Source organism: Paenibacillus sp. Dod16, assembly GCF_049893405.1.
Taxonomy (GTDB): domain Bacteria; phylum Bacillota; class Bacilli; order Paenibacillales; family Paenibacillaceae; genus Paenibacillus_AQ.
Genome location: NZ_JBNDYG010000041.1, coordinates 1 through 57,671 on the forward strand (window position 1 = coordinate 1; position 57,671 = coordinate 57,671).

Below are 57,671 nucleotides of genomic sequence, written 5' to 3' on the forward strand. Positions count from 1 at the left end.
AACATGCAGACGAACCGCCTCTTTCTTGATCTCTTCCGAATACGTTTTATACTTTTGTCCCTTAATTGCCATACAAAAATGCACCCCCTAGAATTTCATCGGATAAACCAGGGGTTTATTCCAATGTCCATTCTAAGGGGTGCACTTCATGCACAGGTACGGTCTCTTCTCATTCCTATCCATAGAATCAGCTGCGATTCCCTGCTTATCCACCTACTAGCGGATCGTAATGACCTTCTTCTCCGCTTTCATATATTTAACGAATATGCCCGCATAATCGGGGTCCCACTGGGTTCCCCTGCCGGCTTCCAGTATGTTCAAGGCATCCGCCGATTTCATGCCGCTGCGGTACGGCCTGTCCGACGTCATGGCATCATAGGCATCGGCCACGGCAATAATCCGTCCAAACAACGGAATCTCCTTCCCCTTCAACCCGTCAGGATACCCGCCTCCATCATAGCGCTCATGATGGGACCGTACCCCTTCCAGATAAGGAGCCATGGCATCGGCAGGCTCGATTTGCAGCAGAATGTTCTCTCCTTGAGCCGGGTGGGCCTTTACCTGATCGAACTCCTCTGCCGTCAGTTTCCCTTCCTTCAGCAAAATATTGTCCCGAACTCCGATCTTGCCGATATCATGCAGCAATGCCGTCTTGTGCAGCAGATCAACCTGCTCTTCGCTGAGTCCCGCCAGACGGCCGATTAACACCGAATACTCCGCTACCCGAAGCGAATGGCCGGCCGTGTAAGGATCTCTGGCATCCAGCGCCGCTGCCAGGGCGGCAAAATAACTGTCCAGCAGCTTGCGGTTTCGCTCCTCGCGCACCTGCAGCCCGCGAACCATCATATTGAAACCCGCGATCAGATTGGAAAATTCATCAGAATAGAGATTGGAGGTCTGAATCAGACGCCCCTCCTTAATCTCATTCATCGCCCGGTACAGCTGCCGGATCGGCCGCTGTAAATCCTGGGTCAAGAGCCAGGCGCCGATATAAGCAAAACCGACGCCAAGCAGCAATATAAATCCCGCCCAGCCCCAGTACTGCTGAGCTACGATCTGGCTGAGCCCCTCCAGACGAATCTGGACCGCCAGACTAAACAAAAACAGCGGAAAAGTGCCGATTAACATCGTGCTGAGCAAAAATTTTGTCCGAATCGCCATGAATACATGGCCCTCAAGGGAGAAGTCCACGCCATAACGAGATAACGCCTGCCGCCGAATCTCCTTGATCAATGGGCGAATGGCGGCTATCGTCAGAAAAAATTCGATCATGGCGTGACAGCTGGCTAGCAGGACCGCCCCCAGGCAAGCCAGCCATATATAGAACGGCGAAAAATTCAGTTTGCCCTGCTCCATCATCCAAACCGTCAGCAGAATGGCCGGAAGCGACAAGCCGAGCAGATGAGGTCCGAATATACGGTATACCGCCAAACGCGGCATACGGTGTATGCTCAAATATGCTTTTTCCAACGTTTCCAAATCCGTATGGCCTTCATGGAACCCCGCGTGAATCGGTCGTAAATGCCGAAGAAAGACGGTCAGCTCGGACGCAATCATCACCATGAATGAAATGGTCAGTATGACCACAAGGCGCGCGCCTTCCTCAATAGGAATTTCCAGAGTCGTTACCATTAATACGCCACCCACAACAAGCACAGCTGCAATGGACCCGATCATATAGTTCCGGATTAGCTGTTTAAGAAAAGACTTATACAGTTGCATCGTTCGCCTACTTTCATTAACAGATAATAAACATCGGCAAGGCAGGTGTGAATCCGAACGTATTCGACATGATGCTACAACTTAAGATCCCAACAGCAGAATTTGCAAGAAAAAACTGTTAATATGAATATCGTTGGATTTCCAGAAAAAATCAAGCGTTTTTGCATAACATTCTAATATACATTTGAATATCTTTGCTTATTACGAGTACCTGTGCTATAATAAGTAATTGTTATATGAAGTTTAACCCCGTTAGTTCCTCGAAACATGGTTATTTACATCTCTGTTGAAGTGCAAATTCCTATTTTATGACCCTAAGAGTAAGAGTTTTATGGAACGGATTTCTGATTCACACTGGCGCGGTCATCGGAGCCGCAAGGACGAAAGAGAGGCAGGGCTTTTGTCGTTTTAGAAGCAAAGATTCTTGAAGAAACTTCAAATACGGAACCGACTGTACAGCCGTTACCGGCCGTCAGGGGTTAAATTTTATATGTGCTTTCTAGCGCTCAATCAAGGACTCGGCCTTTGGCCGGGTCCTTTTCCATGTTACGCTGCCCTTTCGTTTGTCGAATCCCAAAAGACCAGTGACAGCCGCCTAAACGGCTGCATATGATACCGGAGACGATGAGTATTCGGAAGGAGCGTGTTGTTTTGAAGAAAAAGAAGAAAAGCCCATCATCTTCCTCTTCCCAGCCCTACAGGGTAGATCCCACTACGAGGGAACTCGATCTGCTCGAGCGAAATAAAGGACGCAGCCCAAAAAAAGATAAAGATGCCCACATTCTTTCAGCAGCAACCATTATGGATCTGGATGAGGATCTTATCGGCATCATGGAATTAAAACAAGAAGAAAAAGAAAACAAAGAAAACATCCCATTATCGAGATCTGACGAAGATTCCAGCTTACCTACAGAAGAGGCTGTAGCCGCTGACACCCTGACCGTGCCTACCGATCCCCCCTCCCTTCCCGAGATGGAGATCGAGCATGTGCAGCTGATTATGGAGAAGGAAATGCCTGAAATTAAGGGCGCATTCATATATACAGAGGATATAGGGGAATATGCGGTAACCGAAAGCCGGATCGCTTCGAGAGCAGTCACAGCATCCAAGCTGTCGCGTGGTGCCGTTGGGCCTGAAGCCATACAAGACTACAGCATCACCAGTCTGCACATTGCCGACGAAGCCGTGACCTCAGGAAAAATTGCGCCATTATCGGTCACGGGTGAACATCTAATGGATGGCATCTTATCTACGCGCAAGTTTCGAGACGGTTCCGTGAATGCCAGCAAGATCAAGGATGGCAGTATAACCTCGCAGAAGCTGGCAGACCACGCCGTAGTTAGCGATAAAATCGCGGATGGGGCTATTACTGCACGTCATCTTCAACAGCTTCTCGTGACAACCGACCTGCTCGAAGACCAAGCGGTTCAAGGAGACAAAATCGCATCCAGCGCCGTAGAAACCCGACATCTCGCTAATGAGAGCGTCCATAGCTCCAAGCTTGCAGAGGATGCAGTCACTTCGACCAAAATCCGTGAAGGTGCCGTAACAGGAAAAAAAATCGCCGATGACGCCATCTCAGCGTCCCACATAAAACCGCAAAGCATCGAAAGTAAGCATTTGGCAAGCGAAGCTGTAACTGCAGAGCATATTGCTGCCGGCAGCATCGGGTCAGGCCTAATTGCAGATGGTGCCATCAATGCCGGACATATTGAAGAAGGCTCGCTCAGCGCCCGCCATTTAGCGGACGGAGCCATAGGATCAGAGCAAATCCGGCCTGGCTCTATCGGTTCCGATCAGATCAGCATCAATGCAGTATCCGCCCGCCATCTGGCTGATTCCAGTGTCACAAGCTCCAAGCTTGCCGATCAATCCGTCCATACGGTGAAGCTGGTGGAACAGGCGGTGACGGCTTCGAAAATCGCGGATCAGAGCATACTTCCTAACAAAATTGCCAATGAAGCCGTCCAAACGCGTCATCTGGCTAAGGGCACGGTGGAATCGGACCAAATTGCATCGAATGCCATTCAAACCCGGCATCTCGCTGCGGATGCAGTAAACGCCGAGCACATTGCCGAGGGCAGCATCTTACCTAAGCATCTCGCGCCTCAAAGCGTCATAGGGCGCGCCATTCATCCCAAAACGATAGCGGAGCAGCATCTGGCTGACGGAGCGATCGGAAAACAGCATCTTCAACCCGCATCCGTCGGAGAAGAGACGCTGGCCCCTGAGAGCGTGACGAGCCAAAAGCTTGCGCTTGGATCGGTTGGCGGAGCCATTATTGCTAAGCATGGCGTGACCTCCGGCAATATTGCCAGTGAGGCCATTCAGCAGCAGCATCTGTCAGGGGGCAGTGTAGGCGCCGAAGCTCTGCAAAACGGTGCGGTTCGCGAGCAGCATCTGGCCGATGGCTCTATTGCCAGCCGTCATCTGCAGAAGGGAAGCGTACGGACTCAAGCGCTCGCCCAGGGTGCGGTAACGACAGATAAAATTGCCGCAGGCAGCATCGCGGAGTCCTCGATCGGCGATGGGGTTATTGCGCCTCGACATCTGGGGGACCACGCCGTAACCTCACCGAAGCTGTCTCCGGAAAGCGTGACCACGGATAAACTGACAGACCTTGCCGTAACTTCTAATAAACTGGCTGAGAGCAGTGTCTCTGCTGGCAAAATAGCTCCAAAGGCCGTTCAATCCACTCATCTCTCGCCGAGTGCGGTGACTTCCGAAGCAATTCAGAACAAGGCCGTTACTTCGGAAAAAATCGCTCCGCAAGCTGTAGAGGGCGCACATCTGGGACTGGAATCCATCCTGGGCAAACATATCGTGCAGGAAGCTATTCATGGTTATCACTTGAAGAAAAAATCCATCATGTTAAGCCATTTGGCCGATGAAAGCCGCTCGGCGGAAGCGTTGTTTGCCGACGGCAGCATACCGGGCGTAAAAATCGGGTCGCAATCGATTACGGAAGCCCATCTCTCGCCTTCGTCGGTCTCGGGATCCGCGCTGCAGGCGAACGCCGTGAGTGGTGACAAGATCAAGCCTCTTTCCATTTCAGCAGTGCATCTGCAAGAAGCGAGCGTCCAGTCTGACCATCTGGGCGTGGATATTGTGAAGTCACAGCATATGGATGAAGGATCGGTGACTGGACGCCATCTTGCTTCCGGCTCTGTCAATGCCCGGCACATTCAAGCCGAAAGCATAGAGTCCGCACATATCACGAACGACGCTGTCCTTCCTGAGCATATCGCCGGAGAGTCGATCCAGAGCGGACATCTTGCCGAAGGCGCTGTGAACTCCAAGCATATTGAGTTATTCTCGATTCAAAGCCATCACCTGGCGCCGTACTCGATCAACGCAGCGCATCTTGGAAATCAGTCTGTCGGTCATGTCCACCTGCAGCCGGACAGCGTTGGCGTCGATCAATTGCAGCCGGGGGCCGTAAAATCGAGGCAGCTGGCGGAGGGTGCCGTTCTTCCCCATCACCTGCAAATTTCCAGCATCGGTTCGCAGCATATCGAAGCCGGCGCAATCACAACGGAACTTGTGCAGGACGGTGGAATTACAGGCAGCAAGATTGCTGACGATTCCATCACCGGCAAGCACGTTGCTGAAGGATCGCTGACGGGCGCACAGATTGCTGACGGAGCCATCGGCTGCAAGCATCTTGGACCGGATGCTTTCGATAACTTCACGTTAGCCGAAGGATCGGTTACTGGCAGCAAAATTGCTGAGGCTTCCATCACTGGATTGCATGTAGCTGAAGGTTCGCTTACTGGTACCCAGATTGCCGACGGGGCCATCGGCAGCAAGCATCTCGGACCGGATGCCTTCAATAACTTCGCGTTAGCCGAAGGATCGGTTACTGGCAGCAAAATTGCTGAGGCTTCCATTACAGGCGCTCACATTGCTGACGGCTCCCTCACTGGAGCGCAGATTGCCGACGGAGCCATCGGCAGCAGGCACCTCGGACCGGATGCCTTCAATAACTTCACGTTGGCCGAAGGATCGGTTGACGGCAGCAAGATTGCCGAGGCTTCCATCACGAGCGCGCACATTGCTGACGGCTCCCTCACTGGATTGCAAATCGCCGACGGAGCCATCGGCTGCAAGCATCTTGGACCGGATGCCTTCAATAACTTCACGTTGGCCGAAGGATCGGTTACTGGCAGCAAAATTGCTGAGGCTTCCATCACTGGATTGCATGTAGCTGAAGGTTCGCTTACTGGTATCCAGATTGCCGACGGGGCCATCGGCAGCAAGCATCTCGGACCGGATGCCTTCAATAACTTCGCGTTGGCCGAAGGATCGGTTACTGGCAGCAAGATTGCTGAGGCTTCCATCACTGGATTACATGTAGCTGAAGGTTCGCTTACTGGTACCCAGATTGCCGACGGGGCCATCGGAAGCAAGCATCTCGGACCGGATGCCTTCAATAACTTCGCGTTGGCCGAAGGATCTGTTGACGGCAGCAAGATTGCCGAGGCTTCCATTACGAGCGCGCACATTGCTGGCGGCTCCGTCACTGGAGCGCAAATTGCCGACGGGGCCATCGGAAGCAAGCATCTTGGACCGGATGCCTTCAATAACTTCACGTTGGCCGAAGGATCGGTTGACGGCAGCAAGATTGCAGAGGCCTCCATCACGAGCACGCACATTGCTGACGGCTCACTTACCGGAGCGCAAATTGCCGACGGAACCATCGGCAGCAAGCATCTCGGGCCGGATGCCTTCAATAACTTCACGTTGGCCGAAGGCTCCATTGATAGCGATAAACTTGCAAACGGCGCCGTCACAAGCGCCCATCTGGCCGACGGAGCCGTTACCGGACAACAATTGGCTAAAGGTGCCCTAACGGCAGAACATTTAAGCTTTGCGCCAATACGCAGCGCAGCCGGCCAGCCGAAGCTGCAGCAATTCGGCATGACGCCTTTTGTATTTGGAGCTGAAGCCTTGACCGAGGTGACCGTCCAATTCGAGGAGGCTTTTGCTGGGATCAACTATATCATTGTGGGAATGAGCAACAATCCTGGCTTCCAGATCTCCTTGAAATCCCAGCGTGAGGATGCCGCCGTCCTAGAAGTAAGCCGCCAGCCTAACTGCAATCTCGCCTATGGTTTCATGTCCTGGATAGCCATCGGCCCTTCACGATAACAACATAGCAATCCAAAAAAAAGGCTCTCCCCTGCATAACAAGGGAGGGCCTCTTTCACTAGCGGCTGACTATTGATATGGCTATTTCATCATGGTGTACTTACCCTAACTGGCGTTTAAATTGTTTACTGGCGAAGAAGTAAGCGATGACCATGATGCCGACGCACCAGCCAAGCGCAACCCAGATCCCGTTCCCAACAGACCCTTCATACAAGAGGGAACGAATCGTATTCACGATAGATGTCACGGGTTGGTTCTCAGCAAACGCCCGAACCATTTTAGGCATGGTTTCGGTGGGGACAAAGGCCGAACTGATAAACGGCAGGAAAATCAGCGGATACGAGTAGGCTGTCGCCCCTTCCATAGACTTCGCTGTCAATCCAGGGATGACCGCCAGCCATGTCAGCGCCAGCGTAAACAACCCTAGTATCCCCGCTACCGCAAGCCAATCCAGGATACTCGCGCTTGAACGGAAGCCCATCAGCAGCGCGACAAGGAAAACCACAACAACAGTAAGTGCATTAGAAACTAGCGAGGTCAACACGTGAGCCCACAATATCGAAGAGCGCTTGATGGGCATGGTAACGAAACGCGCCATCAACCCGCTTTTTATATCCGTAAACAGCCGCAGTGAAGTGTAAGCGACGCCGGATGCGACAGCCATCAGCAGGATTCCCGGCAATAAATAATTGACGTAGTTGTTCGTACCTGTCTCTATGGCACCGCCAAATACGTAGACAAACAGCAGCATCATCATAATCGGCGTAATCGCCACCGTGATAATCGTATCCGGGCTGCGCAAGATGTTGCGCATTAAACGCCCTAGTAATGTCCCTGTTTTGTTTTTCATTTACATCGCCTCCTTGTTGCCGATGATCGCGAGGAAAATTTCCTCCAATGTCGGCTGCTTCTCAATGTATTCCACTTTCGCTGGCGGGAACATCGCCTTGAGTTCGGCAAGCGTACCGGTCGTGATGATTTTTCCGCTATGCAAGATGGCGATACGATCAGCCAGCTGTTCGGCTTCCTCCAGATACTGGGTCGTCAGCAAGATGGTCGTGCCGCCGCCGGCAAGCTCCTTGACGGTATCCCAGACTTCAATTCGCGCTTCGGGATCAAGCCCTGTCGTCGGTTCGTCGAGAAAAATGACGGCTGGCGTCCCGATCAGGCTCATGGCGATGTCAATCCGGCGCTTCATCCCGCCGGAATACTGGTCTGCCCGGCGATTAGCCGCATCGGTCAGGCTGAATCTTGCAAGCAGATTGTCGGCAACTTGAGCAGGATTGGAAACTCCCCGCAACTTGGCGATCATCATCAGGTTTTCCCGCCCGGTGAGCATACCGTCCAAAGCTGCAAACTGCCCTGTCAGACTAATGCTCTGGCGAACATGATCCGGTTGACGCTGGACGTCAAAGCCGCAAATACCTACTTCCCCGCCATCGGGCTTCATCAGCGTCGAGAGGATATTGACTGTCGTCGTCTTGCCCGCTCCATTGGAGCCCAGCAGTGCGAAAATTTCGCCGCGCTGCACCTCAAAATCCACCCCCTTTAAGACTTCTTTGTCTTTAAAGGATTTTTTTAACCCTTTTACAGAAATCGCTGCATTTCTCATATTTTATCCTCCTTATAATAAGCGCCTTGCGGAGCTGGATTGCCTACACTCATCTATTTAGTATGACTGATAATCTGTATAACTTACTACCAGGTCAAAAATTAACTGAATAGCGAAGGCGGTAAGTCACATTTGATAACCAGCTAATCAGTCGTATTATCTATTGGAGTTATTTTTTTCCCAATCGGTTCAAGATATCCTGATTCAAATCTTCCCGATACTTGGCTACATAGGTTTTAGCGTTTGCCACTAGTTCATCGGCAAAGGACGCCACGTCGTCACCAGTGATCTCCAGCACTTGTCTGCCATCGGCCGCACCGGCTTCGAACAACTCGATTAATTCATACTGCATGTGCAGCATATCCATCCCGTTGCCCGTTGAGAAATTCCACATGTAGTTTTGAATTTTCTTAAACACAAACTGGTAATCCTCTGGAAGAGCTTCAACCCGTGCCATCATCATTTTGTACTCTTTTTTATCACCAATCATTTTTTTGAACATTTCCAACATATTATTTTCCCTCCTTTTATATAAAGCTGAACAAGGCACCACACAAATATCGGACGGAATATCTTATGAAGCTAATTTGACTTCAAGACGTTGATTTTGGAGGATAAGAAATCCCATTTTTCCCAAAACAATTCAAGCTCCTGACGGCCCGCCTCATTAAGTGAGTAAAACTTGCGCGGCGGCCCCATATCTGACGGTTTCTTTTCAATGTTCACCAGCTTTTTCTTTTCTAACCGCACGAGTATGGTGTAGACCGTCCCTTCCACGACTTCGGTAAAGCCAAGCTCGTTCAGACGGCGGGTAATCTCATAGCCATAGGTTTCACGGCGGCTGATGATTTCCAGCACGCAGCCTTCCAGCGAACCCTTCAGCATTTCAGTTAAATTTTCCATATTGGAAAGCCTCCTTTATTTCGTCCCTCCCCTATTCAGTATTACCTATATTCAGTATAACATAGTACTAAGGGAATTTTTTACTTAATAGCATTTGGAAAAACACGCTATTATGTATTACTCATTACATGTACATTGTAATACTAAGTAGTAAGGGATGTCAACAATTTCTTTAAAATATTTTTGCAACCTCATTGCTCAGTGTTGTCGGTATTCAGTGTGACCTACTACAGGTATATCGTAATACGTAGTAGATGGATTGTCAACCGGATTCTCGAAAGATTTTCAAAACTAGTATGGCCCCGCGATTATTAAGGTTTCACGTTCAGTAAACCGTATTGATGATGCTTGCTGTAGCTCGTGTCCGGATCCATTTATGCATGCAAAAAAGACGAGCCTTAAGCTCGCCTTTTTTTAATGATTATTCGATGCCGATCCGTCCTTGTTCAAGCCCCTCCCCTGACTCCGGCAATCTCGTTCGTATCCGTAATGCGTAGCATCCCGAGATGAACAGCACCGTGGCAGCGATGATATACGTAGCCCGAACGCCGAATTCATCGGTTATGAAACCAAATAACAGGGTGGATAAGCCGAATACCAGCGAAACTAGCGCGCTTTGGGCAGCGTACACTTTCGGCAATACATGGACAGATACGCCCCGCTGCAGTGTAGTCTGAAGCGAGACTGCCTTAAGCTGTTCAAAAACGCCGAAGCCTGCCGAGAACACCAGGGCCAGCCAAGGCACCGAGGTCAATCCAAAACCGAACGTCATGATACTGATGCCGAAGGAAGAGCAGATAACGAACTTGCGGATGTTGCGGTCGATCAGCCCTGCGCCTCTCATGCCAAACAGTCCGCCCAGCATAAGTCCCAGGAAAAAGCTTGCGTTGATATATCCCCACCATGCCTCTTCCCTGTGCAGCACATCGGCTACATACACGTAGATGGTCGCCGCGATCCAAATCACGCCCGCCATCGTCTCCAATACATAAATCACGTGAATCGCCCGAATAGAAGGCTGTTTCCAAATGAGTGTCCACCCTTCCTGAATGGAACGCCAATTCGAAACGCGCGCCTTCTCATTCTGTTCCGGAGTGGATTCATGCCGATCCTCGATCATCTTCATGCAGACAGCGGCTGCCAGGGACAGGGAAAAGGTCAGCCATATCACCTTGCTTCCGCCCAAGGCTGCGACCAGCAGTCCCCCAACGGCCCAGCCTCCCAGTTGGATCAACTGATCCACGATGGCAACAAAGCTGTTTGCTTTCGTCAGCTCAGCGGCATCCACCAGACGCGGCAGCATGGCATGACTTGCAGGTGCAGCCCAGCCATCGAGCAGAGAGATGAGGAATACGAATCCGAGAATTGCATAAACCGTCACCTCCTGCTCTCCCAGCACATAGCAGGTTACCAACAGCAGAAACAGCATGGCCGTTTTTCCGATCTGAGACGAAGCAAGCAGTGACTTGAGGCTGTATTTATCCATCAATACGGGTGCAAAGCTCCCGCTTATAAACCGAGCCATCGTCGTGAGAAAGGGTACCATAGCCATCAGCATGGCAGATCCTGTAATCTCATGGATCATAGCCATCAGACCGACAATGTAAAATAAATCGCCGCTATTGGCGAGCGCCTGACCGATCCAGAGATATCGAAAAGATTTCCTCTTCATCTTTCTACCCCAATTCTGTATTTAGTTGTTTGGGTTAGGGTAGAAAAACCTACATGTTCTGGCCTCCGTACATTTTATATGGTTAATATAGTAACACCGTTAACGACTTCTGTTAAGATCACGGATTATTTTTTTCAAGCGATTCAGATGGTATATCTCACCAATCCGTAACTTTTTTATCCCCGGTTAAAACTATTTGGCCTCCTCCACGGTCTAATGATCAGTCAAGTGCACTCAAGTACTTGAGCATGATCCAATCCGGCCAATGAATGAATAGATGAAACGAATTCGTGCCATGACATGAATACTATTGCTAGTAGTTAGGGGTGAGTGAACTGAGAGCGAAAGAGTCGAAGCAGCAACAGTTCAGCGAAAGTATGGAGAAATGCAAAAACAAGTTATACCGGGTAGCCTATTGCTATGTCAAAAATGAACAGGAGGCACTGGATATCGTCTCCGAGGCAACCTATAAGGGATATCTCGCTTACGAGCGGATGAACACGCCGCAGTATTTTGATTCCTGGATGACCCGGATCGTCATTAACGCTGCCATCGACCATCTCGGTCGCAAGAAGCGGGTTACTTATATGGAAGATCAGACGCAGGACTATGCAGCCGCAGAGCATGCCGTACCGCTGGAAGAGAAGATGGATCTGTACGATGCGCTGGACAGACTGCTGCCAGAGGAGAAAACCTACATGATTTTGAAGTTTTTTGAAGACCTGCGCTTTCGAGAAATGGCGGATGTGCTATCCGTGTCCGAAAGTACCGTCAAGACCAGGTTTTATCGTATTATCGGAAAATTAAAATCATACCTAATCGAGGGAGAGGTCGATAGCCTATGACAGGAAAAGAACGCTACGAACACATTGAAATCCCCGCCCAGCTAACCGGCGTTATTGATGCTGCACAGAAAAAGGCTGCTGCCCGCAAACGCTCCATGCGCTTGACGAGATACTCTTCCGTTGTTGCAGCTGCCGTTGCCCTGCTATTCGTGGTCAACATCCCGACGGTGGCCAACGCCCTATCCAAAGTCCCTGTGGTGGGCAGCATCGTTCAGGTTCTGCAGTTCGGGGGCGGAGGCGAGCGGACCGACGGCGTTACCGTGGGCACGGAGGCTTCCGAAGACGTACTAAAAATTCAATTTGACCAGGAAGGCAAGTCCGTTTCCAGTGTCCCGGCCTACACGGTGGATCATCGGGATGCGCCAAACCGCCTGATCTTCACGTTTAACGGAGTACGGAATTTTGATTATGAAACCCTCAAGAAAGACATGCTGGCTCTGCCACTGGTGAAGGATGTCTATGAGAATGTGATTCTGGACGACTCGGCCATGCGTTTTGTCGTTGAACTGAAGGATGGCGTGAAGCATACCGTATCCGAATATAAAGACCCCGGCTATATTGAGCTGAAGCTCACTTCGACCGGAGAGCCGGTCACCCCGCGCGAGGTCTTCTATATCCGCAGTGAAGCCATGCCGCAAGGGGAATCCCTTGCCATCCTTGAAGAGATTTATATGGAAGACGACGTGACCTTCATTAAGACGGCCAGCGATGACTTCATCGCGGTCATCGGCGGGTTCGATACCCGCGAGGAAGCCGAGCAGAAACTCGGCGAAATTACGGCCCGCGACAGCTACGGCGATGATCTCCGCATCGACAGCTGGATGAGTAATGAACGCCCGAACTAACCGGTAACACGAAAAAAAGCACCGCTCCGACAAAAGTGTTGGAGCGGTGCTTTTTGATGATGGTCCATTACGCTGCATTGGCGCGTTTATTACACGACAGCTCCGGAAGCGACTCTCCAGGCCGCGAACCACCTTAAGCGTTTGGATGAGGATAGATCATGACTTTTACGCTGGTGTCCTTGTGCGTGCGAGCAAGCTCTACGGCTTCCTCGATCTGATCCAAGGAAAATTGGTGGGTGATGATATCGCGTATGCGGCTGGCCTTGTTTTGCAGCATCTGAATAGCCGCCGGGTACGTGTTTGCGTAGCGGAACACGCCATATACATCCAGCTCGGCGTCAACCAAAGCGCCAATATCAACCGGGATCGCATCCTTTGTGGGCAGACCTACAAACACGATCCGGCCTCCCCGGTTCACATAACCAATCGAATCCGCGATGGCCCCGGCGTTGCCCGACGTTTCAATAATAAGATCAATGCCATTGCCGTCCGTCAGTTCGTTCAATCGCTGCGAAACGGATTCGCCCATCGGATTGATCACGCCGGAGGCTCCCATCTGCAGGGCCAGATCAAGCCGGTATTCCACGACGTCGCTGCCATATACCTGAGAGGCTCCGGACATTTTGGCCGCCTCCATGGCAAGCAAGCCAATCGGCCCCAGTCCGAGCACGAGCACCCGGTCCTCTGGCCGGATACGCCCCCGTCGTACGGCATGGAGTCCTACGGACAGCGGTTCAAGCAAAGCGCCTTCCTCAAAGGACATTTCATCCGGCAGCCGGAACAGGAAGTCGCTTCGCACCGCAACGTATTCGGCCCAAGCCCCGTCAACCGGCGGGGTTGCCATAAATACAACATCCGGACACAGGTTGTAACGTCCGCTTTTACAATAAGAGCAGCGCCCGCACGTTACGCCCGGTTCCACGGCCACGCGGTCACCAACGGAGACATTTCTTACCTTCTCCCCCGTCCTTACCACAACGCCGGCAAGCTCATGCCCCAGAATCAGCGGTTCCTTCACCTCATACCTGCCAATCCGTCCATGCTCATAGTAATGCACGTCCGAGCCGCATATGCCGATGCAGTACACCTGAATCAAGGCTTCATCCGGCTTCGGCTCGGGAATGGGAACCTGCTTCACCCCGATGGATAACGGGCGATCAAGAACGGCGGCAGACATCATATTGAATTGTGACAAGCTGCTTTCACCTCTCATCTCAAGAAATCGCTTACCCACTTAGTTTACACGATAAACTATCGCTTCATAAGGGTGTAGCGCGAATTCGTCGAAGCTTCGGTCCGAGCGCTCGTAATTCGAGAGTACAACTTCCGGTTGATGCTCACTCCATTCCGCCGGGAACTGAAAATCCGGTGTTCCGCTATAAAAGTTGAGAACAATCAAGTACGTCTCGTTCCCGAACGATCTGGAATAGGCGAAAATTTCTGAATGCTCTTTAAGCACGGCTTCATATTTTCCGTAGATCAGCGCCTCACTGGATTTGCGCAGTCGGATCAAGGCTTTATAGTAATTCAGAATGGAGTCGGGATCGGTTAGCTGCTGCTCTACGTTGATTTCATGATAATTCGGATTGCAGCGGATCCACGGCACAACCGTTGAGAAGCCGCCATAGAGCGTGTCATCCCACTGCATCGGCGTTCTTGCATTGTCCCTAGCCCGGTACGCGATTCTACGCATCGTCTCGGACACGTCTTTCCCGTCCAGAAGCCGCTCGCGATAATAATTGTAGATCTCCACGTCCCGATAATCACTCAGCTCTGCAAACTCGACATTCGTCATTCCGATTTCCTGTCCCTGATAAATAAACGGCGTCCCCTGCATCAGCATAAAAAAAGTAGCCAGCATCTTAGACGATTCCTTATGATAATGGACCGGATCGCCAAAACGGGATACGGACCGCGGCTGATCGTGATTCTCCATATAGAGGGCATTCCAGCCCACGCCTTCAAGGCCCGTCTGCCATTTATGCATGATCTGCTTCAATTCGGCCAAGTCCCAGACCGCATAATCCCAGCGTCCTTCCAGTCCGAAATCAAGATTGACATGCTCAAATTGAAAAATCATGTTCAGCGACCCGTTCTCTTCCCCGATCCAGCGGTCTGCTTCCGCTATCGGAATGCCGCTCGCTTCGCCAACCGTCATAATGTCATAATGAGCGAACGCCTCGCGTTTGAATTGCTGAAGAAATTCATGGATGCCCGCGATATTCCGATGTCCGGGATTCGAGTCGACATAACGAAGGTGATTCGGATTCGGCATATCCGGCAAACCCGGAAGCTTCTTAATATGGGTAATCGCATCCACGCGGAAACCGTCAATCCCTTTATCCAGCCACCAACGGATCATCTTGACCAGATCATCCCTGACCGCCGGATTCTCCATGTTTAAATCAGGCTGCTTCTTGGAATAGAGATGGAGATAATATTGATCCGTTAACTCGTCATATTCCCAAGCGGAGCCGGTGAATACGGATTCCCAATTGTTCGGCTCCGCTCCATCCCTCGCATTCCGCCAGATATAGTAATCCCGCTTCGAATTGGTCCTTGAGGAACGGGATTCAATAAACCACGGATGTTCATCCGAGGTATGATTGAGCACCAGATCCATAATAAGCCGCATGCCGCGGTTATGGATTTCGGCCAGCAGCTGATCGAAGTCGGCCATGGACCCGAACTCCGTCATAATATCCTGATAATCGCTGATATCGTAACCGTTGTCGTTATTGGACGAACGATAGATGGGGCATACCCATATAACATCAATCCCGAGATCCTTCAAATAATCCAGGCGGGATATAACCCCTTGCAGATCCCCGATGCCGTCTTCATTCGAATCCATAAAGCTGCGCGGATAGATTTCGTAAGCAACGGCTTCTTTCCACCATACTTTCTGCATTGTCGTATCCCCCGTTTACAATAAAGATGCTGCTTATTTAGAAATGCGGACCGAGTCATTACACGTACATCATTAACCAACTTGGTCTGTCGCAGCATACAGTATTGCCGTTTAAGCGATCTTATAAGCCTAACAACCATAGAATAGCCATGCCGCGGGGGTATGCGGCATGGCCTTTGGCAAGTCCATTATAAAACTACGAAAAGCGAATCCTCCCTGCTCCCATGTTACATACTGCATGGGTTCGGTCAGACTCCGGTAAGAACCGGCCTTCGCTCCCTTGGATTCCTGCTAACCCCGTACATACTTCGCAGTCAGCGATTGTTCCGCCGTGATCAGTTCAGCAGGCGTTCCTTCGAACATGACCCTGCCTCCCCTGCTGCCGCCCTCGGGTCCGAGATCAATGATCCAGTCCGCCTGACGGATCACATCCAGATTGTGCTCGATCACGATCACCGAGCTGCCATTATCAACGAGCCGATTCATCATGTCCAGCAAATGCCCGACATCCGACATATGCAGTCCGGTCGTCGGCTCGTCCATCACGTAGATCTTTCCCTGCTTGTGCAGCTCGCTGGCCAGCTTGATGCGCTGGCTTTCGCCCCCGGACAGAGTGCTTAGCGGCTGTCCGAGGGTCAGATAGTGCAGGCCCACATCGTGCAAAGCCTCCAGCCGCCGCCTGATTTCTTTTTTCTCGAAAAAATCGAGCGCCTGCAGCACGGTCATATCCAGCACATCGGTAATCATTTTTCCATGGAGCTTATACTGCAGTACATCATCCTTAAAGCGCCTGCCGTCACAGGTGTCGCACGGAGACTTGATGCCTTCCATGAACGCCAGGTCCGTATAGATGAAACCAAGCCCGTGGCAGTCGGGGCAGGCCCCTTTGGAATTGAAGCTGAACAGGGATGGACTCTGATCGTTAGCTTTGGCGAACAAACTCCGGATGTCATCCATGATGCCCGTATAGGTAGCAGGATTGGAACGGATCGAGGTGCTGACGGCAGACTGGTCGATGACGACAGCCTCGGGATGCTGGGACAGGAAGGCGTGATGAATCAGCGAGCTCTTGCCTGACCCCGCTACGCCCGTGATCACGGTCAACACGCCTTCCGGGATATCCACCGTTACATTGTTCAGATTATGATGATTGGCATTGGCAATCCGCATCTGTCCTGTCGGTACCCGGAACTGTTCTTTCATCGGCATGAAACGTTTCATATACTGCCCGGTTAACGTAGAATCTTGGCTGCACAGCTGCTCAACCGTGCCCTCGAAGACAATTTCCCCTCCCCGGGTACCGGCATTCGGCCCCACGTCCACCACATGGTCGGCAATTTCAATCACGTCACGGTCATGCTCCACGACCAGCACCGTGTTGCCCTTGTCGCGAAGCTTCCTGAGCATGTCGTTCAGCCGGTGAACATCCCGTGGATGTAAACCCACGCTGGGCTCATCAAAAACATACATCATATCCGTCAAGCTGCTGCCCAGATGCCTAACCATCTTCACCCGCTGTGACTCGCCCCCGGAGAGCGTGGTCGTCTCCCGATTCAGCGTCAGGTAATCCAGCCCCATATCCATCAAGTGCTGCAGCCGCTCGGCCAAGCTGGCCACCATACTCGCAGCCACGGGCTCTTTGATATTCAGGATGACCTCTCTTAACTCCCCGATCTCCATAGCCGCACAATCGGCGATATTATAGCCGTTGATCCTGCAGCTTAATGCTGCTTGACTAAGCCGCGTCCCCTTGCATAAAGGGCATGTGCCATGCGTAATAAAATTTTTGACGTGATTCAAGGTGCGTTCCGACAATTCACTGCTGTCTCTCTGAATATAAAGCCGGTTAAACTTCAACACGAGACCTTCGAAGTCGGACTGTACCGGTCCTCCCTTGGACGGGAACGTTACCTTCCCCTCCTTGCCGTACAGGAAGAGATCCCATTCCGCTTCGGAATAGTCGGCCAGCTTCTTGTCGTTATCAAAGAAACCGGACATGGTGTAATTCTTCATATACCAGCTATCTACGGAGAAAATAGGGAATCGGACCGCTCCCTCATTCAAAGACTTGCTTGTATCCAGCAGTTTATTAAGATCCAGCTCAACCTTCCTGCCGATTCCCTGACATTCCGGACACATGCCTTGGGGATCGTTAAAAGAAAAGACGTTGGAATATCCCACAAACGGCTGTCCCACCCTGGAAAACAACAGACGGAGTATGGCGTACAGATCCGTAATCGTCCCTAGCGTGGATCGCGAATTGCCCCCCAGACGCTTCTGATCAATGACGATGGCCGTCGACAAGTTCTCGATCGAATCGACGTCCGGCTGACTGTGCCGTGGAAGCCGGTTGCGGACAAAAGCGGTAAACGTCTCATTCAGCAACCGCTGAGCTTCCGAGCTGATGGTATCGAACACGATGGACGATTTGCCCGACCCGGATACGCCGGTAAAGACCGTGATTTTTCGTTTAGGAATTTGCAGCGTCACATTCTTCAGGTTATTCTCTCTAGCTCCACGAATGTTGATATATTCTTGCTCCATGGCCGTTCCTCCCTTGTACCCTGTAGTGTTCTTATTATAAAAGGGTAATCATGACATGTACTGTCATAATGGATGAAGGCTTTATTAAGTTATTCCCGTAACCGCGAAATATCAGGAAGGTTGTTGCCGCATTAATGCTATACTTAGTTTATAATGAGTCAGGAGAAAGAAAATGTTACTCCCTCCCATTTTTGATTCCGGTTTGCCAACAAGCATCCTGTCCCTTACAATTTACGGAACATCATCGTTTCTTAGAATTCATGATTAACAGGAGAGTAATGACGATATGAGCAAAAAAATAGTCGCCATCGATATGGATGATACCATCTGCCATCTCATACCCAAGGCCATTCATTATCACAATCTGCAGTACAAGGATCCTCAGCTGACGCTGGATCAGATTACCGATTATAACCTGCACCAAATCTGGCATCCTGAATGCTCGGAGGAGTTTTTCTTCGGAAAGCCGGGTTTATATGAAGAACTTGAACTATTTGATGAATATACGATTGACGAAGTCCACAGAATGACGCATGATTATGACGTCATTGTTGTTACCGCAGCCCGCCCCTCCTCGGTGCCCGAGAAATGGAGATGGCTGCAGCGGCATATGCCTTTTATTCCGTTCGAGAATTTTTTCGTGGCCAAACGCAAGGATTTAGTGGAATTTGATCTTCTGATTGACGATGGTCCCCATAATGCGATTGCCGCCAGAAAAGCCGGAAAACAAACCATTCTGATTCCGCGTCCGTGGAACGCGCATATTCAGCATGAATTTTTTCTGAAGGATTCCTGGAAGGGAATGAACGAGCTAGTAGACCGCATTTTATCTGATTCTAACCATCAAGGGGATATGAAATAAATGAATACAGACCGCAATAGCCGGTACCTATCGCAAGACATCCATTTTTTCGCGGCCGCCTTATCGGAAACGGTGGTTTCCGTATGGGAAGAGGATCCCGCAAGCGTATACGTGGAGATCGAGCGGGGTTACATTGAATGCTACACACCGGATGTCGTCCGCATCCGCAACGAAGAGACAGGTTATCTGACGCACTACAGCCGTGACACCGCTATGTTTCAACGGATGTAAACCGATAAAGGCCGCTTCCCATGCCGGGAGGCGGCTCTTTAATTAATCAGATTACCTTTTAGCTGACAGGACAAGAATCAGGGTTGCCAGCGGGCCTAGCAATAAGGATAGCAGAAACCAGTTTAATCCCGTTCTATTTTTCCCTTGAGCCAATCCCGCATTGATTAATGCCAGCGTTCCCCACCCGACGTAAAATTCATTATTCATCATATCTCCTCCTATACCGCGCTCTTTATTTGCTTACTACGTTTTGACATCTGGATCGTTGCAGGGTATACAAAAAAAGAGCAAGGAAAGCTCCCTGCCCGGGGAATATGAACGTGAATAGCAGCAGCCTCAAAATTCATTAGCCGCGAAGGCCAAAACTCTCATCGGAGTGGACTTTCGGTACTTTAAGATTGCTCCAATTCTCTTAACAGCTGAAATATCTGTCCCCGATGGTGGGACTCATGCTCAATCAGATGATAGATGACCCATTCCGGTGTTACATCGTACGGTTCCAGTTGTCTGACTTTCCTCCAATCCGAGAGGTCCATGCCTTTGAAGTGGGCAAGCAGTTCATGACGTACCTTCTGCATACGGTGAAGGTGTTCATCCAGTGACTGATCCGGCACTTCAGAAAGACGGTTATCTTCGGTACGGTGATCCCAGGGAAAGGAGGTCTTTATTTTCGGATCCCAGTCGGATTCAAGCACCTCAGCGTATAGCCAGTCCGCTTCAATATAAGCAATATGGTACAACAGCGAACCGATCGACTGCCGACCGTCCGCCCTATGGTTCAACTGCTCATACCGAATCCCTTCCAGCCGTTTCAATATCGTTCGCCGCACATCCTCAAGTCCCCATATCCAGCGGCCGATCTCCGGCTCAAATCCAGGCAGTGCCTCAACCGTCAACGTTTTCCTCTGCAAATCTTCACGCTCCCTTAAATCATCTTATGGACTTAAGAGTAACAGGTTCAAGCGGCAGACTGCCAGGTAAAGTTCGGTTTAGTCAAAAATCATCCCGGGCCATTCAGCCGTTCTTACTTCTTTCTAGTCGCAATCGCCTCTGCCGTTTGTTTAACGGCCTGATGGCCGAATACCGCAAACGCCCCTGCAAGTATGCCTTGAATGATATTTTCCACGCTCCAGCCGATCAAGCCGGTTGTGAATAGAATCGATACGACCATAACCAAATATACAATGCTCCAATTCGGAACCTTGGGCGTTTGCTTCAGCACATATCCGATTACCCAACAGGCAGCAACGACCATGAAGAGCCGCGGGTCGATCAATTGAAAAATGACGCTCCATTCCATGGTAAACCCACCCTTTCCATTCATCTTCTACATCCTATTCCCCGAGCCTATCGATCGGCTTGTATTTATATCCTTATTCTCGCAAGCAAAATAATAGAATATGCGAAACGGAATTTACGATAGGTTTAACGATATGCAGACGCAGCAACGAATTACGTTGTTCCCCGGTGGAGGAAATACGCAGTGAGTATCCATTATGAATGGCGGTGACACTTAAGGCTGCTGCCTCCCCGCTTCAATAATTCCGATGATCCAGTCGGTCAGCCGCCGATCCTTCTCTTCTTGACTGCAATCAGAGGGGAAGGCTAGGTAGTGCTGATGCTCAGGAATCCGAGGCACCCCCTTCTTAAGAGAAGCTTCTTCTGAATCCTCTTCGTACTGCAAGAAGCGCAGATCTCTTCCATCCAGTGTCTGATAGGCATAACAGCTGTACTCGTGCCCATCAATAACGGTCCAGTGATGTCCTTGTACCCTGGGATTGCACAACACATGCGTACCCTTCAGCTGGTTTAGCGAGTAAAGAAAGCCTTGCAGCCTGGCTTCCGTGACGTGGTAATCATCCAAGTAATAGCGCTGCGAGACTCTGGCAGCATTCGTGTCGATAATCTGGTAGTTTAGAATAAACGCAGCCCCTGTGTGCAGCACCGGATCAAAGTAATCCTTCTGAATCCAGCCCTTATGGCGGGACAGGCGATCGGACACCAGGTAATCGATATTGCTATGGTCCAGGTTATAACCGAACGTTACCAAGAATTTGCGATTCTTCATATAGATCTCTCCCTCATACATCTGAATATCGACCCATTATTTACCATAAATATTATACAAAAAAAGGCAGCCTCCACACCAACGGAAGCTGCCCTGCTCTAAACCTATCTAAACCTGTCGAAACCTGTTCTTACATCCCCAATTCCAAACCAAACTTGATGTTATACCTTACTAACTTCAGCTTCATCCTCTGCGGGGGCCTGAGCCTCAACAGCGGTCTGCTCGCCCTGCCATAACAGCTGCATCTCTTCGCTCGTGGCGAGCAGCTCTGTCAAGCTACCCTCCGCTTCGATTCGCCCATCCTTCATGACGATGATATGATCGGCTTTCGAAAGAGCTGCCCTCCGATGCGATACCGCGATGCAAGTGACGCCCTCCTCCTTGAACAACCCATCCCATACCTGCTGCTCCGTCTCCACGTCCAACGCGCTGGACAGATCATCAAAAATGAATAAATCCGCGCCCGTGATCAGCATGCGTGCCGTGGCCGCCCGCTGGATTTGTCCCCCCGACAGCATAACGCCCCTCGGACCGACAAACGTCTCCAGTCCCTGATCCAGATTCTCGATATCCTTCTCCATGACGGCCAGCCGAACAGCCCGTTCCAGAGCTTCCTCGGTCCGCTCTTTCTTCCCTTGCACGATGTTCTCTATCAAGGGATCGCTAAACAGCCTTGGAACCTGCGGAGTATAGGCCGCCCGAGGAGGCATAAGGAAGGTTGCCGGATCCACCTCTTCCCCGTTCCAGCGGATCGTTCCTTCCTGTTTCGGCAGCAGTCCCAGCAATGTCCGGACAAGCGTCGATTTCCCCGCCCCGATTCGTCCGGTCACCACCAGAAACTTGCCGCGCTCCAGGCGGAAATTAATATCCGTTATGCCATTCTCCGAATTCGGATAATGGTACGATAAATTCTTGACTTCCAGCTCCTTCAGCTTCTCTCCTGGTTCTCTGTGAATGACGGGCAGTTCCGGCGGCTCTTCGTTCAGATACGTTTCCCGTGCCTCAATGATCCGGTCTTCCTCACCAGGGCGAAACAGCGACCGCATCCGGTCAAAGGAAACCTTCAGCCGCTTGTGCTGGAATACCATATAACCGAATAAGGAAATGCTGAAGCCGATATTGGCCAGGTAAGACGTGAACAAAGCAAAGTCCCCGACGGTAAAATGCCCGGCCTGCATTTCAGCTGCGCACATCAGCAGAATCAGTCCCGTACAGATGCTAAGCACATGCTGATTCAAGGATCGCATCCATTGTTTGAACAGATTATCCTTCAGCGCTGCCTGCCGGCGGTCTTCGTTCAGCTTCATAAAGCGCTCATGTACATGATCCTCGGCCTGCCCGAGCTTCAAGGCTTGAACCGCACCGAAGGTTTCCGCGATAAAGCTGGTAATGCGCCCTGTAGCTTCCCGGTTCTTTAGGCCGTAACGACGCGCGCGGTTGCCGGACAGATTGTTCAGGAGCGTGACCACCACGAGCGGCAGCACGGCCACCAGCATGATCTTCCAGTTAATGCTCGCCATAATGACAACGGATACGAGGGCAAAAACGAGACGTCCCCAGAAATCCACCCAGGATTCCACGTATTCCACAACTTCATCCACGTCATCGCGGAAGCGGCTCATCGCCTCCCCTGGAGAAGCTGGCAAATTACGTCCCGGCCAGCGCATAATGCCGGCCAGCATGTTCGTGCGCAGAATGGCCTGAATGTGGTAAATATACGTTACCCATTGATAGAAGGCCGCAAAGAACGTCCCTACCCGCGCAACCCTTACAACGGCAATAAAGATCAAGGGTACCGCCAGCCATACATAATCCGTGGAATTGGCCGTCGCCCGGTCAAAAAACCACTGCATCCCCAGTCCGATCAATAGCGGCAAAGAATGAAATATGCACCACAGCAGACCGTTGATTAAAAATAATGAAGGCCTGAATCGAAAGAGGCGCCCTATAAAACCCGTGATGGTCATGCCAGTTCCTCCTCTCTGCCTGTGCTCAGCAGTCTGGCATAATGTGATGCCGGATCAAGCGCAAGTGCTTCCCGTGCGCCGAATTCCATAATTCGCCCGTCACCCAGCACCATAATTTTATCCACCTGCTCCAGCGTAGCCAGCCGGTGCGCGATGATGATGCCCGTACAGCTGCTCATCAGCTGATCCACGGCTACCTGCAGCATCGTTTCCGTTGCGGCATCCAGGCGTGAAGACGGTTCATCCAGAATCACCAGACTTGGTTGCGTCAAAAATACCCGGGTTAAAGCGAATAGCTGAGCTTCTCCCGCGGACAGCGAAGCTCCGCCTGCTGTCAGATGCGTATCCAGGCCTTCCGGCTGTGCATCGATCCATTGCCGAAGCCCCAAACGCTCCGTCGTTTCCAGAATGAATGCATCCGACACGCCGTGATCAAACAACGTCAGGTTGTCACGCAGCGAGCCATCGAACAGCTGCACATCCTGTGTGACCATCCCCACCCGGCGGTAAAGCGCAGGCAGCTTCAGCTTCGTGATATCAGTCCCCCCAACGCGGATCACGCCGCTGTCGATGTTATACAGTCGAAGCAGAATACGGCTGAGACTCGACTTTCCGCTGCCGGTACGACCGATAATGCCCAGGCGTTCGCCTGGTTTGACTTCAAAGTTGATGTCTTTTAACACCGGTTTATCTTCGTTATAACTGAAGCTGACGCCCTCAAATTCCAAACCGAGCGCCCCTTCCGGAAGCTCCTCTTGCTCACCGTCCACAATCTCGCTCTTGTTGGACAACAACTCTCTGGAGCGCAGCATGCCGGATTTTGCTTTTTGGAACTCCTGCACTTGGTCACCCAGCATCTCGATCGGATCATTCAGCATCTGCGTATACTGGTAGATTAAGAACAGGGTCCCCAGCGTAATTTCACCGATCAGATAATAGCGAACCCCTAGTAACAGGACTGCGGTAACCGCAAGGGCAAACAGAATCACCGTGGTATTCCAAGGGACAACGCGGAGCATCCAGGCTTTTCTCCCTTTCAGAAACACGGTGCGCATCATCCGGTGAAACCGATTCATCACATACGGCACATTGCCGTTCGCCTGTACATCCTCAATGCCGGCGATGCGTTCCTCAATTAACCCGAACAGCGAAGCGCTGGCTTCGCGTTCATTCTTCGAAGAATTGACGCCCATATTCCGGATGAACACCATGAACAAAATGGACAGCAGCGTAAACACCGTCATGACGATCGCGATCGGCAGATTGACCGTAAACATAAATCCTAGTATGCCGGCGAGCAGCACAAAACTTCCGATAACCTGCACGATGAACATCGCGAAGAAGTTCGAAATATTCGTCACGTCGCCGTCCACCCGCTCGATCATCTCGCCGGGCGTTTTGACATTATGAAATCGCATATCCAGCCGCAAGCAATGCTTCAAGAGATCGCCGCGAAGCCGGTTTGTCGCTCGCCATGAAATATCGTTCCCCATATAGCTGACAGCCACGGTTATCAGCTGGTTAAAAACAGCCACGACCAGAAACAATCCCGCCAGCTGAATCAGCGCGGCTATAACCCCGCCTTCGGCTGCCGTGTCAATAAATCGTTTGACAATTTGCGGATTCAAAAGCTGCAAGCCCGTCGACGTCAACAGCAACACGAGCAGCAGTATTAACCGTCCTTTTACCGGTTTCAAATACCGCAGCAGCCATGACATTGAAACCTTTTCTTGTTTGGGCACAGTGCCCACCCCCATATGCAAGCAAGTATGTACGGACCTCCATCCCCCATAAAGCAAGGTGTGGCGGCAGTAAATCATTACCAGTCTACATGATATCGACCGTCATTCCTAGGTAAAGAATAATTATAAATATGTACTAAACCTTCTCCCTTTATATAAAAATAGCAAGTCAATACCTGCTTCAAAAAAAAGCGAATCCGATAATTCAGCATACTCGTATATGTATAATAGAGTGACGTGCAACTTTTTGGAGGTGGGCATAATGAATACTGGGATCAGTGGATTAGACGGACTGGATGAAGAGAAGCTATCAGAAATTCGCGAAAATGCCGCAAGGCTCTCGGACATGAAACAAGAAGTGCCCGTGGAAGAATTGTTCACGGAATCATTTATTCAAAGACATACCAAGTTTTCTTCAATCGGTCACTTGCTGAAAGCCGCAGGTTATGAGGGAAGCACAGATGAAGAGTTTGACGAATTCATACAAGGACATACGATTAACCCGTTTATCGTTGAACATACCCCATTTCGCAGCTGGCAGGATTTCCAGGAATTAGCCGTATCGGCTTATATCACGAAATGGCTGGGATTGTAAATAGCTCATCCAAAAGCCTGGGCTTTGCCTCAGATGAGGGAAGACAACCAAAGAAGCCCCTCTAACCGATGTTAGTGGGGCTTCTGATATATTTTTTAAGGGGTGCTTATATCATAAGCTCCGAATATTAATGGAAGCTTAAATTAGGATTAAAGGGACATAAATTGTTCGATGGGGCACAAAATAGCACTGCTCTTTTGCACCCCCCCAACAAGTGGAGGTTTGCATATCCATGGATGAGAACCATACTTCCTATCTCCAAATAATCAGGTGTTTATTCGGTCGTAACTGTAGCCGTCTTGGTCTTATTATCCCAGCTCACTCTGGCGCCTAATGCTTCACCGATGGCCCGAAGCGGCACATAGGTCACGCCATTCTCAAGCTTCCCATCCGCGATCTGCTTTCCGTTGACGACGACATGTACCTTATCCTCCACTGTACCAGCCCCCTCTTTCTTCTGAAGCCCCAAATATTTAGCAATGCCATTCACATGCCCGATCGCAATAGAATCTATTACATCCTGCCGTTTAAGCTTAGCTGCATCTGCCGCGACATCGATAAACAAGTTTTCGGTTAAGACGGCAGGCATTTTAGATTCACGGACCATATGCAAGTTAGCGGCCTTCTGCCCCCGATCGATGACTCCGAAGGTTTTAATGGCATTCATGACCTCCGTATGCATAACGTTCTGCAATTTTACCGAACCGGAGCTTGCCGAGGTATATCGATATGACTCAAAGCCCCCTGCACCTCCACCCGCGTTACAATGGATGCTAACTAGGATATCTGCGCCAGCAGCGTTTGCCTTATGAGTCCGTTCAGCCAATTCAAGGAACACATCTGAAGACCGGGAGAGTAGTACTTGGACATCGCCATAATCAGCTTCCAATCGTTTCTTCACAGCAAGAGACACCGCTAACACGACGTCTTTCTCCTGCAGGCCATTTCCGGTTGCTCCGGAATCCTTCCCGCCATGCCCTGCGTCAATCCAAACCTTTTTCACGATCATTCACCGCCTTTGTAGGTTGTTGAATAGCCCGGTGTTCCATTACAGCGAAGGCAACTGCAGCAATTCCTTCCACCAATGCTTGGGCACGCTTATATTAGGCAAGCAACTGTAAGTCCTACTGCAAGGACGAGTATAATATATAAGATACTCCAATCTGGTACATTCGGTGTTTGCTTAAGCCTATATTGGATGGCCTAGATACAGTCTCTATGTTCGTCGATGCCATTCATATCTGGCTTGGTCTATTAATATTCGGAAATCCGAAGAAATAGCAATCCGAATGAACTGTAGCTCTGGTGGAATTATCCACCTATTTAGCTTGTAATATGTATTACTCGGATTAACTATTTTCATTGAGCTTTTGGTGAGGAGCTGGTTAATATATCTGGATTTGTGCTTATCTTGTTTGCTGTCGTTTTTTTGGTACGTGGTGTATTGAGAATACGCAAACCCACTTGGGGTTCCTTATATAGAATCTGGAAAGTAAAGTATGAGTCTGAGCCAAGTTCGGACTACATTCAATATATTAAATCGAGTGGGCTTCTTCTGCTGGTCCTCGGATCCATTTTATTAGTGGCTGGAATTCTCATTGTTCTGCTATGATCCCTCTCTCCAAGCATAATAGCGAGCCCCCACACACCTTCTCGCCTTTTTCAACGGTTATTACATCCTATCAACGGAAAAGCGGCAGATAGTCAATTCCATTTCATTCTCAAGTTGTAGCTCTATGGATAGTGGTGAACCTTTGTTAAGGTTCACCACTGCATTACAGACTTTTTATGCGTGATTCTTCTTATGCTTTTTACACTTTACGATGATTTTTTGCCCAGGTTTGAGGACGATAACTTTAACCTTATGATGATGTTTTTTCATAAGAAATCCTCCCTTCACAGAAGATATTGCATTATATGCAGCGTCTCCGAGAATGATTGGACTACTAATCTATGAAATGAAATCATGAAACGATCGACAAAAGAACCCTCTTCCTTATTGCGCTGTGTTATGGAAAAGGCACCCAGATTTGTCTGGATGCCTTCAAATATAATTCTGGAACATTCCATTCACGCAAGTGGGTCCTTATACAAGGTATTTACTTAAAATCCCCAAGTACGCAGTATAATTACAAGTAGAATAAAGAGGACGAGAATAACACCAATACTACTTCCATACCCAGAACCTTCGTATCCACTCATTTTTCCCTACCCCTTCCTAATTGGAATAATACATAGTATGTAAGGGCGTCTGATAACGCAAAGGCAAGAGGTAATAGTCAAGGACATATTTTTGTAAAAACAAGAACTATCGAAGATGCGATTACTGTTTAGCCCTGTTCATATCCGTATTTCCGCTATAACGATGAGGATGTCCTTCGTTGTTCAGTAACGAATAATAATATCCGTAAAGTGCACCATAATTCTGGTACCTGTCCCGCTAAATAATCAACATTATTACGGAAAGGAGTTCAAATCGTGAAGAAAATCCTCGCCACATTTTTAGCCGGTATTAGTATTGCTTTGATTCTTGCGGTTCCTGCTTTTGCAGAAAACAACAACAACATGAATTCAAACGATATGAGAACCAATAACGTGAACACAAACGGCTATAACACGAATGCTGTAGGCAATGACAACGATACAGACTGGGGCTGGCTCGGTTTGCTCGGTCTTGCCGGCCTCGTAGGTCTGAGACGTCGCAATCCTGAACGTCATTAAAGACCTGTTGAAGTAATATAATAAAATCCTGCTCATTCGAGCGGGATTTTATTATTTCTTTCAACAATCTCAGAGTCCACCCTGGTCAAGATCGGCCCTTTGACTCAACACACTTTGCAGCAAGGTTCCCTTTCGTGAGTCCCGTTCCTTTTCAGATAAGATCTACTCGTGTTCAAATGAAACCATAGTGAATTTTACCTGAATTTGATATACTGACATCATTACTTTAGTCATGGGTGCGTGATCAATCAAATGTGGGATAAAGAACTAAAAATAGCCATTCAGAAGAAGCACATCGTGACGATATACCTCATCAATGGCGAAGTATTACAAGGCATACCAGATACTTGTACAGATCGCTTAGAGATGCGGAGTGCTTATGGGCCAGTCTGGGTTCCATTAGAGGAAATAAAGCATGTGAGTCGATTAATACGACTAGACGAAAAAAGGAACCTGCTGGCATAGCCAGAGGTTCCTTTTTTCGTGTCATTTTGTTCGATGCTTATCTTACTATAGTATTTATCAGGATAGTTCTTTGTTCAGTAACTACAAATCATATTCTGTTAAGTTATAAGAAAAAAAGCCTCTATAAGCGTCATCTCACAATAATTAATGAAATCGAGAAAGAGCACCTTTAAAAATTATCCTTCTGCAGTTCGATATCAATTTCTATCAACTTTTTCAGGTCATCCACCGTCTTGATCTCAATCCGGCCATCTTGAAGGTCCTTAACCCACTTGGCTAGGCCAGCTTTGACTATTTTTCGGTATTGTTCCTTGCTCTCGAGGATACCTTCCATGACTGCGAGCTCATGCTGCAGAAGCAAATCTTTATTCTCAGGTGTTCCCATTGTCGTTCCCTCGGCTTTCCGTTATGATGGAATGCGAGATGCGGATGTCTGCAAAATGCCACGCGTGGCGGGCCGCTATCTCAGCCGGGGGATAGTCGAATAGGAGGACGTGTCAGCGTCCTTCTTTATTATGGACAAAGAAAAGACCGCCCCTTGGCGGTCTTTATCCTGCGTTCACAAATTGGATTATCCCAATAAGAACTAACAATAGATAAACAATAATTATAATTAAAAAACCTAAGTTCAACCCCTTCGAACCACCATGTGGTCTCTTCCCAACTTTCCTCTCCACTGAATCAAGTCGATCTTTAAGTTCTTGTATTTCTTTCTCTGGATCCATTCTAGCCTCCTTAAAGCGTTCTTCAACCCATATATATCCATTCAATAAATACGAACTATATCCTCTTTCTATACTAAGAATTGATACGAGAAATGAGGACTGGCTCTATGCCGGTAGCTTCCTTGTACCGTTTTTTAATGACGTCGCAGAACTTCGGATCAATCTCCATGGTACGGCAGGGCCGGTCCAGTTGGTCACAAGTCATCAAAGTAGACCCGCTTCAGCCGAAGAAATCTGCCACTGTGTTGCCTGGACGACTACTGTTCTTGATCGGTATGGCCAGCAACTCCAGCGGCTTTTGTGTCGGATGAACGTACTTGCCGACGTCACCACGGGACACTTCCCAGACCGTGGATGGTTCAGGTTCCTCCAAAGGGAGGCCAGCGCGCGCCATACCGAGGTCTGTCGGCGGTCGCCATACCAAGCCGGAGCCTTCCCTTTTAAATGAGCGTAAAATACCGGTTCATGCTGCCAGCGGTACTACGACCAACCGAATGAAGCTGCGTTCTTTACCCATACGCATTGATATTGACTGATCTGCAAATGAGCGGGGCGGATTAGTTCATGCTTGTCTTTATTCTCTAAATATTCAGCGCTCTACTTAATTCTCAATTAAAAAAGAAAAGCAAACACCTTCCCAAAGGAAATTGTGTTTGCTTTCTTTCTTCAATTAAGCTTTTCTTTTTCTGAACATGAGAACCAAGCCAGCGCTCAAGGCGATGAGCCCTGCGAGTCCCAAGTTGAAGAGGTTTGTTGATGTATTCGGCAACTTGTTGCCTTGAGGTGCACCAGATTGGTCTGCAGATGAAGGAACTCCACCAGATTCTCCTGCGGTCATTTCGTTGTTATCTTGTGCAGAGTCTGACTGGCCAGCCCCATCTCCAGAATCCTCAGGAGCTGTACCGTTACCTGGATCCGTTGGGTTCGTGCCGTTCCCTGGATTTGTCGGGTTCGTTCCGCTCCCCGGATCAGTAGGGTTCGTTCCATTACCTGGATCTGTCGGATTGGTACCGTCCCCTGGATCCGTTGGATTCGTTCCATCGTACCGTTCCCTGGATCTGTTGGATTCGTGCCGTTGCCCGGATCTGTCGGGTTCGTGCCGTTCCCTGGATTTGTTGGCGGCGTATTCGGTTCTGTTACTCGAACGCTAACTGTAACCTCGGTTTTGTTGCCCTTGCCGTCATCCACGATAACGGTAAAGCTATCCTCACCGACAAAGTTAGGATCTGGGGTATACTTCCAGCTTCCGTCCGGATTCACAATGACGGTTCCGTTCCCGGCGGTTGCTTGCCTGGGGTATACGTCAATGGATCTCCATCCGGATCCGTACCATATACATCGCCCGTTACGGATGTACCTTTGTCCGTCGTTACTTCTTTATCCGGAGATACTGGAGGTTGATTTGTTGGTGGTGGAGTCGTTGCTTCCGTCACATCAACGATAATCTCAACCTCAGTTTTGCCGCCCCTGCCGTCGTCCACGATAACCGTGAAGCTATCCTCGCCGACAAAGTCGGGATCTGGGGTATACTTCCAGCTCCCGTCCGGATTCACAATGACGGTTCCGTTCCCCGGTTGCTTGCCAGGGGTATACGTTAATGGATCTCCATCCGGATCCGTACCATAAACATCGCCTGTCACGGAAGTACCTTTTTCCGTTGTTACTTCTTTACCAGAAGATACTGGAGGGTTATTCGGCTTGTCCGTTACGTCCACCCTCACCGTCGATGTCGTAACACCGCCCTTACCGTCGCTCACTGTGACTGTAAAGATATCCGGACCAACATATCCGGGATGCGGCACGTACTCCCACGTTCCGTCGGTATTGACGATCACCGTACCGTGCTTCGGATTACTTTCGATGACAAACGTAAGCGTATCCCCATCCGGGTCGGTTCCATAAACACTGCCAGTTACCGATGTATCCTTCTCCGTCATTACATCGTAATTTTTAGTCTCAGGCGCTTGGTTTGGCGGGTCCTCTACGTGAATCGTCACCGTCGAGGTGGAGGTCCCACCTTTGCCGTCGCTTACCGTAACCTCAAAGCTATCGGTTCCGGTAAAATCAGGATCCGGCACGTACTCCCACGTCCCGTCCGGATTGACGGTCACCGAACCATTTTGCGGGTCTGTTCCTTTGGTGAATGTCAGCGGATCACCGTTTGCGTCCACGCCATACACGCTTCCTGTTACGGTTGTGTCTTTCCATGTCGTTTCTTCGAAATCCGGGACGATCGGCGGACGATTCACATCGACCGTAACACCGTTGGATGTCCGGGTTTCATGATCCCCTGACAAAAAATTGTCGTATTCCACAGTCGCTTGGTTGGAGACGCCTGTCGTTTTGTATTTCGAGAGGATTTTAACTTTAAATTGGACCGTTGTCCCGTCAGGTAAGACGTCGACGTTCGGAATTCTGCCTGCCTGGCTTCCGTCCGCTCCGTTCCCTAACCGAACGATAACCCGATTTTCGTTTGCAATAAATTCCCCTCGGTCATCGCCGCTTGCATCGGTCAACTGACCGGCATTCGGGCCCGATACAATCTCTAAAGATCCAGGGACGTATTCGGTTCCCTCAGGAATGTTATCCGTAAATACTGTGTTGCCCGAATCGTCTCCACCGTCATTTTTAAAGTTAACGGTGTAAGTTAAGACATCCCCTTCTTGTACATTGTCAACGGGGTCTACGGACTTTGTTACAACACCACATGGTTCTGTACCAAGGAAGATGTCGTCTAAGAAGTTCCCTGCATCTTGTCTTCCATCGGCACTACTAACCGATTCAAACGCGAAGCGTGTTACCTCCTGCCCAACTGGAACGGTATACGTACCGGAATAATACGTCCATTCTTTATTCCCGGAGCTTATTTCTCTCACGGTATTTAAATCTCCGATTGATACAGTGGATGGACCGATTTTAACTTGCATCGTGTCTATACCTTGATCTCCCCTGTGGGCTAACCGCCAATAAATCGTTTGTCCCGGTGTCGTTTTCACATCTTGATATAAGGTGGATGCTTCCATTGCATTCAATTCTGCAAATTGATTTCCATGCGCACGAGAGATATTTACATAACCATTTTCATACCTCTCTATCTGCAGTAAATGATCAGACGCTGTTGTTTCCCACCCGGGGACTTCATCCTCATGAATTAACGAATATACACCAGAAGGGGCAGTAGGATCAGGGAAAGGTCTATTATTTGCTGGCTCTTCAAAACTACCGTTAACTAAAGCAACCCTATTCCCGCATGAATTCTGAGTTGGATCTGCAAATGTTGTTTGAATCCCAAGCGGCGCAAATGGCAGCCAGTTGCTGACTATTAAAGCTGTCGCCGCTGTGATAGCAGCCCGTTTCATTAACCGCAGGTTCATTTTTCAACCTCCTATTTAAGTTCAATCACGAAGTCTTTTTTCTAGAGCCTAAAGCATTAAAGTTAGCTGATAATAGCAGACATTCGAGATTTTTCATGATGTGACTCTATCAGTTCTCAATTCAAATGGGGAGGCATTCATATGTATTTTTCATTCGCCTCAACTGCTTTACTTTTTCCCCCCTCGTTTATCATCATTATCTATAGACAAAGCTAAAAGCCCCGACTATCACTAATTCAAATTTTAAATATCTCAAAAAGAAAACCTCCGTCCTAAAGCAGACGGAGGTTTCCGTCGTATTCGATAGCTGGCTGACATAGGATTTCAGTAAATCCGTTAGCCCCTCTAGCTTTGCGTCCCCATTTTTCAATGGGTTTGCCTTTATCGTACGAGCATGTGTTTTTCTGAGAAAATTAACCATTAGATTTAAATTATATTATAAAAGAATCATAAGTTAGGATCTCGAGACTCATTTTTCGTAGTTATTTCTTTCTATTTGTCGTTTTTAGGAAAAGTATGATGATAATAGGACATTGGTCATATTTTTTAGAAAACATTTATTTTAAATATAGAACCAAAAAGCTGTCCGATGAGGACAGCTTTTTATACTTTCCTATTCTTAAAACTCCTCATGATCCTGCTCAAAGAACCCCGTTAGTTTCAACGTATTGGCCATACTCTAGGTTCCCTGAAGTATCAAACCAAAAGCCCTTTCAAGCTGCTGCGTATAGAACCGATACCGTTGATACACCCAACGCTGCTTTTCTATCAGAATCGTAGTGTTGGCAGTCTTATCAGCATGAAGATCCTCCTGATCGATGCGGCGAGCAACTTTGCCATCAACGGCCACTGTTTTAAATCGTCTTCGAATTTTTCAAAATCCTGCATGAGCATTGCCATCTCTTTATATTTTACGAGCAGGAATTTTGTACGCTGGATCTCCGCTTCGTTTGCTTTTGGAAAGAATTCTCCTTTTCTCCATGACATCGCAGCCCCTTCCGTTTATTGATTCTCTGGGGTTGGATTATATTAATTTTTAGCTACCGGGATTAAACTTGATTGGTTCTTTTAACATTAACCGTGTATTTAGGTACCCCGGCCTGAATCAACCGGGATTGTGACTCTGGTCTCTATTAAGCGGCTCCGCCGCCTTTATCATTTTTGTGACCTTTTCCTTATACTTCTTCCACTTCGGCTGAATTTGGCTGGAAGGAATGCCAGCAATTTTTTGAAATCTCAACCCATGTCTTACCCTCACTCAGACTTTTTTCCAAGAACAACGGGAAATCCAATGGAATATCTTCAAAAGAAGGGCGTTCTTTCAGGAAGAACCGTTCCAGCTCCTCCTTGCTAATCTCTTCATCGCTGGATAACTGGCCCTCAGAATCAGAAGGTGCCGTTCGCTGCAGGCTTTTGATCAGCTTCCTCGAAGGTCATTTCCTGCCCATCCGATTTTTCCTCATGCTGCTGGTCTTGCATCCATTCCGTGAGTTCGGAACCTTCCTGAACTCCTCCGCTCATGATGATTTGATCTCCCCTCACAATTTATCATTCATGTAGACTATGAAACTTTACATACTCGAGAGGAACTTATCTTCTCCATGGATGGTCCATTTGAGTTAGTTGAGGATGGCCAGCTTATGAATTTCACAGACAGTAAACCTGTAAAGTTTCATGATTTGGATTACACGATGGACAGACGGATCAGCTTAAAGCTCAGTCATCCTGCCAGTAGGTACTATAATTCTGCCTTCGTGCAAAGGAAAGATATCGAGCAATTGCTGCAGTTTTATGGAGAAGATTTTTAAGGAGGATCTTTGATGAGAGGACATATCGCCAAAAAAGGGAGCAAGTATTACATTAGATACCTATTCCCACGTGCTGCCCAACTTGCAAGAAGCTGTTCTAAATACAATTGGTGACTCAATCTTAGGGAAGTAAATCGAGGACGAAAAACCCACTTTACTAGACTAAAGGGTAGAAAAATTGGTAGAAGAACGGGTTAAACAACAAAAATGGCGCGATTCCGAAAACTCGGAAAACCGCGCCGTTGTTGACTTTATGAAGATGCTGGTGAAGGGAATTGAACCCCCGACCTACGCATTACGAGTGCGTTGCTCTACCCCTGAGCTACACCAGCACATGTGATTCGATGTTATTCCTCACGAAACAACAAAAATTATTATAATACTTCAGCAGCAAAATGCAAGCCCAATTCTTACGGAAATATCCCCCGAAACTGGCGGCGCTATCCGCCTAATTTCTCCTGCACGGACTGGATCTTCTGTTTGCTTGAGGAAACTTGGTCCCTGCGGTCGTCGATCTTCACGGAAGTCGATACGCGCTGCGCACCGGACAGAAAGGGCGCTTCATGCAAAGCCTCTATCGCCCGCCAGATCATGTTAAGCTCTCCCTCGATGATGGTGCTCATCGAAGTCAGCTCATAGGATATTCCATCCTGTTGTTTCAATACACGCTGCATCTCAGCAACATAAGAGCTCAAACTCGTTGTTGCGGTTCCGATTGGAATCACCGTTACCTCCGCTATTGCCATCTTAAAACCCTCCCTTGTTCCCATCCCATTTATATGGAATGCTCTAAATTTCCGAATACTGTTATCATAACAATTCTGGCCCTCCATATCAAAGTCCGTCTGCCTTTAGCTTCACACAAGATATGGTGTACCTTCCTCGTTTCGTCCATACGAATATATCCTATTTTGTCAAAACGATAATATACGTGGTATCTGCGCAGAAAAGGTCGCATTTGGTCACAATTCAGGAAATGTTATGGCCTTTTGGCAGTTTCTTAACTGGCACAATGACCGCTCGTTTGCTATAATTCATTTTGCGTTCAATTTTAAGAATATGGTTTACAAACACAATATATTGGGTTAAATTAGATTAACAACAACCAAATATAGTGTGTATAGGTGCCGGATCAACCTATAAGGCAGTCCGGCTTAATAGGGAAGCATGGTGTAAATCCATCACGGTCCCGCCACTGTAAGGGCTCTAAGGCTGTTTATGATCTATCAGCCATTCACATCCGACATATGCCACCGAGGAACCGGAGCAAGGTCTCGGGAAAGGCAACGCCGAGGGAAGAAGCTCAAGTCAGGAGACCTGCCTATATGCAGTAGACACCAACCTACGGGGTTTTAGGTAAGTGTTCGTTAAACTTGCGTCTGTACATAACATCATGCCCGTTCATGGGCTTATGGCAAACGTCATTTTCGAATCACAGCGCACGGACATTTTCAAGCCTGCCCGCGGGTTTTAGAAAATGTTTTTTTGATGTCCTTTTTCATATTTCCCCCGAAGAAAGCGAGGAATTTATTCATGCCCCAGCTCGTAGTTAAACCGAACAACCGTCAGCTCGCCTTTGATGAAATTCGCCTCTCCGTCTATGCCGATCGGACTCTGAAAGGATTGGACATGCTCGATAAAGAGCGCCTGCTTCGCGGCGTCAATGCCAAATTGCGCGGCGAGCAAGTTACCGGCGAAGAAATCAGCAACGCCTTCACGATGTCCGCCCTTGAGCTTGTCACCAAAGAGGAGCCGAATTGGAAGTTTGCAGCTGCGCGTTCGTTTCTGACCTCTTTATATAAAAAAGCGGCCACCAACCGCCGATACAAAGCCTACCCGGAAGAGCCATACGGTGCCTTCTATCCGCTCATTACGGAGCTTGTACAAAAAGGCATCTATCGCGAGGATCTTCTGACCAGCTATACCAAAGAACAAATCGAAGAGCTCGGCGAGTGCATCGATCCAAGCCGCGATCTGCTGTTTGATTACATCGGTCTGTTGACGCTGGCTGAGCGTTACCTGGCAAACGATTTTGACGGTCGCGTTATGGAACTTCCGCAAGAACGCTACATGGTCATCGCGATGTTCCTCATGCATAACGAGCCTGCCGACAAGCGTCTTGACCTTGTCAAAGAAGCCTACTGGGCCATGAGTAACCTGTACATGACGGCGGCTACGCCGACAATGTCCAATGCAGGCAAAAAGGTAGCCGGCCAGCTTTCCAGCTGCTTCATCGATACCGTAGACGACTCCCTGGAAGGGATCTTCGATTCCAATACGGATATCGCCCGTCTCAGCAAAATGGGCGGCGGCATCGGGGTATACCTCGGTAAAGTCCGTGCACGCGGCTCTGACATCCGCGGTCACAAGAATACCAGCTCCGGCGTTATCCCTTGGATTCGCCAGTTGAACAACACCGCTGTTAGCGTTGACCAATTGGGAACCCGTAAAGGTGCCATCGCGGTTTATCTGGATGTGTTCCACAAAGACATTCTGTCCTTCCTGGATCTGAAGCTGAACAACGGTGACGAGCGTATGAGAGCACATGACGTGTTCCATGGCGTATGTCTGCCTGACTTGTTCATGGAGGCTGTAGAAGCACGTGAAGAGTGGAGCTTGTTCTGTCCGCACGAAGTGAAGAAAATCATGGGCTGGAAAGACGAGAATGGCCGTCCGCTGGGCCTGGAAGACTTCTATGATCAAGGACAAGGCGAAGGCGAATTCCGTCAAAAATATGCTGAAGCCGTGGCGAACCCGCTGCTGCCACGCATTACGGTACAAGCCATCGACATTATGAAGCGCATCATGAAATCCCAGCTTGAAACGGGTACACCGTACATGTTCTACCGCGACACGGTCAACCGTGCGAACCCGAACTCTGCGCATGGCATGATTTACTCTTCCAACTTGTGCACGGAGATCATGCAGAACCAATCTCCGACAGTCGTTGAGCAAGAAGAGCTGGTTACGAAAGACGGCCAAACTCGAATCGTCATTTCCAAAATCCCTGGCGATTTCGTTGTCTGCAACCTGAACTCTATCCACTTGGCTCGTGCTGTACCTGCCGGTGTATTGGAGCGTCTCGTTCCAATTCAGGTTCGCATGCTGGATAACGTCATCGACATTAACAATATTGAAGTTCTGCAAGCTCAATATACCAACAGTCAATATCGTGCGGTCGGTCTCGGCACCTTCGGTCTGCATCACTTGCTGGCGCTGGAAGGCATTCGCTGGGAATCCGACGAAGCCGTTGCCTATAATGACAACCTGTATGAGCACATCAACTACCTGCTCGTTAAATCCAGCATGGAGCTGGCCAAGGAAAAAGGCCATTATCCGAAATTCAAAGGCTCCGACTGGGAGAGCGGCGAGTACTTTACGTTCCGCGGTTACACCGACGGCGAGCATGAAGGCAAGTTCGTAACCACCGAACAATGGCGCGAATTGCAGCAAGAAGTACAAGCGAACGGTGTCCGTAACGCATGGCTGTTTGCCATCGCACCGAACGGCTCCACCTCGATCATCGCGGGTTCCACGGCGAGCATCGATCCATTGTACGAACTTCTTTCTTATGAAGAAAAAACCACCTATAAAGTGGCTAACCCGGCTCCGGATCTATCCGAAAAAACGATCTGGTACTATAAAACGGCTTTCTTGATCGACCAGCATTGGTCCATCAAAATGGCTGCCGCCCGTCAGCGTCACGTTGACCAGGCACAAAGCTTTAACCTGTATGTCCGCCCTGATATCCGTGCTTCGGAATTCCTGGAGCTGCACCTGCATGCTTGGAAAGCCGGTATCAAGTCCACGTACTATGTACGCAGCCGTGCGCTGACGATTGAAGAGTGTGAGTCGTGCGCAAGCTAAGAGTTTAGTCTAACCTTTTTCGAACCCACCCAAACCCTCCCTTCCAAGGGAGGGCCCCAAGGGCGCTGCCCTCTGGACACCCGCAAGGTGTGCATGGCGTGAATGATGCGCTTCTATAGTTACTTTGGGTGGCCAGGAGCGCTTTCTCCCTACGGGAACGCTGGAATATTGTGCGAAGCTAATGAGTTACTTCGTGCGTTTTGTTGAGTTACTGCCTACGTGGATCGCTCTCCCTTTGGGAATCGCTTCTCATGTGGTGCGAAGCTAATGAGTTACTTCATGCGATTTGTTGAGTTACTACCTACGTGGATCGCTCTCCCTTTGGGAATCGCTTCTCATGTGGTGCGAGGCTAATGAGTTACTTCGTGCGCTTTGTTGAGTTACTGCCTGCGTGGATCGCTCTCCCTTTGGGAATCGCTTCTCATGCGGCGCAGGGACCGTGAGTTACTTCGTGGCGATTGTTAAGTTACTGCCTACGTGGATTGCTCTCCCTTTGGGAATCGCTTCTCATGCGGCGCAGGGACCGTGAGTTACCTACGTGGATTGCTCTCCCTTTGGGAATCGCTTTTCATGTGGTGCAAACAAGCATCGAACGGCTGTATGCGGGTGTTCCCGCTTAGCAGGAGTGGATAAGCTTTCTAAATAGAAGACTACAAGGGTAAGGGTATCCAATCGGAAGAGTTTACGTCCGCCTTTGGGAGCCCTTTGCAACCTTTACAATACATTCAGGCAAAGGGCGGACAACAAGCGGCTGGAGCTGGATACCCGTCCCGTGAATATGCTGGACCAATATCCCTCAGCTTCGCCTAGGCGCCGCCCTACTATGATATACAAGGAGAGAAAATCGGCATGCAAATGCAAAAGATATTTAACACCGAAGCACCCAACCGCTCCACGCGTGTTATTGAAGGTGAATGCTCCGGGATCCTGAACTGGAACGACATTCGGATGCCTCATATGTATAAGCTGTACAAGGTCCTGCTGCTGAACCACTGGATCGCGGACGAGATTCCGATGTCCAAGGATGCGCAGCAGTTCCCGCGCCTGGACCCTGAAGAGCAGCGCACCTTCAAGATCAACATCTCCCTGCTGGCTGTTCTGGATTCCATGCAGACGATGTTTGTAAGCGACGTGAAGCGTTACTTCACGGATTCGTCGCTCGAAGCCATCTCGGCCATCATCGGTCAGCAAGAGGTGGTTCACAACCAATCCTATTCCTATGTGCTCTCTTCCATCGTTTCGGATCAGGAACAGAAGGAAATCTTCGAGTATTGGAAGCATGATCCGGTTCTGCTCGAGCGCAATCAGTTCATTTCGGACATCTATCAAAACTTCCGTGACAATCCGTCGCCGCAGTCCTTCTTCGAAGCGATGGTGGCGGACCTGATCCTGGAAGGCATCTTCTTCTACAGCACGTTTGCCTTCTTCTACAACTTGGCCCGTGACCAGAAGATGATGGCAACCAGCCAGATGATTTCCTATATTCAGCGTGACGAGAATCAGCACTGCTACTTCTTCGCCGAAGTGTTCAAGCAGCTGCTCAAGGACTTCCCTGAGCTGAACACGAAAGAGAACATCGACTACCTGTACCGCACCATTGACCGTGCGGTTGAGCTTGAGACCAACTGGGCTCACTACACACTCAGCAATGTGCGCGGCATCGATCTGAACGAATTGGGCGATTACATCAAGTACATCGCGAACCGTCGTATCACCATGATGGGTCTGGAAAAAGCTTATGAAGGCGTGGACGTTAACTGCATGCCATGGATCAAGCCTTTCTCGGATGAAGCCCTCAACGCGACGAAGACCGACTTCTTCGAAGCCAAATCCCGTAACTACGGCAAAGTTGGCGACGACAACGGATTTGACGATCTATAAGCTCCTCTCCATATAACAAACCTCCGTGGATCCCTTAACAGGAATCCACGGAGGTTTTTTTGTAACTGCATATGATCGGCCGCAGTCCAAGTCTACAGCTCTTACTTACGGTTCATCAATGCTATCCCTTCGCTGCCCATACCTCGATCTCTACCTGAATGGACGGCATCGCCAATGCCGGCACGTAGGCCATCGTCATGGCCGGGGCCTTCCCCCCGTGGAATTTCTCCCATACCTGATGGAAGTGATCCCAGTCGACCTCCTGAGCCGCCCAAATGTTGATTTTGACGATATGATCCACCGACATCGCTTCCGCAGCCAATAACCTCTCAATGTTCGCCAGGGTGTTCTCCACCTGCTGCTTCATATCGTCCGGCAGGTTCCCCTCGCTGTCGGTTCCCACCTGACCGGAGAAGACCAGCAGCTCGCTCCCTCTCGGAACCTTGGTTATATGGGTATAAGGCCCGATCGGCGGGGCAATAACAGGTGGATTGTACCGCTGAATTGAAGACGGCTGCTGCTCATCGGCTTCATTCAAAATAGCCAGCGTCTGATGGTCCTCCCACGTTCCGTTGATTTTCACGTTTTTTCGGGCAATCCCCTCTTTATGGAATCCGGCTTTCAAAAGCACTTGGATCGAGGCCAGGTTGTGCGGCATCACGCCCGCCTCAATCCGGTGAAACTTCAATTCCTGAAAGGCAAACCTCACGACCAATTGAACCGCTTCGGTCATATACCCCTTTCCGTTATGGTCTCGGTCCAAAAAATAACCGATCCAGCAGCTCTGCAGATTCCCCCGCACCACTTCGGTCAGCATAATCTCGCCGATTATCGATCCGGTGTCCCGCAGCCCAATCACATAGACATACCCTTGATCTGCCTTGCTGGCTTCCACGGCCTTTCGGATCCGCTCAAGCTGTCCCTGATGGGTGTAGAAGCTCTCTTCCCTTAAGCCCGTGAACCGCTGGAAAAAATCCCGGTTATCCTTCTCGAGCTTCAGAAGTGCGTCCACATCCAATTCCTCTACCGACTTCACATAAATCTGTTTCCCTTGCATGAACATACGTATCCCTCTCCTCTGTTTGAATCATTAGAAGCACAAAAAAACACCACAGCGCACCTGTGGTGTACATGCCGATCTATGCAACCACAAGCAAGCGACCTGTGGTGTTTAATTCCACTGCATCCTCATTCAGTCATCGAATGGAGGGATCCTTGATCGCCCGAATATCCGATTTTGGACACACTTCTCCCATAATCGGACGGATCAAAGAAAACAGCGGTGGAGTATCCCATGCCTTTTGCCAAAGACGCCAATGATCTTTTTTTCATGTGGATCCTCCTCCCTTCTGCTTCGCGCGGTTCATCTATGCCAAACATCTATGTTCATACAAAGTCTCTTGCCTTAAGCTCGAGTCGCAACGTTAGCTTTCCATCATCTAATTAACCATAGGATATATGATTAGGCATAAATGGTCAAATCCGCTAAACTGGACTCACATGACCGTTCCCTTCGGATTGCCTTGGGACGGTCCTCTGCCCTGCTTCAGATGCTTCAGCTGAGCTACAATGATGACACTGATCACGACCAGCAGAAACCACGAGCTGATTTTGCCGATATGCACAAGGCTCCATGTGCGCTCCTGACCCGGATAAGTCCAGGCCCCAAGAAACGTAGAAATGTTCTCAGCGATCCAGATAAAAAAGCCAATCAGCAGAAACGACAGCACCAGCGGCATCCGCAGCGTCTTTCCGTCCACGTCAAAATACACCATCGTTCTGCCGAACACCACGAATAACAATGCCGTGAGAAGCCAGCGTGCATCCCACACATAGTGATGGGTAAAGAAGTTGGCATAGATCGCTGCGCTGATCAGCACGGTCAGCACGGGCAGCGGCCAGCCCGTTATACGCAAATGCATTCGGCGCCATGCCTGGCATATATAACTGGCCACACTGGCGTACATAAAGCCGCTGTACAGCGGGACGCCGCCGATTTTGCTCCAGCCTTCCTCCGGGTAAGACCACGAGCCCATATGCACTTTATACAGCTCCAGCATCAAACCGATGACGTGAAAGACGCAGATGACCTTCAGCTCATCCCATGTCTCCAGTTTGCTCACCAGCATCCCGATTTGCGCCAGCACACATATGAGAAGGATGAGATCATACCGCGCCAAGCCGGGAATCTCAACCACCTTGGTCAGTCCCAGCGCAGCGAAGATCATAACCGGAAATATGCAGGACAACGCCTGCTGATAACCGAAAATCCACAGCTTCCGTATAAATTCCATAAGCTCCTCCTACCACCTGCACATTCGTATACTTCACCCTACCACAGACCGCGATTTCAATAAAAGAACAGCGTTGTCATAATTCGTGCAATCCATTGACGGGTGTAATGCAAAAAAAGAGAGCAGCCCTTCAGCTGCCCTCTTACCAGTTAACGTCCTATTTGCCCATGCTTGAGGTTATCCTTGACGCCAACGATGCAGCTCAACATACCCCATTCAATCGCTTGATACCTTTCGAGTTTCCCTATCTTACGCCAGGCTTCAACGGCCCGCAGGATTATCTTCTCCACTTGGCCGATGAACGCCCGGTCAGAGCGCGACAGGGTGAGCCGTTTTTTTCTTTTTGACCCGTAACAAAAATGTAAGAGGTATGGCAATAACAGCCGCCATCGTTCCGATCATAAACACGTCATCAATGCCCATCGTTGTCGCCGCACGCTGGGTCGAAGCCCCCGCACCCATGTAGTAGGACGTTCTGGATACCACCAGTGCGCTGAATATGCCGATCGATAACGAAGCGAGCCCTTGGCGCGCCCAGTTCGTGATGGACGATGCGTGGCCTGAATATTCGCTGGACACCGCGCTCATCGCTGCGTTCGTTAACGGCATATTGCATAAAGCAATGCCGAGGCAGCGAACCAGCTGCAGCAAGGAAATGTACAGAACCGAGGTATGGATGCCGATTCCGCTGAAAGCGAGCGTGGCGGCCACAATGATGAGAACCCCCGTGATCACCAGCCGGAATGGACCGATCCGATCATAAAATTTGCCGATAATCGGCGACGCAGCGGCCATGACAACCGCGCCCGGCAGCATGATAAGTCCGGTATCCATCGGAGACAGCTTCAGCACGGTCTGTAAATAGAGCGGCACCAGCAAGGTTCCCGTATACAGCGATATCGTCACGATGCAGTTCAGGATCAAGCTGTACCGAAATCGGGGGAATTTGAACACTTTAAGCTGCAATAACGGGGATGAAATCCGCAGCTCCCACTTAATGAAGAACAGCAGCAGTAAAATTCCGGAGATGAGCAGGGACAGGGTCTTCCAGGATCCCCAGCCCCAGTCGTTGCCGTGGCTGAAGGAGAGCAGCAAAAGAGAACTGCCCGCCACCACCGTCAAGAATCCGAGGAGATCGAACCTCTTCTTCCCGGTCAGTCGATAAAAAGGAATGAATTTGCTTACGATGACCATCGAGATCAGACCGATCGGAATATTTAGAATGAAAATCGATTTCCATCCAAAATATTGCACCAGCCATCCGCCAAGTGTCGGCCCGATCACCGGTGCCAGCATAGAGGCCAGGCTCCATAGTCCCATGGCGTAGGCTTGCCGCTCCCGGGGGAATACCTGGTATATGATGGTCATCGTAATCGGGATGATCATCCCGCCGAACACGCCTTGCGTAATCCGGAAAGCAATCAAAGTCTCGATGTTCCAGGCTACAACGCATAATAGCGACGAGAGCGTAAAGCCCAACAAGGCCAGGACAAACAGCCTCTTATAACTGAGCTGGTCCCCCATGTAACCTACGATGGGAGCCACAATGCCCGTTGCCAGCAGATACCCGGCCATCAGCCATTGGGTTGTGCTCAGCGTGGCATCGAACTGCTCCATGACAACGGGAAAAGCCACGTTGATGGTCGTGATGCTGAGCACCGCCAGAAAATTACCGAAAAAGATAGCGCTCATTATAAGCCAAAATGAAGATTTATCTTGTGTATTCACATGAAGCCTCCTAAACAAAGTAACCCCGCCCGGATCTGTTTAACAGAGCTGGAGGCGGGATTCAAAGAGTTTGGTCTTTGGTTATGGAAATAATTTCTTGCCAAGCAATCGCAGTAAAATATACAGGTTATCCGCCTCATCCTCATCCAGCTGCTTGAAGGATTCCATGACGGCATAATCTCCTTCGCTGCGGGCATCGAGCACAAGCTGCCGGCCTTCTGCCGTAAGATTGACATAGTGGCTGCGTCCATCACTGGGATTTGGCGTTCGAACCACCAGCCCCCGCTGTCCCAGAGCGTCCACTAAATACGTGATCGTTGCAGCCTTAAGCTCCATATGCTCAGCCAACCGATTCGGAAGCAGCGGACCCTGCTGCTCGATCAAACTTAAGATCTTATACTGATTCATCGTTAAATCGTTCTTTCTCAAGTGACTCAAAAAAGATACGACCCGATGGCTCGTCATTTTATCCGATAACTCACGATACATGTCCATGAGTCTCTCGACGCTTGCTTCTCTTCCGTTCTCCAGAGTTTTTCACCTCGCTTCTTATTTTAGTTCAATGATTCTAACTTGTAAACACCATTTTCATGATTATAATTCTATTTTATCCCATTTATCGAGGTATAACTGACTAATTACTTAAATTGTTCTAAGTTTATTTCAGGATTTCGAATATCCATGATTCTTAACATTAGAAATATCTACGGATGGAAAACTACCAATCATTCCCCTGACTCGAAACGCTCGGTACGATAACAGGCTCCTATATAAAAAGGGCACGCAAGATCTATGCGATCTTACATGCCCTTATCTTTCCCGTTTATTCCTCATCGTCCGCAAACAATTCATGCAGCATCGCTTCCCGGCGATTCACGAATTCCTTCGTAATCATATAATGATCCGTTTCCTCCAAGCTCGACTCTTCCACCCCTTCGGAAGTCAGCTTGTAGATGATGGAATCGGGATAAGCCATAACAATTGGCGAATGGGTGGAAATAATAAACTGCGAGTCTTCCTGGACCAGGTCATGGATGCGTCGGAGCAGCGCCATTTGGCGAAATGGCGACAAGGCCGCTTCCGGCTCGTCCATGATGTACAGTCCGTTGCCGTCGAAGCGGTGCAGAAACGTCGCAAAGAAGGACTCACCATGGGATTGATGATGCAGCGACTTTCCGCCATAGGAATGCCAAAGCGCCAGTGAATCAACCTCGGAGGCCACATTATAATAGCTTTCCGCCCTGAAAAAGAAACCGTCCCGCGGCTTCCGGACTCCTCGAACCGTACGGATATATTGATACAGCACAGAATGCGTCTCCGCCGTGGAAAAAGAGAAATTGATGGTGCCCCCCTCCGGATTGAAACCCAATGCTACAGCAATCGCCTCCAGCAGCGTGGATTTGCCCATGCCATTCTCGCCTACGATATAAGTAACCTTCGGATGAAAATGAAGACCGTCCAAAGCCGCAACGGCCGGCAAATTAAAAGGATATTCATGAAATGAAGGGATGCGATCCCTCATTAACACAACGCTTCGTAGATAGGCAAGCATAGCAGCGTTATCCAAGCGCTTTCCCTCCTCGATTGTGAAACCTATAATTACTACTCTACTATATATCATGCCAATAGTTCCAATTCAGGACCATCGCTCGATATTTCCGAACATAAGCATGGGGCGTTTCCCTGAAGGGTGAATACGAACATCCTTTTTCACGCCATAATAGGGGGTATTGCCTCGAGATGTTGATGCCTCGTCGATACTCAATAAAAATGCGCCATCACAGGGCTCGCCGGCACCTGGTATGACGCACTTTTTTTATACGATATCGAATGGTGTTATTCTGATATGCTACTCGCTTACGATAAACTGATAGAGCTCCTCAACCTTCTCTTCCGTCAAATCGCCGCTGTTATCGAATACCTTAATGGATGTCTGCGGAATGTCCCAGTTCACTTCCGGCACGAAATCGACGCGCTTCTTGAAGTCGTCCCAATGATCCAGCTTCCACTGATCCCGCTCGGTCTGTCTGTCAATGATGCGCTCCTTCTGCAAATCCATGTCTTTGAGCGCAACCACGATGACCTTCACGTCAACGTCGCTTTTCGTTAACCCTGCCGATGCAATGACTTCTTCAATCCATTCGCGATTCTTGAGCTCGGCGGTAAACGGAGAAATCATAAAAACATTTTGTCCGGCACCCAGGTTCTCGATGCAAATATCCTTGGTCGTATCATATTCCAGATCGCGCAGGTTCTCTTTATAAAAGGAAGAATCGCGGTCATTCGGATCCAGTCCGTTACTTTCCAGGAACTTCTCAACAAAGCGTCCCCCCACCGTATCACGGTCGAGAAATGCAGCCGGTATACGGACTGCAAGCTTCTTGGCTACGGTTGTCTTGCCTGTACCGGCCACGCCGACAAAAAATACTAGCTTTTGCAAATGGTATCCCTCCATATGATCTCTATCGCTTTCATATCCCTGCCGTCCACTCATGCCATCCTTATGCGCGTTCTGTCCGGTAACGGGTTTCTTCAATTAATTCCTCCATCGCGGAGGTCAAGCGTTCCTGAAGCACGTCCGCTACATCAAATCCGCCATCCTCGGTACGTGCCACCTGGGCATCCACCGCGTACACGCCGCCAAGAATATGACGGGCCCCGATCGAAGAAAGCACGGGCTTGAGCGAATAATCAATTGCCAGCAGATGTGCGAGACTGCCGCCGATAAACATCGGAAGCACGATTTTGCCGGCCAAGCCTTTTTGCGGAATCAGGTCTAAAAAGGTCTTCAGAACACCGGTAAACGAAGCTTTATAAACCGGACTTGCCACAATCACGGCATCGGCCTCGGCCACAAGCCCGTTCGCTTTGACAATATGCTCACTCTCAAATTTGGTATGAATCAGATCCTCAGGCGGCAGCCCGGCCACGTCGATCCGGCTAACCTCGAAATTCGCAGCAGTCAGTGCCTGCTCCGCATATTCCATAACCGCATTCAATCGGGATCCGGCTGTAGGACTTCCGTTAATAATAACAGCTTTCGCCATAATCATTCACCTCGGCTTATCTTATAGTGTCGCCATCTCATCCATTCATAAGATCGCTATGTAAGGTCCTCTCGAACGTCAACCCATATAAATCAGAGCAAACTTGTCAGAATTAGTATCATCGTATCAATGTGTCCGCGCTTTTGTCAATGCAGCAGCTCCGGCAATTGAACCTTGGCGATTCGCCAACCATTACACTCGCTCCAATAGCCCGAAAGACATCGTAAAAAATCTGTAACCCGCGCGTTTGCGCACGACCTTTCTCCTATTCTGTTCATAAACGGCACCCCCGACTGGGCGGATGCATAGAGATAAAGCATCGGCGTTCAACGAAAATACTCTGTATATCAAAGGAGGAAGGAAATGAATCCCCAGCAGCCCATTCCATACGTAGGCTCCAAAACCGAATGCAAGGAACAGCCCATCGCGTTCCCTCCCCAGCATCAAAACTGCCAGCCCGGTCTTGAAAGCCTCATGTCACCGCGTCCGATCAGCGAGGATCCCGCCTACCGGGGCAGCGGTAAACTGGATGGCAAAATCGCCATTGTAACCGGAGGGGACAGCGGCATCGGCAAAGCGGCGGCCATTGCTTTTGCCAAGGAAGGTGCCGATCTGGTCATCCCATACTTATATGAAACTTCGGATGCGGAAGTGACGAAGCAGCGCATTGAGTCGCTCGGCAGACGCTGCCTCTTAATGAAGATCGACCTGCGGTATAAAAAGAACTGCGAAGCCGTAGTAAACGAGACGATAGCCCACTTCGGCAAGCTGGATGTGCTTGTAAACAACCATGCCGTCCAGTATGTTCAGCGCAGCATCTTGGACATCACGGAGGAACAGCTGCATCATACCTATCAAACGAACATCTTTCCCTTTTTCTTCATGATCCAAGCTGCGCTGCCCCACATGAAATCCGGGGCATCGATCATCAACACGGCCTCCATTACCGCCTATCAAGGAATTAAGGAGCTCATCGACTATTCTTCTACCAAAGGCGCCATCGTTTCCCTTACCCGATCCCTTGCCCTTTCGCTCGTCGATCAAGGCATCCGCGTCAATTCCGTCGCTCCCGGCTCGGTCTGGACGCCGCTCATCCCATCCAGCTTCCCTGCCGAAGAGGTCGCCGTGTTCGGAACGGATTCACCGATGAAGCGGGCGGCACAACCCTATGAGCTGGCACCTGCCTATGTTTACTTGGCGTCGTCCATCTGTTCCTCTTTTGTCACGGGTCAGGCTATTCACGTCAACGGGGGACAGATGGTAACCAGTTAACAGCGGTGCTTTAAGCGTTCGAGAAGCTATGAATAACAAGCAGAGGATGTGTACCATGAACACGGGAATTCCTAAACGGTCCGGCCGGATGGACATGGGATTTTATGCATTAAACAAGCTGGCCAGCGCCGGCATCGTTGTGCTGCTGCTGAGCCTGCTCGATTGGGTGTGGTCTCCCGGCGCTGATCGAGCTTCGGAATGGCTAGGCCTTTATCTGCCGCAAGAGCACTGGGTATACGGTTACGCGCTGACTGCATCCCTTGCGGCAGATGCCATACTCTCGTTCTTGCCTTCCCTGCATAAGGGTAAACAAGCCGCCGTGTACGGAGCGGTCGGATTTCTGTTCTTCGCCCTATTCACAGGCGGAAACCCGGAGCAGCTCTGGCTGCGCGCAGCAGCGGGAGCCTTAACACTGCTCATCTTCTTGTGGGGGAAGCACGCGTTCTCCAGCAATTCTCTGGCCACCCCGTTCTTTGCCTTGGTCGTTCCCCTGTTATGCTGGGTGATCTGATTCAAGCGACTTAACTGGCCTTCCATGAAAAAAAGGCCCTTCGATGAGGGCCTTTCTCTTCGCGTCAAAGTGCTTCGATGACATCCCCGGCGATGACCGAGGCGGGATGTCCCCGGTGTCGCGCGGCCCGCTCGCCGGCACGGCCGTGCAGCCACACGCCAAGCGCGGCTGCAGACGGACCGGCATATCCTTGCGCCAGCAGGCTGGCAATGATGCCGGTCAGCACGTCCCCGGTGCCTCCCGTCGCCATGCCGGAGGTGCCGGTTGTGTTGATGTAGGCTTGTCCGTCCGGCGAAGCCACGACGGTATGCGCCCCCTTGAGCACGAGGGTAACCCCGTGCCCGGTCGCGAACGATGCGGCGACACCGATCCGGTCCCGCTGCAGCTCGGCGGTTGGGATACCCAGCAGCCGGGACATCTCCCCCGGATGCGGAGTCAGCACGGTTGCCGCACCGCGCGGCTTCCAGGTGCCGAAATCACCGGCCGCGGACAGCATATTCAGCGCATCGGCATCCACCACCAGCGGTCCTTCCCATTCTTCCCACAAACGGCGAAGCCATCTGGCATCTCCTTCAAAACGGCCAAGTCCCGGACCTACGGCCAGCACATCGCGGGTTTTGGCGAGTTCCAGCACCTGCTCCGCGGAGGCCTCATCCCAGTAGCCGCCGCTCTCCTCGCCTGTGGCGGGGACAAGCATCACCTCGGGCGCGGCTCCGCTCAGCGGCAGCACCAGGCTTGCAGGGAGCGCCCAGGTCACCAGGCCGCAGCCCGCACGAAGTGCTGCCCGGGAAGCGAGCAGGCCTGCGCCGCTCATCGTGCGGCTGCCCCCTACGGTCAGCACGTGACCGTAGGTGCCCTTGTGTCCATCCGGCGAGCGGTAGCAGGACACGTCCACACCCAACTCGGTCCGAAGGACATGCGGGGTGAGCAGATGCGTGCTGACGCCCTGCTCCCGGCACAGCGATGCCGGGATGCCGATGGCGCGGACCACCACCCGGCCGGCCGCCTCGGCGCCGGGGTACTGCACCAAGCCTCGCTTCAGGAATGCGAGGCATACCGTCACCGCGGCCGAGATGCACGGCTCGTGCCGCGCGCCGGTATCGGCGTCCAGTCCGCTCGGAATATCCGCGGACACAATCGGCAGGCCGCTATCATTGGCGGCCTGGATCAGCGCGGCGTAAGCGCCGCGGGGCGCGCCCGCCGCGCCCGTGCCGAGCAGCGCGTCCACGATGCCGGTGTACGCGCCGTAGTCCACGGCATCATGGCCGTGGACCAGAGCCGGGATGCCAAGCGCTGCCGCGGCATCCCGCTGCACCGCCGCTTCGCCGGCTAGCGCGGACGGCTCGGCGGCATAGAGCAGCGTGACGCGTATACCTGCGTCACGCAAATGCCGGGCGGCGACCACCCCGTCGCCGCCGTTATTGCCCTTGCCCACCAGAATGAGCCAGTGCTCCTGCGCCGCAAGCGCGGTGGGCAATCGAGCGTCTCCGTCGATGACAGGCGACGGACGGCTCATCTCCAGAGCCAGGTCATCCCCGGCGATAAGAGCCTCCGCCGCTGCCGAATGCTCCGGTGAGGATAGCCGCTGTTCCCCTCGCCCGTCCTCGGACATGAAGGACCGAGCCTTTCCTGCTGTCCCAGCAGCAGCTCCGTTAAGAGAACGGCTCACTCTATCACGCTCCAGGCACAGCTTCAGGACTTCCTCGGCAATCGCCTTACCTGCATTCTCCATCAGAGCTATGGCCGGAATCCCGATTTGATGAATCGTACGGTTGTCGAGTGCCCTCATCTGTTCAGACGTCACAACATACATCCAAGCTCTCCCCTTTGCTTCGATATATCCTACGCAAACGCTTTGGCGACTCAGGATGCCTGTCTATTAATAAGCAACGGTAAAACGGGACTGAATAAACTGCGGATCATCCAGCTCATCGATCACCGCTACCGCGAAATCCTCAACCGAAATTCGGCTGCTTCCGCTCTCGTCAGTCACCAGGCGGTCCATGCCGATCCGGAACTGTCCGGTACGCTTCCCCGGCTCAATAATCGCTGCCGGACTGACATACGTCCATTCCAGATCGCTTTCCTTATACAGATCGTAAGCATCCGCATGCGCACGGGCAAGCGGCCTGATCTCCTCCGGAAATTCCGGGGTATCCATAAGCGGTACGCCGCTGTCAGCGATCAAGCTGCCAGCGCCGCCAACGATCAACAGGCGGGTTACGCCGCCGCGTCTCGTCCCCTCCACAATCGTGCGTGCGGCTGCAACGAGTTCCTCTTCCCGGCCGAACTTCGGGCCGAAAGCGCTAATGACAGCATCATGCCCTTGAATCGCCTCTTCTAATGATGAAGGATCCATTACATCCGCTTTAACTTTCTTTAATTGCTCATGCTCTGCATCCAATCGATCCGGATTACGCAAAATCGCAGTAACTTCGTGCCCCCGTCGCAGCGCTTCCTCCGTAATTCGTCTCCCGATCGTGCCGCTTGCTCCAATTAATGCTACCTTCATGTTCATCGCTCCTTCGCTTAGAAATTATACTACATCACCCCTGGTGATGAATGGCTCTTCTTGAATCTTAAGTAGTATTATAAACACCTGGTGCCGTCTATAGCCGTTTCGGACTGTCACACCTCCTATTTACTTATCCCCATGTAGACCTCTTCAAACTCCATTCGTTCATTTTCCCTCAAAATAATAGATCTTTAGGCCTATGTATCACAATATCACTTTCGCCGATAGAGTACATAAGTGCATATTTACGAATATATATATCTTGAATAATGACTTACATCGCAATACTAATGTTGTGTATTTGTTGGAATTTGTCGTTATCCTATGAGCTAATCGTATGTAAAGGAGATTATCCATATTATGAAAAAAAAATACGTCCGCTGGCTGGCCCTCTGTCTCGCAGGCAGTCTGCTGCTGCTTAGCAGCTTGTCCCTTCAGCCTGATGCCGCTACGGCCGAACCCCGCCAGAAGGCAACCTGGTTCTGGGATACGCCGCAGATTCAAGATTCGGCTGAAGACATTCTTGATTTTGCCGCCAATCAAGGAGTCAATGTGCTCTATCTGCAGATGAACCGCGATGTTCGGCCCGAATATTACCGCAGCTTTATCCGCCAAGCAGGCAAACAGGGGATCGCGGTTCATGTCCTAGGCGGCGCTCCTAACTGGGCGCTGGAAACGGAGCGTCACCGATTGGAGACTTTCATTCAATGGACTGCTGAATATCAGGCTTCCGCTGCACCGAATGAGCGCTTCACCGGCATTCATGTCGATATCGAGCCCCATGTGCTGCCCGAGTGGAAAACAAACCAGGCCTCCGTGATAAAGCAATGGCAGGCGAGCGTCCGTTATCTGGTCCATGAAGCGAACACACTGAATCTGCCCATCGGTTCCGACATGACATTCTGGCTGCACGGCTATCAGCTGCCGGACCAGTCGATGTCGATCAGTCGGTGGATGATCCAGCAGTTTGACCAGGTCGTCATTATGGCCTATCGTGATCAGGCAGATACCATTTATAAAGTCGCTGCTGCCGAGCTTAAGGAAGCCGATGAACTTGGCAAGGAAGCCTTAATTGCCGTAGAGACCAAATCGAGCAATGAGGGAGCTTACATCACCTTTTTTGAGGAAGGCACGTCCTATATGGAGGAACAGTTGTCCAAGGTATGTATCAAAGCGGAGAAGCACCCTTCGTTCTCCGGGTTCGCCATTCATGACTATAGATACTGGAAAGCATTGCATGACTCCAATCGATAACATCGCGATTATTTCATAATGGGAATAAAAAAGATGGCGTTTCAAGAGGGTGTTTTCCTCTGGCGCCATCTTTATATTTTAGATGAAGGAACTCATCCTCTTCCATCGGTAAAAGGCCTGCTCGCTCTTAAACCGTCAACATGAGAAGCAGTACATAACCGACCGTCAATTTCGCGCGTTGTAGCGGCCCTTTTTTTACCTGCACTTCCATCCCCCGGCCCCTCCCTCTCTTACGATGCTACCGTCTTATTCATATACTATATGCGGCTCGGTCCCTTATGTTGCCTTGGGGAAAAATTGTTTGCCAACAAAAAAATATTAGCCTTGTAAACAGTAGAGTACGATTTAAGCTTCCTGCATAGGAAGCAGAACCTGGGCTGCAATGCAGCTCATTCACGATCAGGATAGCGCTTCAAGACGTCCTGCAAATATTGTTCTGCTTCCATTACAAGCTGACGCTCTCCCTTGTTCCATTGATCCCGATTTCTATCGACTGCTAAGAAGGCAGCATGAATCCGTTCGTCGCCATGTGTCACACGTTGAACCATCCGTTGCCATTCTTCGGCTAAGGTTCTGGCTAAACGGGACTCGATGGGAACGTTTGAGGCCTTATAAGCTGCAGCTTGCAGCGATATTTTTCTGAACGTATTGTAAAAACCCAATGCCGCCTGCTCAGAGTTAAATACTGTTCGAAATAGTCGAGAGTCTTCCTCCGAAAATTCGTATTCTTTCCAAGCCGACATATCAACCTCATTCAATGAACGCATGAGATGGGCTAACAGCTCCCAGGGTACGGTGTAACCTTCTTTCATCATTTCCTTTGCGACATGCAATCCGTCAAGCTTGGCTTGGATACTCTCTTTCTGTGAATAGAGGACCGATGCCTGGTAATCTAGAATGTTCTCGATATCCTGCTCCTCGGTGCCCACGATCAATTGTTCTTTGATCTTTTTTAAAGAGAAACCGATGGCTCTATAGAACATAATCTGTTCAAGTACATACAGCTGTTTATCATAATATACTCTATGCCCCAGCTCATCCCGCTCCGCCTTAAGAATCCCTTCATTATCGTAATACTGAATGGTTCGCGGAGTTATTCCCGACAATTGACTGAGTTCTTTTACGGAATATTTTTTTTCCATGAACCCATCCCTTCCCGTCCCTTACTCGATTTTCGCTAAAAAAGCTTCTATTGTTTCCAGTAACTCTTCAGGGTATTCCCCGTTAATTGCGTGCGAGGCATCTTCAAATACGACCATCTCGCTATTAGGGTCTTTCAGAGAATCCTTCCCCGTTTGATACGACTTTTCAGCATGGTGCATCGTCGATTGTCCAGCTAAAATACCGAGCACCGGCATCGTCAGCTCAGCTAATCGTTCCGGCTTGATGGCTTCCGGCATAGGCAGCTTGCTCTTGAATGTCCGCATACCGGTTTCGATTAATTTGGCGGTCGGGTCGCTGTCATCAACTTCAGCCCCGCCGGATATATAGCTGAGCATTTTCTCCCGGATCGGTTTGGGCACCATAGGCACAGACGCCGGAATGGATACCAGTATCATTTTCAGTGGAATGGGGCCAAACACATAGACAGGGTCCAGTAATATGAGCGAGTGAATCTTCTCAGGATGCTTGAGCGCCACATTCGCCGCACTCCACCCGCCGAACGAAAGCCCTAATAGGTGGATCTCTGATTCCGGCAGCTGATCCAGCACTTGCCCTAACCATGCTGCTTGGTCCGCAGCGGTTTCAATCCGTCTGGTTTCTGTGCTTAAACCCGGCTCTCCTATCAAATCAAGGGTGTATACAGGCCTGTGTTCTAGAAAGCCGCTTAGATTGGCCTCCCACATGGGAGTGGCAGATCCTTTACCGGGAAGCAGCAGCAGGGGTGTTTTATCCGGTGTATCGCTCCCCTGGAACTTGTAGAGCTGTACCACGCCAAAATCGGTATGAACCTTAATCGATTCAACCGGTTCTGGTAAGTGACTCATCGCCTCACCATAAGCTGCCGCATATTCCTTCTGCCCATCCTCTGTAACAAAACCGCTTAACGACCCGTCATCTCTAAATAGGAAGCCTATTACCGTCAGTATAGCTAGTATCGCAATGAGAATACTACCCAAGAGTACCCATCTTTTTTTTCGTTTCACTTCAATCCCCTCCTAAGGTGACTATAGGATATGACGTAACGTTATACGCAACCCCCTATGCTCTCCATAGCTGCCTGTTACCGAATCAGCTTGAAATCCCTCCCTTGTTGTGCAATAGTGAAAGGTAGAATATTGAAGGAGGGATCCGCTTGTCCCTTACGGAATGGATGAATGATATCTTTGGCTCACTCGACACGCTTGTGGCTGTGCTTCTTGCCACTGCGGTATTTACGGGCCTGTACATATACAGTGCATCCCGGCTACTGGGCGCACGCAAGGATTCACTCGCCCGCATTCGTCAGTCCTTGACGATTTACACCAGACTGGCCGGGCCTCTGGGAACCCTTATCAATCGACCGACCCGAACGGCTGTCCCCGAGGATCTGCTTATCCGGCTTCTGCAGGAATGCAAATCCGCTGATCTGTTGACTCGGGAGCTCCACGAACAGATTGATACCTTTCTAAGCGATCGTGATGAATCCAGATTGACAACACTTCACAAGCTGCTGGACCGCGAGATCAACAGGCTTATGAAGGAGCGCGACGAGCTGGTTGGACGGCTCGAGAAACCAGGTTGGGGTATGGGGTTATGGCTGCTCTTGAAACCTGCAATACCTGCCCTTTCACTAGGTGCTGCAATTCTATGGACGACGATTCTCGTTCAAGAACTAAGGCAATCCTCTGTCTGGACAAACCCCGAGGTATGGTGTCTATGGCTCTCCAACATGATTGCCACGATCTCTTTCTATCGGCTGTTGATGGACTCCAGAAGAAGAACGCATGGCGTTATCTATACCGTGCTGCATCTGCTGATTGTAGCTTCAGCCCTGTTTAATCTGATCTGGAACGAGGCCTCACCTTACGTTTTGGCTACCCAATTCTTGCTGTATCTGGCGGGTTTCCGGGTTACGGCCACTCGCCAGCGGCGTGAGCGGCCCTATGCCGGGCACCCGGAGCTAATGGAACAATTTCTTCATCCTGCGGGAGATCACGACCCTCTTAGTGAGACGGCACATTCCAGTGAACCGGAGATTAGCAGCAGTCCTCTGCGGTCCAGATAAGACAACAGCGACATGAGTATTATTACGAAAAACAACCCGCACCGAATTTCATCGGCCGGGCTGTTTTTTTATTTTCGCAATCCTTTGGGGCAGGCAGATATTATCGGATATCACGCTCTTCCATACCGCATTCCTATGTTCCTACAAAAAAGAAAAGAACTCCCGCATAAATGCTGAAGCGCACTCCCTTAGACTACATCGGCTAACACTCCAGGGTGTTTTTCCAAAGTCTACTGGATAAGGTGCACTTCATGGCATCGATGGAAGTTCTTATCTCGATACTCGACAACCTTGCGGGGTCATCTTGTGCTCGTTCTTCGTTGTTGGCCGGATGCCCGGGACGTCTTGACCGCTCCGGAGGCCGTATTCTCGAAACGCTTGCGCTCCGTTCGTTCCATCTGAACGATCTGACCCTCATGCACTACAATTTGCAGCGAACCGAATTCCATGTCGTTCAGCAGGCTTGCTATGCGTTCGAGCCACATTTCATCCACTTTTAAAGGTTTAGCCATGGATACGCCTCCTCACCGGGCAAAGCCCCAATCTATTTACTTATCCCACAAGTCGAAGTGGTCATCTGCCTGCACGCGTTCATTATTCATTCTTTTCCAACCTATATAGTATGAATTAACATTAGCATGGGTTGGAAACGACTGTCAATGGTCATTTTTTCGCGTAAACCAATTTTTCAGCAGCAGGGTTACGATGGCTAATAACAACAATAATGAGGCCACCGCAAACGATGCCGAAAACTGATACTCGTTGTACAAAATTTCGACGTGAAGGGGCAGCGTATTCGTCTCACCGCGGATATGACCGGATACAACGGACACGGCCCCAAACTCGCCCATGGCTCTGGCGTTGCACAGAATGATGCCGTACAATAGCCCCCACTTGATATTGGGCAGGGTAACCCTCCAGAATATTTGCCAGCCCTTGGCGCCCAGCGTTACTGCCGCTTCCTCTTCCTTCGTCCCTTGGTCTTCCATCAGCGGGATCAGTTCCTTTGCCACAAAGGGAAACGTGACAAACAATGTAGCCAGAACAATGCCGGGCACGGCAAAAATAATCTTGATACCATGGCTTTCAAGCCAAGGGCCGAACCAGCCCTGCCGACCGAAGATCAGCACGAAGATTAACCCGCCGATCACCGGCGATACCGCAAACGGCAGATCCAGCAGCGTAATCAACAGATTTTTCCCTTTAAAACGGAACTTCGTTATGGTCCATGCCGCGATGACGCCGAACATCGAATTCAGCGGTACCGCAATGGCCGCTACCAGTAAAGTCAGCTGAAGCGCGGATAGGGCATCTGGATCGGATAAGGCTGC

General features: G+C 50.1%; 54 protein-coding genes, 1 tRNA gene, 1 pseudogene and 2 riboswitches (1 of these 58 running past the window's edge). Of the genes and pseudogenes, 15 read left to right on the forward strand and 41 right to left on the reverse strand.

What is annotated here, in order from left to right:
• Window positions 1-216: 216 nt before the first annotated feature.
• Window positions 217-1,722 (reverse strand): HD-GYP domain-containing protein, encoded by a 1,506-nt coding sequence (locus ACPV3A_RS27140; RefSeq protein ID WP_194540788.1) that lies wholly within the window; start codon window positions 1,720-1,722, stop codon window positions 217-219.
• 651 nt (window positions 1,723-2,373) lie between these two features.
• Between ACPV3A_RS27140 and ACPV3A_RS27145 the strand changes: the two genes are divergently transcribed.
• Window positions 2,374-6,873, forward strand: coding sequence for a WIAG-tail domain (locus ACPV3A_RS27145; protein ID WP_426202491.1), 4,500 nt, complete (start codon window positions 2,374-2,376; stop codon window positions 6,871-6,873).
• A gap of 100 nt (window positions 6,874-6,973) precedes the next feature.
• Here ACPV3A_RS27145 and ACPV3A_RS27150 read toward each other — a convergent pair whose 3' ends face one another.
• The 5 genes from ACPV3A_RS27150 to ACPV3A_RS27170 form a co-directional block, all read right to left on the reverse strand.
• Window positions 6,974-7,723 (reverse strand): ABC transporter permease, encoded by a 750-nt coding sequence (locus ACPV3A_RS27150; RefSeq protein ID WP_194540785.1) that lies wholly within the window; start codon window positions 7,721-7,723, stop codon window positions 6,974-6,976.
• Window positions 7,724-8,485 (reverse strand): ABC transporter ATP-binding protein, encoded by a 762-nt coding sequence (locus tag ACPV3A_RS27155; protein WP_194540784.1) that lies wholly within the window; start codon window positions 8,483-8,485, stop codon window positions 7,724-7,726.
• 169 nt (window positions 8,486-8,654) lie between these two features.
• On the reverse strand, window positions 8,655-8,996 hold the full coding sequence (locus ACPV3A_RS27160) for a DUF1048 domain-containing protein (RefSeq protein WP_194540783.1): 342 nt from the start codon (window positions 8,994-8,996) through the stop codon (window positions 8,655-8,657).
• Window positions 8,997-9,067: 71 nt separating this feature from the next.
• Window positions 9,068-9,388: a PadR family transcriptional regulator gene (locus tag ACPV3A_RS27165; RefSeq protein ID WP_071222099.1), complete on the reverse strand. Its 321-nt coding sequence runs from the start codon at window positions 9,386-9,388 to the stop codon at window positions 9,068-9,070.
• 421 nt (window positions 9,389-9,809) lie between these two features.
• Window positions 9,810-11,060, reverse strand: a complete 1,251-nt coding sequence (locus ACPV3A_RS27170) for an MFS transporter (protein ID WP_339295503.1) — start codon at window positions 11,058-11,060, stop codon at window positions 9,810-9,812.
• Between the two features lie 326 nt (window positions 11,061-11,386).
• Between ACPV3A_RS27170 and ACPV3A_RS27175 the strand changes: the two genes are divergently transcribed.
• Together ACPV3A_RS27175 and ACPV3A_RS27180 are read left to right on the forward strand one after the other, a co-directional pair.
• A complete protein-coding gene (locus tag ACPV3A_RS27175) occupies window positions 11,387-11,905 on the forward strand; it encodes a sigma-70 family RNA polymerase sigma factor (protein ID WP_426202495.1) in 519 nt (172 codons plus the stop codon).
• Window positions 11,902-12,750: a hypothetical protein gene (locus tag ACPV3A_RS27180; protein WP_426202497.1), complete on the forward strand. Its 849-nt coding sequence runs from the start codon at window positions 11,902-11,904 to the stop codon at window positions 12,748-12,750. Before ACPV3A_RS27175 ends, ACPV3A_RS27180 begins: the two co-directional genes overlap by 4 nt.
• A 133-nt stretch (window positions 12,751-12,883) precedes the next feature.
• On the opposite strand, the gene ACPV3A_RS27185 is transcribed toward ACPV3A_RS27180, so the two are convergent.
• The 3 genes from ACPV3A_RS27185 to ACPV3A_RS27195 all read right to left on the reverse strand — a co-directional run bounded on the left by ACPV3A_RS27185 (window position 12,884) and on the right by ACPV3A_RS27195 (window position 18,205).
• Window positions 12,884-13,945, reverse strand: coding sequence for an NAD(P)-dependent alcohol dehydrogenase (locus ACPV3A_RS27185; RefSeq protein WP_426202499.1), 1,062 nt, complete (start codon window positions 13,943-13,945; stop codon window positions 12,884-12,886).
• A gap of 39 nt (window positions 13,946-13,984) precedes the next feature.
• Window positions 13,985-15,661 carry a glycoside hydrolase family 13 protein gene (locus tag ACPV3A_RS27190; RefSeq protein ID WP_426202501.1) on the reverse strand — a complete coding sequence of 559 codons (1,677 nt, stop codon included), beginning with the start codon at window positions 15,659-15,661 and terminating at the stop codon, window positions 13,985-13,987.
• A 291-nt stretch (window positions 15,662-15,952) separates the two neighbouring features.
• The gene (locus ACPV3A_RS27195) at window positions 15,953-18,205 is read right to left on the reverse strand and encodes an ATP-binding cassette domain-containing protein (RefSeq protein WP_220686650.1); all 2,253 of its coding nucleotides are present in this window, start codon (window positions 18,203-18,205) and stop codon (window positions 15,953-15,955) included.
• Between the two features lie 286 nt (window positions 18,206-18,491).
• Between ACPV3A_RS27195 and ACPV3A_RS27200 the strand changes: the two genes are divergently transcribed.
• Window positions 18,492-19,067, forward strand: a complete 576-nt coding sequence (locus ACPV3A_RS27200) for a 5' nucleotidase, NT5C type (RefSeq protein WP_426202504.1) — start codon at window positions 18,492-18,494, stop codon at window positions 19,065-19,067.
• On the forward strand, window positions 19,068-19,298 hold the full coding sequence (locus tag ACPV3A_RS27205) for a hypothetical protein (protein WP_071222107.1): 231 nt from the start codon (window positions 19,068-19,070) through the stop codon (window positions 19,296-19,298).
• A gap of 51 nt (window positions 19,299-19,349) precedes the next feature.
• On the opposite strand, the gene ACPV3A_RS27210 is transcribed toward ACPV3A_RS27205, so the two are convergent.
• The 6 genes from ACPV3A_RS27210 to ACPV3A_RS27235 form a co-directional block, all read right to left on the reverse strand.
• Window positions 19,350-19,505, reverse strand: coding sequence for a hypothetical protein (locus ACPV3A_RS27210; RefSeq protein WP_220686651.1), 156 nt, complete (start codon window positions 19,503-19,505; stop codon window positions 19,350-19,352).
• A 185-nt stretch (window positions 19,506-19,690) separates the two neighbouring features.
• Window positions 19,691-20,209: a DinB family protein gene (locus tag ACPV3A_RS27215; RefSeq protein ID WP_426202507.1), complete on the reverse strand. Its 519-nt coding sequence runs from the start codon at window positions 20,207-20,209 to the stop codon at window positions 19,691-19,693.
• A gap of 113 nt (window positions 20,210-20,322) precedes the next feature.
• The gene (locus ACPV3A_RS27220) at window positions 20,323-20,622 is read right to left on the reverse strand and encodes a phage holin family protein (RefSeq protein ID WP_071222109.1); all 300 of its coding nucleotides are present in this window, start codon (window positions 20,620-20,622) and stop codon (window positions 20,323-20,325) included.
• A 189-nt stretch (window positions 20,623-20,811) separates the two neighbouring features.
• The gene (locus tag ACPV3A_RS27225) at window positions 20,812-21,366 is read right to left on the reverse strand and encodes a hypothetical protein (protein ID WP_426202509.1); all 555 of its coding nucleotides are present in this window, start codon (window positions 21,364-21,366) and stop codon (window positions 20,812-20,814) included.
• Window positions 21,367-21,527: 161 nt separating this feature from the next.
• Complete coding sequence (locus ACPV3A_RS27230) at window positions 21,528-23,333, reverse strand: ABC transporter ATP-binding protein (protein WP_426202511.1); 1,806 nt, start codon at window positions 23,331-23,333, stop codon at window positions 21,528-21,530.
• On the reverse strand, window positions 23,330-25,075 hold the full coding sequence (locus ACPV3A_RS27235) for an ABC transporter ATP-binding protein (RefSeq protein WP_194540775.1): 1,746 nt from the start codon (window positions 25,073-25,075) through the stop codon (window positions 23,330-23,332). The genes ACPV3A_RS27230 and ACPV3A_RS27235 overlap by 4 nt, the downstream gene beginning before the upstream one ends.
• Before the next feature lie 262 nt (window positions 25,076-25,337).
• Here ACPV3A_RS27235 and ACPV3A_RS27240 point away from each other — a divergent pair, with 262 nt between their 5' ends.
• Window positions 25,338-25,670: a hypothetical protein gene (locus tag ACPV3A_RS27240; protein ID WP_426202513.1), complete on the forward strand. Its 333-nt coding sequence runs from the start codon at window positions 25,338-25,340 to the stop codon at window positions 25,668-25,670.
• 274 nt (window positions 25,671-25,944) lie between these two features.
• Here the strand turns inward: ACPV3A_RS27240 and ACPV3A_RS27245 are convergent, their stop codons facing one another.
• Complete coding sequence (locus tag ACPV3A_RS27245) at window positions 25,945-26,673, reverse strand: N-acetylmuramoyl-L-alanine amidase (RefSeq protein ID WP_194540774.1); 729 nt, start codon at window positions 26,671-26,673, stop codon at window positions 25,945-25,947.
• Between the two features lie 399 nt (window positions 26,674-27,072).
• Between ACPV3A_RS27245 and ACPV3A_RS27250 the strand changes: the two genes are divergently transcribed.
• Complete coding sequence (locus tag ACPV3A_RS27250; RefSeq protein ID WP_426202515.1) at window positions 27,073-27,282, forward strand: DUF6199 family natural product biosynthesis protein; 210 nt, start codon at window positions 27,073-27,075, stop codon at window positions 27,280-27,282.
• 491 nt (window positions 27,283-27,773) lie between these two features.
• Here the strand turns inward: ACPV3A_RS27250 and ACPV3A_RS27255 are convergent, their stop codons facing one another.
• Window positions 27,774-27,872 carry a YjcZ family sporulation protein gene (locus tag ACPV3A_RS27255; RefSeq protein WP_074961926.1) on the reverse strand — a complete coding sequence of 33 codons (99 nt, stop codon included), beginning with the start codon at window positions 27,870-27,872 and terminating at the stop codon, window positions 27,774-27,776.
• 276 nt (window positions 27,873-28,148) lie between these two features.
• Here ACPV3A_RS27255 and ACPV3A_RS27260 point away from each other — a divergent pair, with 276 nt between their 5' ends.
• On the forward strand, window positions 28,149-28,391 hold the full coding sequence (locus ACPV3A_RS27260) for a WGxxGxxG family protein (RefSeq protein WP_194540773.1): 243 nt from the start codon (window positions 28,149-28,151) through the stop codon (window positions 28,389-28,391).
• A 634-nt stretch (window positions 28,392-29,025) separates the two neighbouring features.
• Here the strand turns inward: ACPV3A_RS27260 and ACPV3A_RS27265 are convergent.
• The 8 genes and pseudogenes from ACPV3A_RS27265 to ACPV3A_RS27300 form a co-directional block, all read right to left on the reverse strand.
• Window positions 29,026-29,241: a hypothetical protein gene (locus ACPV3A_RS27265; protein ID WP_194540772.1), complete on the reverse strand. Its 216-nt coding sequence runs from the start codon at window positions 29,239-29,241 to the stop codon at window positions 29,026-29,028.
• A gap of 163 nt (window positions 29,242-29,404) precedes the next feature.
• Window positions 29,405-29,581, reverse strand: coding sequence for a hypothetical protein (locus tag ACPV3A_RS27270; protein ID WP_220686656.1), 177 nt, complete (start codon window positions 29,579-29,581; stop codon window positions 29,405-29,407).
• 73 nt (window positions 29,582-29,654) lie between these two features.
• Window positions 29,655-30,106: pseudogene (locus ACPV3A_RS27275) on the reverse strand (DNA-methyltransferase); the annotation flags it as partial.
• Window positions 30,107-30,251: 145 nt separating this feature from the next.
• Entirely contained in the window at window positions 30,252-30,419 is a 168-nt protein-coding gene (locus ACPV3A_RS27280) for an LPXTG cell wall anchor domain-containing protein (RefSeq protein ID WP_426202519.1), read from the reverse strand.
• Window positions 30,416-30,841 (reverse strand): Ig-like domain-containing protein, encoded by a 426-nt coding sequence (locus ACPV3A_RS27285; protein WP_426202520.1) that lies wholly within the window; start codon window positions 30,839-30,841, stop codon window positions 30,416-30,418. The genes ACPV3A_RS27280 and ACPV3A_RS27285 overlap by 4 nt, the downstream gene beginning before the upstream one ends.
• On the reverse strand, window positions 30,838-32,457 hold the full coding sequence (locus ACPV3A_RS27290; protein ID WP_426202521.1) for an Ig-like domain-containing protein: 1,620 nt from the start codon (window positions 32,455-32,457) through the stop codon (window positions 30,838-30,840). The genes ACPV3A_RS27285 and ACPV3A_RS27290 overlap by 4 nt, the downstream gene beginning before the upstream one ends.
• 797 nt (window positions 32,458-33,254) lie before the next feature.
• Window positions 33,255-33,345, reverse strand: a riboswitch (cyclic di-GMP riboswitch).
• Window positions 33,346-33,723: 378 nt separating this feature from the next.
• The gene (locus ACPV3A_RS27295; protein ID WP_426202523.1) at window positions 33,724-33,942 is read right to left on the reverse strand and encodes a hypothetical protein; all 219 of its coding nucleotides are present in this window, start codon (window positions 33,940-33,942) and stop codon (window positions 33,724-33,726) included.
• Window positions 33,943-34,341: 399 nt separating this feature from the next.
• Window positions 34,342-34,476, reverse strand: coding sequence for a hypothetical protein (locus tag ACPV3A_RS27300; RefSeq protein WP_426202525.1), 135 nt, complete (start codon window positions 34,474-34,476; stop codon window positions 34,342-34,344).
• A 119-nt stretch (window positions 34,477-34,595) separates the two neighbouring features.
• Here ACPV3A_RS27300 and ACPV3A_RS27305 point away from each other — a divergent pair, with 119 nt between their 5' ends.
• Window positions 34,596-34,763 (forward strand): hypothetical protein, encoded by a 168-nt coding sequence (locus tag ACPV3A_RS27305; protein ID WP_426202526.1) that lies wholly within the window; start codon window positions 34,596-34,598, stop codon window positions 34,761-34,763.
• Between the two features lie 260 nt (window positions 34,764-35,023).
• On the opposite strand, the gene ACPV3A_RS27310 is transcribed toward ACPV3A_RS27305, so the two are convergent.
• Window positions 35,024-35,095, reverse strand: a tRNA-Thr gene (locus ACPV3A_RS27310).
• 108 nt (window positions 35,096-35,203) lie between these two features.
• The gene (locus ACPV3A_RS27315; protein WP_071222119.1) at window positions 35,204-35,509 is read right to left on the reverse strand and encodes an MTH1187 family thiamine-binding protein; all 306 of its coding nucleotides are present in this window, start codon (window positions 35,507-35,509) and stop codon (window positions 35,204-35,206) included.
• A 359-nt stretch (window positions 35,510-35,868) separates the two neighbouring features.
• A riboswitch (cobalamin riboswitch) is annotated at window positions 35,869-36,102 on the forward strand.
• A 194-nt stretch (window positions 36,103-36,296) separates the two neighbouring features.
• Here ACPV3A_RS27315 and ACPV3A_RS27320 point away from each other — a divergent pair.
• Together ACPV3A_RS27320 and ACPV3A_RS27325 are read left to right on the forward strand one after the other, a co-directional pair.
• Window positions 36,297-38,630, forward strand: a complete 2,334-nt coding sequence (locus tag ACPV3A_RS27320; RefSeq protein ID WP_071222121.1) for a ribonucleoside-diphosphate reductase subunit alpha — start codon at window positions 36,297-36,299, stop codon at window positions 38,628-38,630.
• Window positions 38,631-39,479: 849 nt separating this feature from the next.
• Complete coding sequence (locus tag ACPV3A_RS27325) at window positions 39,480-40,511, forward strand: ribonucleotide-diphosphate reductase subunit beta (protein ID WP_071222122.1); 1,032 nt, start codon at window positions 39,480-39,482, stop codon at window positions 40,509-40,511.
• 121 nt (window positions 40,512-40,632) lie between these two features.
• On the opposite strand, the gene ACPV3A_RS27330 is transcribed toward ACPV3A_RS27325, so the two are convergent.
• From ACPV3A_RS27330 to ssuE, 8 genes are all read right to left on the reverse strand, one after another.
• The gene (locus tag ACPV3A_RS27330; protein ID WP_426202529.1) at window positions 40,633-41,574 is read right to left on the reverse strand and encodes a GNAT family N-acetyltransferase; all 942 of its coding nucleotides are present in this window, start codon (window positions 41,572-41,574) and stop codon (window positions 40,633-40,635) included.
• A gap of 125 nt (window positions 41,575-41,699) precedes the next feature.
• Window positions 41,700-41,843: a hypothetical protein gene (locus ACPV3A_RS27335; protein ID WP_426202531.1), complete on the reverse strand. Its 144-nt coding sequence runs from the start codon at window positions 41,841-41,843 to the stop codon at window positions 41,700-41,702.
• Window positions 41,844-42,007: 164 nt separating this feature from the next.
• Window positions 42,008-42,805 carry a DUF817 domain-containing protein gene (locus tag ACPV3A_RS27340; RefSeq protein ID WP_426202533.1) on the reverse strand — a complete coding sequence of 266 codons (798 nt, stop codon included), beginning with the start codon at window positions 42,803-42,805 and terminating at the stop codon, window positions 42,008-42,010.
• Between the two features lie 309 nt (window positions 42,806-43,114).
• Window positions 43,115-44,533 (reverse strand): MDR family MFS transporter, encoded by a 1,419-nt coding sequence (locus tag ACPV3A_RS27345; protein ID WP_426202535.1) that lies wholly within the window; start codon window positions 44,531-44,533, stop codon window positions 43,115-43,117.
• Window positions 44,534-44,614: 81 nt separating this feature from the next.
• On the reverse strand, window positions 44,615-45,022 hold the full coding sequence (locus tag ACPV3A_RS27350; RefSeq protein WP_235613203.1) for a MarR family winged helix-turn-helix transcriptional regulator: 408 nt from the start codon (window positions 45,020-45,022) through the stop codon (window positions 44,615-44,617).
• Window positions 45,023-45,356: 334 nt separating this feature from the next.
• Complete coding sequence (locus tag ACPV3A_RS27355) at window positions 45,357-46,100, reverse strand: AAA family ATPase (protein WP_194540765.1); 744 nt, start codon at window positions 46,098-46,100, stop codon at window positions 45,357-45,359.
• A 282-nt stretch (window positions 46,101-46,382) separates the two neighbouring features.
• A complete protein-coding gene (locus tag ACPV3A_RS27360) occupies window positions 46,383-46,973 on the reverse strand; it encodes an AAA family ATPase (RefSeq protein ID WP_071222319.1) in 591 nt (196 codons plus the stop codon).
• A gap of 61 nt (window positions 46,974-47,034) precedes the next feature.
• Window positions 47,035-47,580, reverse strand: a complete 546-nt coding sequence (gene ssuE, locus ACPV3A_RS27365; RefSeq protein ID WP_216532667.1) for an NADPH-dependent FMN reductase — start codon at window positions 47,578-47,580, stop codon at window positions 47,035-47,037.
• 363 nt (window positions 47,581-47,943) lie between these two features.
• On the opposite strand from ssuE, the gene ACPV3A_RS27370 reads away from it, so the two are divergent.
• Window positions 47,944-48,852, forward strand: coding sequence for an SDR family oxidoreductase (locus tag ACPV3A_RS27370; protein WP_426202539.1), 909 nt, complete (start codon window positions 47,944-47,946; stop codon window positions 48,850-48,852).
• A gap of 55 nt (window positions 48,853-48,907) precedes the next feature.
• Window positions 48,908-49,363: a hypothetical protein gene (locus tag ACPV3A_RS27375; protein WP_426202542.1), complete on the forward strand. Its 456-nt coding sequence runs from the start codon at window positions 48,908-48,910 to the stop codon at window positions 49,361-49,363.
• A gap of 64 nt (window positions 49,364-49,427) precedes the next feature.
• Here ACPV3A_RS27375 and ACPV3A_RS27380 read toward each other — a convergent pair whose 3' ends face one another.
• Window positions 49,428-51,176: an NAD(P)H-hydrate dehydratase gene (locus ACPV3A_RS27380; protein ID WP_426202544.1), complete on the reverse strand. Its 1,749-nt coding sequence runs from the start codon at window positions 51,174-51,176 to the stop codon at window positions 49,428-49,430.
• Window positions 51,177-51,242: 66 nt separating this feature from the next.
• Complete coding sequence (locus tag ACPV3A_RS27385; protein ID WP_194540744.1) at window positions 51,243-51,875, reverse strand: NAD(P)-dependent oxidoreductase; 633 nt, start codon at window positions 51,873-51,875, stop codon at window positions 51,243-51,245.
• Window positions 51,876-52,238: 363 nt separating this feature from the next.
• Between ACPV3A_RS27385 and ACPV3A_RS27390 the strand changes: the two genes are divergently transcribed.
• A complete protein-coding gene (locus tag ACPV3A_RS27390; RefSeq protein ID WP_426202546.1) occupies window positions 52,239-53,132 on the forward strand; it encodes a hypothetical protein in 894 nt (297 codons plus the stop codon).
• A 389-nt stretch (window positions 53,133-53,521) separates the two neighbouring features.
• Here the strand turns inward: ACPV3A_RS27390 and ACPV3A_RS27395 are convergent, their stop codons facing one another.
• On the reverse strand, window positions 53,522-54,274 hold the full coding sequence (locus ACPV3A_RS27395; protein WP_426202547.1) for a MerR family transcriptional regulator: 753 nt from the start codon (window positions 54,272-54,274) through the stop codon (window positions 53,522-53,524).
• A 21-nt stretch (window positions 54,275-54,295) separates the two neighbouring features.
• Window positions 54,296-55,279, reverse strand: a complete 984-nt coding sequence (locus tag ACPV3A_RS27400) for an alpha/beta fold hydrolase (RefSeq protein ID WP_426202549.1) — start codon at window positions 55,277-55,279, stop codon at window positions 54,296-54,298.
• A 149-nt stretch (window positions 55,280-55,428) separates the two neighbouring features.
• On the opposite strand from ACPV3A_RS27400, the gene ACPV3A_RS27405 reads away from it, so the two are divergent.
• A complete protein-coding gene (locus ACPV3A_RS27405) occupies window positions 55,429-56,340 on the forward strand; it encodes a hypothetical protein (RefSeq protein WP_426202551.1) in 912 nt (303 codons plus the stop codon).
• 299 nt (window positions 56,341-56,639) lie between these two features.
• Here ACPV3A_RS27405 and ACPV3A_RS27410 read toward each other — a convergent pair whose 3' ends face one another.
• Together ACPV3A_RS27410 and cysW are read right to left on the reverse strand one after the other, a co-directional pair.
• On the reverse strand, window positions 56,640-56,852 hold the full coding sequence (locus ACPV3A_RS27410; protein ID WP_426202553.1) for a YezD family protein: 213 nt from the start codon (window positions 56,850-56,852) through the stop codon (window positions 56,640-56,642).
• A gap of 144 nt (window positions 56,853-56,996) precedes the next feature.
• Window positions 56,997-57,671, reverse strand: the 3' portion of a protein-coding gene (gene cysW / locus ACPV3A_RS27415) for a sulfate ABC transporter permease subunit CysW (protein WP_426202555.1). 192 nt of this gene lie beyond the right edge of the window; only the last 675 of its 867 coding nucleotides appear in the window; its start codon lies off the right edge, out of view; it ends in the stop codon at window positions 56,997-56,999.

What these genes read in the sequence shown, in the direction of transcription:
- ACPV3A_RS27140 (WP_194540788.1), bottom strand. Translation starts at nt 1,722, where the DNA reads ATGCAACTGTATAAGTCTTTTCTTAAACAGCTAATCCGGAACTATATG.
- ACPV3A_RS27150 (WP_194540785.1), bottom strand. Translation starts at nt 7,723, where the DNA reads ATGAAAAACAAAACAGGGACATTACTAGGGCGTTTAATGCGCAACATC.
- ACPV3A_RS27155 (WP_194540784.1), bottom strand. Translation starts at nt 8,485, where the DNA reads ATGAGAAATGCAGCGATTTCTGTAAAAGGGTTAAAAAAATCCTTTAAA.
- ACPV3A_RS27160 (WP_194540783.1), bottom strand. Translation starts at nt 8,996, where the DNA reads ATGTTGGAAATGTTCAAAAAAATGATTGGTGATAAAAAAGAGTACAAA.
- ACPV3A_RS27165 (WP_071222099.1), bottom strand. Translation starts at nt 9,388, where the DNA reads ATGGAAAATTTAACTGAAATGCTGAAGGGTTCGCTGGAAGGCTGCGTG.
- ACPV3A_RS27170 (WP_339295503.1), bottom strand. Translation starts at nt 11,060, where the DNA reads ATGAAGAGGAAATCTTTTCGATATCTCTGGATCGGTCAGGCGCTCGCC.
- ACPV3A_RS27180 (WP_426202497.1), top strand. Translation starts at nt 11,902, where the DNA reads ATGACAGGAAAAGAACGCTACGAACACATTGAAATCCCCGCCCAGCTA.
- ACPV3A_RS27190 (WP_426202501.1), bottom strand. Translation starts at nt 15,661, where the DNA reads ATGCAGAAAGTATGGTGGAAAGAAGCCGTTGCTTACGAAATCTATCCG.
- ACPV3A_RS27195 (WP_220686650.1), bottom strand. Translation starts at nt 18,205, where the DNA reads ATGGAGCAAGAATATATCAACATTCGTGGAGCTAGAGAGAATAACCTG.
- ACPV3A_RS27200 (WP_426202504.1), top strand. Translation starts at nt 18,492, where the DNA reads ATGAGCAAAAAAATAGTCGCCATCGATATGGATGATACCATCTGCCAT.
- ACPV3A_RS27205 (WP_071222107.1), top strand. Translation starts at nt 19,068, where the DNA reads ATGAATACAGACCGCAATAGCCGGTACCTATCGCAAGACATCCATTTT.
- ACPV3A_RS27210 (WP_220686651.1), bottom strand. Translation starts at nt 19,505, where the DNA reads ATGAATAATGAATTTTACGTCGGGTGGGGAACGCTGGCATTAATCAAT.
- ACPV3A_RS27220 (WP_071222109.1), bottom strand. Translation starts at nt 20,622, where the DNA reads ATGAATGGAAAGGGTGGGTTTACCATGGAATGGAGCGTCATTTTTCAA.
- ACPV3A_RS27225 (WP_426202509.1), bottom strand. Translation starts at nt 21,366, where the DNA reads ATGAAGAATCGCAAATTCTTGGTAACGTTCGGTTATAACCTGGACCAT.
- ACPV3A_RS27230 (WP_426202511.1), bottom strand. Translation starts at nt 23,333, where the DNA reads ATGACCATCACGGGTTTTATAGGGCGCCTCTTTCGATTCAGGCCTTCA.
- ACPV3A_RS27240 (WP_426202513.1), top strand. Translation starts at nt 25,338, where the DNA reads ATGAATACTGGGATCAGTGGATTAGACGGACTGGATGAAGAGAAGCTA.
- ACPV3A_RS27255 (WP_074961926.1), bottom strand. Translation starts at nt 27,872, where the DNA reads ATGAGTGGATACGAAGGTTCTGGGTATGGAAGTAGTATTGGTGTTATT.
- ACPV3A_RS27265 (WP_194540772.1), bottom strand. Translation starts at nt 29,241, where the DNA reads ATGGGAACACCTGAGAATAAAGATTTGCTTCTGCAGCATGAGCTCGCA.
- ACPV3A_RS27270 (WP_220686656.1), bottom strand. Translation starts at nt 29,581, where the DNA reads ATGGATCCAGAGAAAGAAATACAAGAACTTAAAGATCGACTTGATTCA.
- ACPV3A_RS27280 (WP_426202519.1), bottom strand. Translation starts at nt 30,419, where the DNA reads ATGACCGCAGGAGAATCTGGTGGAGTTCCTTCATCTGCAGACCAATCT.
- ACPV3A_RS27295 (WP_426202523.1), bottom strand. Translation starts at nt 33,942, where the DNA reads ATGTCATGGAGAAAAGGAGAATTCTTTCCAAAAGCAAACGAAGCGGAG.
- ACPV3A_RS27300 (WP_426202525.1), bottom strand. Translation starts at nt 34,476, where the DNA reads ATGAGCGGAGGAGTTCAGGAAGGTTCCGAACTCACGGAATGGATGCAA.
- ACPV3A_RS27305 (WP_426202526.1), top strand. Translation starts at nt 34,596, where the DNA reads ATGAATTTCACAGACAGTAAACCTGTAAAGTTTCATGATTTGGATTAC.
- ACPV3A_RS27315 (WP_071222119.1), bottom strand. Translation starts at nt 35,509, where the DNA reads ATGGCAATAGCGGAGGTAACGGTGATTCCAATCGGAACCGCAACAACG.
- ACPV3A_RS27320 (WP_071222121.1), top strand. Translation starts at nt 36,297, where the DNA reads ATGCCCCAGCTCGTAGTTAAACCGAACAACCGTCAGCTCGCCTTTGAT.
- ACPV3A_RS27325 (WP_071222122.1), top strand. Translation starts at nt 39,480, where the DNA reads ATGCAAATGCAAAAGATATTTAACACCGAAGCACCCAACCGCTCCACG.
- ACPV3A_RS27330 (WP_426202529.1), bottom strand. Translation starts at nt 41,574, where the DNA reads ATGTTCATGCAAGGGAAACAGATTTATGTGAAGTCGGTAGAGGAATTG.
- ACPV3A_RS27335 (WP_426202531.1), bottom strand. Translation starts at nt 41,843, where the DNA reads ATGAAAAAAAGATCATTGGCGTCTTTGGCAAAAGGCATGGGATACTCC.
- ACPV3A_RS27340 (WP_426202533.1), bottom strand. Translation starts at nt 42,805, where the DNA reads ATGGAATTTATACGGAAGCTGTGGATTTTCGGTTATCAGCAGGCGTTG.
- ACPV3A_RS27350 (WP_235613203.1), bottom strand. Translation starts at nt 45,022, where the DNA reads ATGTATCGTGAGTTATCGGATAAAATGACGAGCCATCGGGTCGTATCT.
- ssuE (WP_216532667.1), bottom strand. Translation starts at nt 47,580, where the DNA reads ATGGCGAAAGCTGTTATTATTAACGGAAGTCCTACAGCCGGATCCCGA.
- ACPV3A_RS27370 (WP_426202539.1), top strand. Translation starts at nt 47,944, where the DNA reads ATGAATCCCCAGCAGCCCATTCCATACGTAGGCTCCAAAACCGAATGC.
- ACPV3A_RS27375 (WP_426202542.1), top strand. Translation starts at nt 48,908, where the DNA reads ATGAACACGGGAATTCCTAAACGGTCCGGCCGGATGGACATGGGATTT.
- ACPV3A_RS27380 (WP_426202544.1), bottom strand. Translation starts at nt 51,176, where the DNA reads ATGTATGTTGTGACGTCTGAACAGATGAGGGCACTCGACAACCGTACG.
- ACPV3A_RS27385 (WP_194540744.1), bottom strand. Translation starts at nt 51,875, where the DNA reads ATGAAGGTAGCATTAATTGGAGCAAGCGGCACGATCGGGAGACGAATT.
- ACPV3A_RS27390 (WP_426202546.1), top strand. Translation starts at nt 52,239, where the DNA reads ATGAAAAAAAAATACGTCCGCTGGCTGGCCCTCTGTCTCGCAGGCAGT.
- ACPV3A_RS27395 (WP_426202547.1), bottom strand. Translation starts at nt 54,274, where the DNA reads ATGGAAAAAAAATATTCCGTAAAAGAACTCAGTCAATTGTCGGGAATA.
- ACPV3A_RS27410 (WP_426202553.1), bottom strand. Translation starts at nt 56,852, where the DNA reads ATGGCTAAACCTTTAAAAGTGGATGAAATGTGGCTCGAACGCATAGCA.